Genomic DNA, 57,671 nt, shown 5'->3' with positions numbered 1-57,671 from the left:
GCAGCCACGATGGGGCTTTGCTGCGTCTGAATGGTTTGGACTGTAGCACTGTAGCCAATTTTATTATATGAATTAATGGCATAGCTGCGCACATAATACCGTGTATTAGGCTGCAGATTTGTTAATGAAATGGGTATTGAAATGTTTGTTCCAACATCGCCTGTTCTTTCCTCTTTAGGGTCTGAATCGACATCAGGTAATTGTTTGGAAGTTGAATAACACATTCCGTATTTAATGATCGGTGCGTTACCATTCGAGGTTACAGTCATTCCGGTTAATGCGGTAGTGGTATAAATATTCGAAATAGCTTGTATCGTTACTACAGGCGGCACGGCATTATTTACAGAAATAGTACGTGTAAGTATTATCCTATTAGCACAGGTGTTTGTTAGCGTTGCATTTACTACATATGTGCCTGATTCGGGATAAGTATAAACCACCGTTGTGCCGGTCGTGATGGTAGTGCTGCCATTACCAAAATCCCAGATCACCTGGTCGATTGTACCTTTTTGAGCGCTTATTGAAAAATTAACTTTTCGATCTTGAGGTAACGCTTCCAAACTCCCACTGGGAGGTTCGCAATTCCGTTGCGACTTTTTGGTGGGTAAATCCCAACTGTTACAACTTAAAATCAGTACTCCGCTACTACAAGCTAAAAGAAAGCAAAGTATATAAGTATATGAGCGATTCATTATCAAAAGAAGTATTTTGTGGTATGAATAGGAAAGCTTAGAATGTGTAGCCAACTGCCAGGCCCCACGACTGGGATGAAGGTTTCCATTGAAGCGCGCTAGTGCGTTGCTTTGGCTTGTGTACTAGCAGATAGATTTCAGCTATCGTCGCCAAAGCAGCAACACCTATACAAGCCTTGAATAAGCCGTTTTTTTGCTGAGCGGCTTCGGCAGCTGTGTAAGCCTCATTATATTGCCGATATGTGTCTGGATTAGCGATTATACCACTTCCGGTAGGATCAGCGGTTTGGTTAATTTGCGTAAGTGTACTCAATTTTGATTGATAATCACTCCGTAAGAGTAATGCGTAGGCTCCGGTTCCTACAGCGATCACACCCGTCAAAGCTTTTAAACCAATACGTTTTGAAGGTTTGGGAAATAAGATGTCTTCTATAACCTGAAGTTGAATTAATAGCGATTCTTTTTTTGTTGAAGTGGCAAATTTCAGGGCCTCTTTATAGCCATTTTTAGCTTCAACATACCGCTTTTGGTTAAAAAGCTGGTTGCCCTGACGTTCATAATATTCTCCCAACTGCGCTTTTGTGATAGCATCATCAGGATTAAGATTTAGCAGTTGACCAAAGAGTTTGATTGCTTCTGGTCCTTTGTTTTGCCGCATAGCATCATCGGCTTGCTGCCGAAGCATTAAGCCGGTCGTGCACTCTGCGATTTGTTCTTTAGCGTAGCGGTCGTTCTCAAAACCAGGTACTTCAAGACAGTTTTGATATTGCCGCCGTGCTTCGACATATCGACCTTCTTTAAAAAAATCATCCCCTCTTTTTTTGTACCGATCATATTCATCGTCAATGATAACGACGCCCCCCGATGGGCGGCACACCGCTCGGATAGAGGGCTGTAAAACAAGTGTCAGGAAAAGGACAAGGATAAACGGGTGTAGTAGTTTATGCATAAAATTGAGTTACTGATCTGTACATTGTTTAAGTTTTCGTTTGACGTCTTCGGTATCTTTTAAGGCTTGGGCTACCTGGTACCAACCTTTAGCACCATCAAATTCATCTCTGTCAAAATAACTTTTGCCTTTGCTCATGGTGTATGTATATGCCGCATCGGCTTTGGCAGTGCCTAAGTCATTTTCTTTTGCAAATGCCTGCGCTTTGGTGAAGGTCACAATAGCTTTTGCCTTGTTATTGCCACTAATGGCTTTCATACCTTCCTCAATTAACTGATCGTATTTCTCCTGAGCTTCCTTTTTTAAATTTTCCGGCGCAGCTGGCTCCGTTGTTTTGGGCTTATCGGGTTCTGGTTCTGGCGTTGTATTTTTAGGTGGTTCTACCGGAAGCACGGGTGCCACCTTTGCCTCTTCCTGGGCTTTCTTCCGGCTTTCCTTGATAGCTTCATCGCGTAGTGTGATCACATCCCGGCGAGTAGGGTCTAAATTCAACGCACTACTAGCCATGTCAATCGTGTACGCAAAGTCTTTCATACCAAAAGCCTGTTGAGCTTTCTTGAGAGCAATATCTATCCGTCTATTAAGCGCTTCTCTCGATTCGCCAGGAACGGAATTAATTTCACTTGGGCCAGAAATCTTTCCGATGCTATCGGTAGCACTTCCTATAGAGGGTACTACGCTAGTTGTTATTGTACTGTCTTGTCTTTTTGTTACTCCTTCCTCTTTTGGCTGGTTAAAATAAAAGACCAGGACACCTACAACCAGCGATACAGGAGCCATTACTTTCCAGGGAAACGTTCGGTAAGATGTGTTCGTGACAATTGGTTGAATAACAGGGGAGAGGGGCGCTACATCTCCATGCTTTTCAGGGTTGGCAACCTTGATTGCTTTTGCCGGCTCTGCTACAGTTGGCGTAACGATTGGTGCTCCAGGTGGTTCGTAAATATCTGTATGTTCGTCCTGTTCCTGATAGATATCCGTTCGTTCTGGCTCAGTAACCAGCGGTTTAGGCCGGAGTTTGTCAATGCAAAAAGCCAGGCCCCGAATGGCCATATCGTGGGATGCGTTACGTTGCAACACCTGCTCATAGCAGTCTTTAGCCTGATCAAAGCGTTGCTGTTGGATAAACACGTTGGCTTCGTTCAGCAGATTTACTATAAGCTGCTGCTGAATAGCTAGCGTACACTGTTCTACTCCTTTTTGTGCTTCGCCATGGTGTTCTCGCTTAGCGAGTACCTGCTCAAACAAGCTAAGAGCTGATTGATATTCCTGATGATAAAGCTGTTTTTGCGCTTCACCCAACAGATGAGGAATCAAATCCAACAGATCTAATAGTTCCTCCTCTTTTCGGGCGCGTTCGTGAATATCGCGTACTAGACACCTCCGTATTATGGCCCTATAGGGCTCGGCAATTTGACTCAGGCGAGACGGCAACTCAACGGTTATGATTTTCTTTTCGATCTCTCGCCGAACGGATTGTTCACTACTGTTGCGGGCATCGGACCGAAAAGGCTTTTCGCCTGTCATTATTTCGTACAGGATAACACCAAATGCCCATAAGTCGAGATTAAAACTAACCCGGCTACCTTCTATCTGCTCGGGTGCTTTGTAGGATGGTGTACCGCGCCCATCGCTCAGATCGAAATCAGAACTATCGAGTTCGTCATCACTGACTAGTTTACTGAGTCCAAAGTCGGCAATTTTAGGAATGAATCGACCGGCATTATCGCGAGATATAAGAATGTTGGCAGGCTTAAAATCGCGGTGAACAATGCGATTCTTGTGCAGATGTTGAAGTCCCAGTAGAATCCCTTGCGTTATATCATAAATTTGGCCAGGGGCTAACACAACGTTTCGGAGCAGATCGGCCAGATTACCGTCAGGGTAATACTTCATAATCGCGAAATCACTAATGCTTGTATCCGTTTCAAGCCGATGGCAGGTGTCGTATCGAGCTATGTTAGCTTGCCGGGGCACTCGCTTTGCCAGTTCTACTTCAGCCTTTAGTGACTTTGTATCATTTCCCTTAAATTCACTTATTTTAATGGCAACCCATTCGGTTTCCAACTGATCCTCAACTTTTATAACCCGCCCATATGAACCACTACCCAACAAAGACCCTTCATCATTCGGGCGGATTGGATAACGTTGCTTGAATTCCTTAAAAGAAGTAAATGTTTGACTCATATGGTCATATTGATCTACATAGAAGGGTTAGTTCAAAGATACGATAAAGGTAATGTATCTGGGAAACGCCCGTAAAAAATTGGTGTTTGATGTCCTTTGGTTCGTTTCTTAACTTGGGGAGTTACGTACTTATGCAATTCTTTTATGGTTACAATGCCATTACTATCAAGGTCTCCTTGTCCTCTCAAGCCCCTTAGTAAAAAGTAAGTGAAAGCACCACCAGCTAATCTGCCGTCCTCAACTGCGCTTTGAGTGGATCGACTGGCAAGCATCATGGCTACATGGCTACCGTCATGCACATTGGTGGCCAGCGTTGGTCGGGTCGTCTTTTGTTGAGTTATTCCCCCCGAGAGGCATGCATCTGCAATACACAATTTCGTTTTTGCTTTTGATTCACGGAAAGCCGTTTTGATAGCCTTATACGTTAATAGCCTACGCTGGTCGCCCGGTTGTGCATCATAAGGAACAAAACTGTCGGGTAAACCGTGTCCTGAAAAATAAAGGATAACACGGTCATCAGTACCAGCTTGCTGGAAAAGTTCCAACGCTTCTCGAATAGCGTTCTGCGTGGCTTGCCGATTGGTCAGGAGACGTAAGTGAGCGCGCGAGATGCTGCCTCCTGCTTTACTTTGCAAAAAAGTGGCCATCTGATGCGCATCCCGATCTGCAAATCGCAGATCACCCGTTGTATATGTAAGTGCCTGATAGTCAGAGATTCCGATAACGACAGCATACGTTTTTCCGGGTATAGAAGCTCGCTGATAACCAAAAAGCAAACTTAAACTAAGGAGAACACTAATGAGCATAGGTTTCAAAAGTACTATTTACATGAACGGATTCGGTTTGTTTTACGCAATGGATGCCGATCAAATAACCCGAATAATTATCCCTGGTCTGCCCATCGCATAGTGTCTGTAAGGATTGGATTTTGGCCTGATCAGGTATATCACCTGCCAATGTGGCTTCCAGGGCGTAGTCATCTACTTGCTCCAGAAGACCATCTGTACACATAAAAAAGTAATCACCTGCCCGAATATCAGTCAGGGTAATTAGGTCTGGAACCGCACGGATTAAGTTATTTCGTTTATCTGTTGAGCTGGCAACGATAGCCTTACTAAGTCGATTGCGCCAAGGATGAGTGAGTGCCTGTGTCGCAGTAATAATGCCCGACTCCACCATGTCGTTTACCTGTCGGTGGTCTTTAGTCTGAAAGATAATTTTACCTGCTCTCAGTTGATACACCCGGCTATCGCCAATATGAGCAATTGTGAGGCCTTCCTGATGAATTTGCAGGAGCGCAAGTGTCGAACCCATTCGACTTACAAATGGATGTTGCTGAAAGTACATGTAGTAAGCCTCGTATGCTTGATCAAGAGCTGTTTGTAAATGAACCAGGTCAAAAACTGGTGAGTCCATCGCAGTGCTATATTCCTGTATAGCATTGCAAACCAACTGACTAGCAATTTCGCCTTTGTCAGCCCCGCCCATGCCGTCACAAATAACAAAAAGTTGTGTATGTTCAGTGGCCATGCCAACAGCTGGATACAGGGTATCCTGATTGATAGTTCGTTGGCCAATGTGCGAAAAGCCAAAGGGATATGTTGGATGAATCTGCATAAGCTATTCCGTACGATCTGGGTTATAATCCAACTCAATTTTATAGGTTTCGAGCGTAACAGACGGGATTGAATAATGCGTCAGACGAAAGCGGTCAAGCCCGCCCAAGGTGATTATCTCTTGGTCTGCGACATCAACAATTTCTGTTTTTAGCAAAAGAGTTTTAGCTAACTGAGTGCCGTTTAAACTGTATTTGATCGTCTTGGAGTCAACTTCGGCAGCTCCATCATGAAGTTGATATCGCAATTGCCCTGTCCACTTATCGAACGTAATGGTTAGGGTGCAATGCTTACGGCTGATAAAACACCGACCATTATGCATAAACCGGGGCACCTGAACTGTGCAGGTGTCAGCAGTTCCAATGATATTATGACCTAACTGAAGCGGATAAGTGGTTTCTGGTTCATTGATATGGGTGAGTTGCCCGAAGGAAGGTAGTCCCTGGACGATATGCTCATCATAGTGAAATGGTTTCCGTAATGTATTTATGACCCTACAGCCGGTATGAGTACATTGGATAAATCCTCGTTCAGCATCGGCGGCACGAACCATTATTTTACGGCCACAGTGCTGGCAGACAATCAGCGTCGTTTTGAATTCTCCCATGTCTACTGGTCGTCCATGTCATGCACATCACCATTATTTATATAGGTATCATCATCGGGCTCATGCGAATCGGCAAGGTATTGTTCTTCTTCCAATGCTGGCTCATCGTCACCACTTTCATTCGACATTTCGGGGGTGGCTGGTGCCGTTATCTCTGGTTCAAGAATTGAATCCACCACTTCTTTCGACATACTGGCTTCCAGCCCATGGCTAAATTGATCGTTGCTTAAAATGAAGGACTCGTCGAGCTTTTCATAGGCTATTAATTCACCCGTGAAGGAATCATAACGTAAAAGTGTATCCATTCCATTGTCGCCATGGGCATCGACTATCTTATACGTACTACCATTTGATCCTTCCATTATCAGGGTATCAATAATACCATCCCGATCAAAATCAAGACCCATCACGCGCTGTCCATTGATATGGCCCTCAATAATAGTAGGTTCAGGAGTTGATGCCATATGTGTTTCCGGTGCGTGAGTATGGGGAACTCCATATGGTTTCACGGGCAGATGCTCCTGAGTAATCATTTCTGTAAACTCCTGCCGTTGTTCCAATGATAAGCTACTCCATTCTTCTTTTTCGAATGTGTTATACCAGTGACCATGCCAGCCAAATATTCCTCCTATCCCAACTTCAGTACGAGCTGCTTCGAACGCCTGCTCAAAGGTCATGGTTTCGGTTACCTTCTGGGCAACATCTACATCTTCAGGAAGTTGCGTAGTCCCTGTCTTTGGTAAGCCGTTACTTGGAATAGTGGATCCAGGAGATGATTTGTCTTGCGTAATAGCCCAGGCGGCACCGCCTAATAATAAAGTAGCAGCTGAAATTCCGAGTATTTTCTTTTGCGTAGGATTAGGTCCTGTTTTGGGGGAAGATGCCATGGAATAAGTATCTGTTTGGACGTCAGTCTGTTCGGAAAGTTGTGACATAAAGTTTATCGTATGATAAATTGTGAAAGATACCAGTTAATAGGATGTACGTTAAAAAGGTAAGTGGCCATAGACCAGATTTTTTACTTCGTCCACACAGCTTGACAACGTCGACAGGTTTTTTGTTGAGCAAGTAGCTCCCATTCACGATTCCCAAATGGGTCACGACAATCAGGATTAGGACAGCGATATTTTTCGCGGTATTCTTTATCAATAATCTCCAACTTTTCATCGGTAGACAATAAAGTGGAACATAGTGTTGGTACTAGTACGCTCAAGCCGGCTCCAGACATAATATGAATAAATGGCAAGGCCCCACCTCCTGTTGATAAAACAGCACTTACGCCAACAACAGATGAAAGAATAACACTTCCTGTCCGAATCATTTTTTCGCGATTACGACAATCCCGACGAAGTTTCGGATATTGTTCATAGACCTGCCGTAAATCGGAAAAAGAGGTACAAAAATCTAGTGGAGATACAGCCTGTTTATTATTGGATTGGGTTTCAAATGGCGCGGGTTGGGCTATATTTGTGGACTTAATCGGTCTATCTTTTAGCAAAGATAGAAGTGTATCTGTCGTGAACTCTGTATCTGCGAGTTGAATCAGATCGTTATTGTCAACTACTTTACGTGTAATACGGTTGCCATTGACGTACGATCCGTTTTTACTAGCCAAATCTTCAAGGACAAAACGGATAGGGGTACACTGAATAAGGCGGGCATGATACCCGCTGACTTTGTTGTTTAAAACAACAATTTCATTATCTACACTTCGGCCAATAGTATAGGTGAGCAATTGACTCAGATCCATAATCAACTGTTCAAATTTACTTTCATCTTGTGGAGCGGAAGACATAAATATATTTGTCGTATGCTTGGTATTAATTTATCCAAGCAAAGGTAAAAATATGTCTAATTAATGTATTTTTAGACTAGACTTATGGAAAAAATATATATTATTTACTATGTTTATTTTTTCATTTATTCTTTGCTGTAAAAGGAAATATAAAGTTATAATACATCGTATTTAGTTAATTTCAACATTTGTCAGTTCAAGATTGAGTCAGAAAATTTATATTTGTTTATCTATTGATATACATGTGTTTTTTTGTAGAAACCGGTTCTGATCTTGATCAGATTCAAGGCAAATGAAGGAGAAGCAAAAAGATTAATGGTTCCAACCGTCTTGCTGCATAACCCTTTTTTAACTTATGGAGTAAAGGGATACCATACTGTGTAATCGCTCTGATTCGCCGTTTAATAAGCAAACGTTGGGGATTCTCCCGAAGAAGCGTTCCGCTTAAGGATTGAGGATCGGACGTTCATTAGTTTGTATTACATTCCCCTTCCAACCTCTTTCGAGGTTAATCTTCCCAGCGAACTGTGAGGTCGGGAATTATTGTATTCTTGCCGCCAGTATTCAATTTTTTGGCGTGTATCTGCCAATAATAAGAACCAGAGCGTACTTAAACAGTCGTCTCAGAAATTGACATCGAAAGATTCAACAGAAAGGTCATCAATGGGCTTATCAAGTCTCGAGAAATCTAATGTTACCCCATTGTCATACGCCCGAACGGGCGGCCCCGCATAAATCGAGCACTTTTGAAATAAACTCACTACCATTGTCGGTTTGAATCTGTTCGGATATTACCAATTGTATAACTTTTGTCTAATTCATCACTGCCACTGTATCGTCTCCTTTCAATAACTGGCCATCATGAATTGCCAAGTACTACCAACTATAATTATCCACTACAGTCAACACCAGGTTTTTCACCCATCAAATAACTGATCAGCGACAAAATCCATGCCGCTACAGAGGGCGGTTCCAGCATTTGTGAATACTATAGAATTGTGCTCGTTCAAACCGGTGGGCAGCCGCTCGATTACGACGAAGACACTTGCTGCTGAGATGCAAACCTTTTTCACAGTATATTCTATACACTCTTTTATGGTTGTCTCGCCAGCCTTCTGTGCGCTGCAACACATAAATCTGCTGATAACCGCACCGAACCCATACTTGGGCAATTTCTTTGATTCGTTTCCATAGAGTCATCTCAAAGGCGAGACTTAAATTGCAAGGAGTATCGACGAGATTTAACAACAGAATATGCACCACGAGCCGAAACCCAATGGCTTTCCATTAAACTTGAGGCCAGTTTTACTTGCTGAACTGGCCTCAAAGCATTTTTGAGCACACCCTGAAGCATTTGTTTGTCTGGGCTTAAATCGATTACTAGCTGTTTTAACTGACGGTTTTCTTTTTCTAACTGATGCAATTGTCGGAGTTCGGCAACCTCCAATCCGCTGAACCTTTTTCCGTTTGTAATAAGTGGCCTCGCTAATGCCCATTTCGCGACATGATTTGGCCAAGGCCATTACGAACAATTGTCTAGCTGTTTAAGATAATACAATCGTACGATTTTCTCCACTTTATACTGGCGCACTTTTGTGGGTTCAGGACAGTTCATCGCCCACTCAACGATGGATGAGAACGTGCACGTTCGGAACACATTTCAGCTAATGAACGCCCTCGAAGATGCGGGTAAAGATGCTGACTTACGGATATACCCGCCGGGTGCCCACGGGGTTGCTTACAGCGCCGGTACTCAGCTGCTGTTGTATCAGCAGTACACTAATTATCTGGAGATGAATCTGAAAAACAGCCCGATTAACTAAAGACAAAAAAGTTAACCTTTTAAAAAATATTTTCAACTTTTTGATTTACAGACTTAAGTTGTTAGTATCTATTTATCAGTAGGTTACATAATTTAGGTATTTTCTATAGGTATTATAGGATAAATACTTATCTATCTAAATGATGAACATATTTGTTTGGCGCTAGTTCGATACTATTGAAATGATTTTCGTTTCATGTTTTTACTACACAAACAGTCAATCGTTATGAAAAAATTAATCATCGCTGCTTCGGCCGTTGCATTGTTGGCGGTTGTTCAGCCAAGTGTTGCCCAAGCTGTTCAGGAAGGAAAAGCTGCCAAGAAAGAAATGAAGGCGGAGAAAAAAGTGGCTAAAGCACAGGAGTACAAAATGGAAGCCAGAACCCATAAAGGTTTGGAAATTAAGGGCGTATCGGACCCTAAAACCAGAATGGCCAAAGCCGACAGAAAGATGGAAAAGGCGGAGAAGAAAGTAATGAAAGGAGAAGCCAAAGAATTGAAAGCCGTTGCTAAAGAAAAGCAAAAGCAGGCGGCTGGCGTAAACTAAATGAAGGCGCTCGTATAAGAAACATTCAACCATTCACTTACATACTGAAAGCGGAAGATGGCCCGGTGCCGTCTTTCGCTTTTTTTACGTAGTTGGTTTTGCAGACGGAAACGACGACATCACGCTGCTTTTCTGGAAACCGGGGATAAATCGAAAACGATTTATAAAGATTACGCCAGCAGTTAATGTTGGGGCCTTCGAATCTGTTGGAAGGCATCCGAACAAATCGAATACTGGAGGGCGGTGGTTATTTTTGAGGGGCAAACACGGCTATGCTTCCGCTTTGTGGGACTACCCTTCTGAAAATTTTATCCTGGTAGTGAAGTGTATCGCTTAGTGTTTTGGTCGAAATGATGTAATCGGCAGGCGGGTGTGTATCGAGTAATCGGCTTGCGGTCTGCACACGGATATGGTAGAGTAAAATGGGCCCTTTCAATTTTTGATACCACATATAATCAAAGCTATTTTCGATCAGAAATAAGCCCACTCGTGTAGTGTCCCTGTCAGATCGCTTCTGATTTAACAGTGAGGCAATCTGGTTAAATGTAGCATAGTTTTGAGGTTCATTAACAAAGTATTTTTGTTCCCGGCTGTCTAAAAAGGATATCCGTTGGGTGAGTGGCGGGAGGGTTATCAGCGGTCTAAAAGGATTAGTCAGTGCAAAGACACTTGCCGACAGAATGAACAACCAATACGGCCATTGTATTTTCTTATCGAGTGCTGATACTAAGCAAACAGCGCCTATGGGTGAGCTTAGTAGGAACAATGTCGTATGCAAACGGCTGTGCCAGGGTTGCCACCTCAGATAAAAGCAAAACAGAATAAATGCCGTGATAATTGTTGCTGTCAGTACAAAGTAGGAGACACGATTTGGAAGCTTATTTTGACGAATGAGCCATATAATACTTGCTGTCAGCCATAAGATATGTAAAAAGGAAGACGCATTATCTTCATTGTTGCTCAGCCTTGGTAAAGTAAAATGACTGCCCGAGTACGTAGTGTTAACATCATTGATGTCGGCGTTCATTAGCGAGTGTAGTTCGTCAACGCCATGCTGAACCACCCAATGTACACCGGGAAAACCAAAATGAAGCGCCAGATTACGGCTCACGTTCGAGATTAACATTTTCCCGGAGTGGTATGCATTGGTATACTCACTGCCAAGTTTAGGGTCTGTTAAGGGATGTCCAAAGACAAGGATGTTACGGGAGTAATGGCCCACATTCAGGCCCAGACTTATCGTTAACATCAACATGAGAGGTAAGGCCAGCTTATACAGAGCACGCAGGCCACCCCGGCCTAAGCCCGAAACACGGACCAGCCGCCTAAGCTCCAGGACACCCCATGTCAATAGTATCGGAGCACTTAATAAATAGGCCGTCCCTTTCGTGAGAAAGGCAAATCCCAGGGCAAGACTAGCCCAGCCGATAGACATTAAATGCCTGTTTTGATAGTAACGTACCAGATAAATGACTGTTAAAATCAAATAGAAGGATACGACCAGATCGTTCTGGGTAGATGATAATTGCAGTATAACCATTGGTATGGTTACTGCCATGAACATAGTTGCCATCTGTACCGTTCGGGAGCCACCTAGTTGTTTGCTGAGTATAGATAGGCTTATGAGGCAACCAACTCCAGACAGCCACTGGACCGAGTTTGCCCACAAGTCGGACTGGCTTAACAGCATTGTGTGTAGAATGAGCCATTCTGCCAGTGGTGGTTGGTAAAGCTCCCGTTCGATATGCGTAGCAAAAGGCTCAATACTTTGCTGTTGTATCCAATGTCCGACCCTCCCCATATGATAGACCAGAGAGTCGAAGTTATTGGGTGGATACAGAAAAGCTGTGAGCAGCGTTAAGCTCAAAATGACCGTTGTAAAGGCCAGCATTTTACGCTCGAAGCTGCTCAACAGAGACCACCGTAAACGTATCAGCGGGACACCTTTATTATACTGGAAAATAGACCAACTCGTAGAAAGAACAGCTACGGCGATCCAGGATACTTTCAGGTTTACCTCATTTAATCGGGAAAAATAACTTAACGTTTCGGTTATGATAAAAACGGCGGATGTAATTAATAATAAGGAATCCGTTAGGCCAAATCGAATTGGTGCAGGGTTTTTGTTATGAGTTCGTAATACTGACTGACCATACCAAAGGTTAATTAGTACCCACGTTAGTATTAGTACGTTCATGAATTGGGGTTACTGCTGAATTAATCATTACCGTGCTTACCTCTGGAAAAATATTGTACCGTATAATGCAGAAAATGGCTCTGAAGCCATCTCGCCAGCCAATTTTCTTCCCTTCTGCGTATGTTCTACCATTATAGGATATGCCTACTTCATAAATTCGTATACCCGGTATCCGGGATACTTTTGCTACAATTTCAGGCTCGAAACCGAATCGTTTTTCCTGTAAATTGATCTGCTTAAGAATAGGAAGCCGAAACATTTTATAGCATGTTTCCATATCTGTAAGATTCAGATCCGTAAACATATTCGATAGTAAGGTGAGAAACTTGTTGCCGATTGAATGCCAGAAGTATAGCACCCGGTGCGGATGGCCACTCAGGAATCGCGAGCCAAAGACAACATCGGCTTTCTGATCAAGTAAAGGCTGAAGTAATACCTGATATTCATCGGGGTTATACTCCAGATCGGCGTCCTGAATAACCAGAAAATCGCCACTTGCCGCTTGTATACCCGTTAACAGAGCCGCGCCCTTTCCCTTGTTGACGTCATGGCGGATATACCTGAGGTTGACGTTATCATATTGGCTCATGAAGTTTTGAACACATTCCTGAGTCATATCCTGTGAGCAATCATCAACAAGAATTATCTCTCGCTTAATATCTCTCGGAAGATGGGCCGTGGTAACCTGTTCGAGCAGGAAATGAATTGTTCGTTCTTCATTAAAGGCAGGAATTAAGATGGATAGTTTCATTTATTCAGGAAGGTGTATGATGGCAACAGGGTTTTACTATCCGGGTCAAGATAGGTGGCTTCTTGTCAGGGCGAAGACATGAAAAAGCCTAAGATGACCAGTTTAGTGAAATGTCAACTTGTCTGTATTATACAGACGGGTACTGGGCTATATCCGTTTATGACTAATACATATGCGGAAAAGTGTAGCCTCGTAATCGCTTAAATGTAGCTGAGTATGAACGATAGAAAGTCAGTTGATGAGCAACCCATTGAAATGAGACTTTCTACTATTGTTGTGCACTATTAGGTAAAACGGTCCTCAATAGTGTACCAAGTCCCTAAAGTACTAATTAATCTCATATTAGGGTGTCATGCGGCTATTTAAGTTATATTAAGTTGTTATATATGCTCGAAATGAGTATTTGTAAAAAAAATAATCACCCATGAGTAGCTCATAAAGTTACTTATGGGTGATGGGTAGAGACAGAATATGTTATATGGAAACCTTTTGTTTGAGGTCTTTACCTTCCACTTTTAGGCACTTGGGTAGATAGCAGAATGGTCAACCAAACGCTTGGTTAACGTTTAATTGACCATTCGTTTGTCGTTACTGCCGTAAAGCCCGTCGAATAACATCTTCAACGCTTAAGGATGGGTCCGCTTTTAACGCATCATCCACACTTTTTTCGGCGGTTGCTTTGGGGAAGCCGAGAGCGACCAGCGCAGCCAGAGACTCCTCCCGCACAGGGTTGGCGGCTGCCTGCTGGCGGTAGGTGGGACCGTCGGGTACCACGCCCGATTTTTTCATCTTGTCCCGTAGTTCAAGAATGATGCGCTGGGCAGTTTTGGCACCAATGCCTTTGATGGCTTGCACAGCCCGAACATTCTCTCCCAGAATAGCCAGCCGTAAGTCGCCCGGCTGCATAGCCGAGAGCATGCCCAAAGCGGTGTTCGGGCCCACACCTGATACACCGATCAGATCTAGAAACAAGCTTTTCTCATCGGCATTGGCAAAGCCATAAAGTGCCTGCGAGTCTTCTCGAAAGAGATGATGGATGAACAGTTTAAGGCGATCGCCACCACCGGGCAGAACCGCGTATGTCTGGAGAGATATATGTACTGAGTAGCCGACTCCATGTACATCAATGATGACATGGGTAGCTTCTTTATAGGACAGAGTTCCGTCTAAATAAGCAATCATTCGTTAGCTGGAAAAGCTTGTTTTTAAGCTAGTTATGTTAGAGTAAAGATACGAAAAACCCACGACGTTTTGGGTAAAACGTCGTGGGTTCGTGAGGGTAGTGTATTGGTTTTATCCAACAATAAGTTTTTGTCCGGGCCGCAGAGAATTACTGTGGATGTGGTTCATTTTCTTGAGCTGGTCGATGGTCAGATCGTACCGCTGAACAATGTTCCAGAGCGTATCACCACTCTGTACTTTATGATAGCGAGGCTTATAATGCTTCGATTTAGCCAATACTTCCGCTTTTTTGCGGCTTTTAGCAGTGCCCTGATCGGCCAGGCGCTCGGCACGGGTTTCGGCTACTTCTTTCAGAATAACCAGCTTTTGACCTCGTTGAATAGTGGTAGAACGGAGGTGATTCCACCGCTTTATATCATACAGCTCTACGTTATAGCGATCGGCGATCTGAAGCAGGTTGTCCCCTTTTTTGACAACATACGTCTGCTTGCGGGGTTTGCGCAGGACTACCGTTTCAATATCCTCCTCGGGCTCATCGGCCGATTCGGCCAGGGCAAGTTGGGCGGCTAGTTTTGATTTGGTTCCCGGTTTACTCTGCTCAGCCACCATCTCTTCGGTAGGTGTTTCGTCGAGCGTTATCCCTGCCAGCGGGTTACGATTCAATTGACGCCATATGCCCATCGAATCGTTGCCATAGCGCACGTCTTCGGCACTGGCCAGCAGCGTGTGCTCCATAACGCCGGGGCGCTGACGGGCAGAGTCCAGTATAGCCTGCCGACGACTGGCGAAATAACCGTATTGCTGACGGGGAACACGGAGTGGATACCGGTTTGTGTAATTGGGTAAAATGGTCGTTGTGATGGCCGGATTCATCTTTTGCAGATCGGCCAGCGTCATGGTGCTGTGTTTGGCAAACGTTTCGAGGTTGAAGTAGCCGCTCACGTGTATCGTATCGTGCGGAATGGGGTACTCATAGTTCTCGGCAACAATACCATGGTCATTGGCATAATTCATCAGGTAGGTAAAGGCCACAAACTGGGGTACGTAGCCACGGGTTTCTTTCGGTAAGGCGTCGTAGATGGTGTAGAAGGAATCTCCCCCCGACCGACGCATGGCGCGTTTAACTGCATTGGGCCCACAGTTGTAGGCCGCCATCGCCAGTTCCCAGTCGCCGAAGATGTTGTATAGATCACGCAGGTATTTACAGGCCGCTTCGGTGGATTTAACGGGGTCCATTCGTTCATCGACGTAGTCATCCTGATACAGTCGTAAGTCACGCCCTGTACCGGGCATAATCTGCCAGAGTCCGCCGGCACCGGCGCGGGAAATCGCCCGTGGGTTCAACGCCGACTCAACAATAGACAGGTATTTGAATTCGTCGGGAAGGCCATATTGGGCCAGCACACGTTCATAAAGCGGAAAAAAAAGCGGCATCCGCTCCAGCATTGTTTTGGTTGTGCTGGCTTTTCGAAAGGTAAAGTAATCGACGTAGGCCTGAACAGCCTTATGGTAATTGAGGGGAATACTTTTCTGCAGCTTGGCCAGTCGTTCCCGTAGCAAACTGTCGGGTACGGTTGGCACAGCGGCAATAGTGTCTTTCTTTACGATCGTACTGTCCTGGTGAGGCACGACTGGATTGGCGAGCGTTACTGTCGTCAGGCCAACCACTACCGTACTCAACAGCCCTAGTTTTTGAAGGCTACGGTTCAGATAGTTCATATAGGTATCGTTCAGTTACGTTTTTATACAAAATGTATGTATGCTTTGACACTACTAATGCGTCATGCATCGTACATCTTTTTTGCCAGAGCTACCAAAGCTCCCTCTGCAAACGGGGGAGCCATGAGTTGAACACCAATGGGTAGCCCGCTGGCATCTGTACCGGCTGGAATCGAAATGGCCGGATAACCGATTACGTTGGCCTGTACCGTAAATATATCGGCGAGGTACATCTGTAATGGGTCGTCGTTGGCACTTCCGCCGGTCTTCTCGCCCAGTTTGAAGGCTGGTGTGGGTGTGGTAGGCGACAATAAAAAGTCGTATGTATTAAAGAGTTGTTCTGCTTCCTGACGAATTAACCGGCGAACTTGCTGGGCTTTTGTATAATAAGCGTCATAATAGCTGGCACTCAAGGCAAAAGTTCCCAAAAGAATGCGTTTACGTACTTCAGCACCAAACCCCTCTGTCCGGCTTTTTTTGTACAACGACAAAAGATCCAACGCTGGTGTGTCGCTGGATAAACTTCGGTAACCATATCGTACGCCGTCGAAGCGCGATAAGTTTGACGAAGCTTCGGCCGTGGTCAGAATATAATAAGTTGGCAGCAAATACTTTAGAAGAGAGATGTCAATGGGTTCTACCGTATGGCCCGCGGCCCGAAGAGCGTCAATCTTATTCTGGGTAGCCTCCCGGATGGATTGATCGACGCCCATGCTTTCGACACCATCCCGCAGATAAGCGATCCGAAGTGGCCGATCGGGTAAGGTAGTCTGGGTATAAACCGTGACGGGCTGGCTCGAAACCGTACTGTCGTAGGCGTCGGCTCCGGCCATTATTTCGAGCAAAAGGGCCGCATCGTCGACCGTGTTGGCAATGGGACCAATGCAATCGAAGGATGATGCATAGGCAATGAGGCCCCAGCGGCTGATGCGTCCGTAAGTTGGTTTGAGACCCACTACGCCACAAAAAGCGGCTGGCTGACGAACAGATCCCCCCGTGTCGGAGCCGATGCTGGCCAGACACAGTCCGGCCTGAACGGCTACGGCCGAGCCACCACTCGATCCGCCCGGTACGCGGCTGGTATCGGCGGCATTGAGGACAGGACCGAAACTGGAGTTTTCATTTGAAGAGCCCATCGCGAACTCATCGCAGTTTTGCCGTCCAATGATAATCACATCTTCATCGAGCAGGCGTTGTATGGCTGTGGCCGTAAATTGGGCGGTAAAATCAGCAAGGATCTTACTGCCCGCCCGAACGCTGTGACCGGTATAACTCAAAACATCCTTGATGCCAATGACCATACCCGCCAGCCGGCCCGCTGTGCCCGTGGCTATCTTTTGGTCGACTGTGTCGGCCTGTTGCCGGGCTTCATCGGCATAAACTTCAGTAAACGCGTTGAGGTGGCGGAGTTCGTCAATGCGAACGAGGTATTGCTCTACCAATTGGCGGCAGGTGAGCGAGCCGTTATTAAGATCGGCCTGAACGGCGGAAAAGCTACGGTATAGTGTCAAAACGAAAGACGTAACATGGAAACCCTATAAAGCAGAAACAGACAATTAAGCGGCTCCGGTTTGGGGCTGCTTAATTGTCTGTCTATAAATGAAGCGGATTATTTCTCCGACTCTTTCAGACCTTCTTCGATATTTTCACGAACGTCTTTGGTAGCGTCTTTGAATTCTTTGATGCCTTTACCAAGTCCCCGTGCGAGTTCGGGAATCTTTTTAGCGCCAAACAACAGGAGCAATGCCAGGAAGATAAAAATCATTTCCTGACCGCCCAAACCCATAAATGCCAAAATGTTTGCCGAAATCATGTTTCCTGGGATTTGAATGTATGCAAAATTAACAAAACTCTCTCGTACAATCTATTAAAACTCGGTGAAACTTACGCAGCAATCGTCTGTTTGGTTTCGTGACCGCTGTTTAAAATTGCTTCCGGTTACCGAATGGGTTCGTGATTGATGTTCCCATTCGTCAGCCAGCACAGCGCTGGTGTAAATCATAAACGGAGGATTCCCCCCTTTTTACTCACCCAATCTTAATAGTTTTAGCCGGCTGGGTCGTCATCTCACCCGTAGCGGCCGTCGTTTGTTCCCACTGCCGGAACTTCTCAATATCGTCTTTTATGCCGCTGAAGAGCCAGAACATCAACGCAATATCATCCGTTAAGCCCACAATGGGCAGAAAGTCAGGCAGGATGTCGATCGGCGACACAAAATAAATAAGTACGGCGATTACCCGAATCAGTGTTTTCCAGGGCAGCTGTCGGTAATCACCAGCCGCATAAGCTTTTAACAGCCGTGTAACAACGCCGAGCTGCTCCCGAAAAGCGGCTATGTTGTTGCCTGATAAACCACCGCTTTTCTCCAGCGCATCCCGAATCAACTGGTAGAGACTCCGGGAGTTACGAGCATATCGAACAGCACCCACGTTGGCCCGCTTGAAGAAAATAGATGTTAATATTCGTGATATAAGACTCTTATTTGCCATTGTTATTTCTGTCATTCCGGCCTGAAGCCTACTGGTAAAGTAACGTATAGTGAATGTCACGCAAAAATAATTCACCGAATAAATTATAAACGTTGGAACTGACTATAAGTTTTAATCAGAACACTTTGGTTTGTCTTGAGCGGGAGACGTACTTTTGCGATCGTTTGTTAACCCTTTAATTCCGAATACTGTATGAAAGTTACCGTAGTAGGTGCCGGGGCCGTTGGAGCCACCTGCGCTGATAACATTGCTCGCCGGGAACTCGCCCATGAAGTCGTTTTATTAGATATAAAAGAAGGCATCAGCGAAGGCAAATCGCTCGATATGCTTCAGGCATCAACCCTGCTTGACTGCGATATAAAGCTGACGGGCTCTACCAATGATTATGAGAAAACGGCCGGTTCCGATGTTGTTGTGATTACCTCGGGTTTGCCCCGTAAACCGGGTATGACGCGCGAAGATCTAATCGGTATCAATGCGGGTATTGTGAAAGGTGTAACAGAAAATATTCTGAAATACTCACCCGACGCGATTTTCATTATTATCTCTAATCCAATGGACACGATGACTTACCTGGCGCTCAAATCGTCGGGTTTGCCAAAGAACCGGGTCATTGGTTTGGGTGGAGCGCTTGATTCTGCCCGTTTCAAAACATACCTGTCGCTGGCACTGGAGTGCTCGCCCAACGATCTGCAGGCGTCGGTTATCGGTGGTCACGGCGATACGACCATGATTCCGCTGACACGCCTGGCTACGAAAGCCGGTGTACCGGTAAGCCAATTCCTGAATGAAGATACGCTGAAGAAAGTAGCCGCCGACACAATGGTAGGTGGTGCTACCCTGACCGGCCTGATCGGTACATCGGCCTGGTATGCACCGGGTGCGGCTGGTGCCTATATGGTAGAAGCCATCGTACGTGACCAGAAGCGGATCATTCCATCCTGCGTGTTGCTGGAAGGCGAATATGGCCAGTCCGACATCTGCCTGGGTGTTCCGGTCGTATTGGGACGCAATGGATGGGAAGAGATCATTGATTACAAACTGACCGACGAAGAGCAGGCAGCCTTCAACAAATCGGCCGATGCCGTTCGGAACATGAATGGTGTACTGAGCACACTGAATATTGGTGTTTAGGTGCAGATCGATACGTGTACTAAAAAGAGGCTCCCTAACCGGAGCCTCTTTTCGTTTTAACGGGATGGATGTGGTGATTTGATTTATTATAATTACATATAAATTAAATTACATATTTAATGGTAATCTTTTATGAAAACATCCCTGCTTTTTGTTCTCTTCGGTATGGGTTTCGCCAGCACTGCTTTTCGCAGCGACGGTAGTTCACTCGCCGTTCGTCCGCATGACGATTTCGCTTCGATATACATTTACCGGGGCCGTCAATATTTTGGTTCTGCGTTGAATTATGCGTTGTTCGCTAACGGCGAAAAAATCTGTAAGCTTAGTAATAACCGGTTCATAGAATACAAAACGAAGCCTGGAAAGCTATCCCTAACGGCGCACACGGGTGGCGTGGGACTAATAAAGAAAGAAACCGGACTGGACCTGACAGTGGAGGCTGGTAAAAAGTACTATGTGAAAGGCGACCAGAAAACGAGCCTTATCCGCACCCGTCTGGAGTTATTAGAAGTGAGCGAGAACACGGCCAAACGTGAAATGATAGACATGGCAGTAGATGCTTGTCAGGAATAATAGTCGTAGAAAAACAAAAAATCCTCGCCAGATTCTTGGCGGGGATTTCTGATTTGTGCCTTGTCGGTTTTAAACCGTCAGGCGGGTCCAACTTGCAAAATCTTAAATAAATACCTGGTATTGCAGCGTTAACTGGCCGCGTCGGCCGCCTGCCGAAAGTTGCGAGGTGCCGGACGATGGGGAGTAGTAGGGGCGATTCTGATAGTCGAGGGTTAGCTTTCCATTGTGGCCTTTAATGAGGTAGTTAACGCCTATGTTATACACGCCAAGCGTAGCAGCAACCCGCTGGTAGCTGGCCATCTGCGCCTGTACATAAGGCATTAATGTACCGTTGCCAGCCCCAAACAGATCACGTTTCATCAGGTAACCAAACTGCCCATATACAACACTGCCCGTGCCAAACATGGGATATGAGTTACCTTGTGTACCACCCAATGCTCCGGGGCGCTGCGTAGCGGCAATATCACTGCCGGGGTTCAATGCTCCGTTAAAACGAAGGTAATTGTTGCCGTAATCGGTGTGAAAATAGCCCAGGTAGGCATTGACGGCCGTTCCTTTCGCTTTGTTCAGCGGCATATCCAGGAAAGATGCTACCGACCACATCGTCATGTTTTCGTACACCGTATCGCCGGGAGCGGCCAGATGTACCATCGCGTTCTTCTGGGTAATAAAACCAGCTTCCAGATTGAAAATCTTCTTGGCTCCCAGATAAGTACCTGTGTTATACCCCGGTGTTTGATTGGCCTCTTTGTCGAAGAACTGCCACATGAACAAGCCTTGAAACTGCTTATTGTGACCTTTCAGCGCAAAAATTGAGTTTGGGCCATAAACTGGCAGCGCGGCACCATTGGTTTGAATGGGGAAGGGGTCGCTCAGAGCTACGCGATAGTCCAGATGACCAACCTGACCACGGGCATACAGACTTAATTTGCGGGAAAACTCATCGGTTTGGTCAACGGTTGCCTGAGCAAAAATTGGCACATCCAGCGACATAATGCTGCTGACACTGGGGGAAGAAAAACGCGATAGTCCGTTTACAACCGTTAAACCTCCGCCAATTTTCAGGTAATCTTTGTTTTTCCACACCAGGTATTCGCCGACGGCATCGTGAAAGAAAGCCTGTATTTTCCGGTTCGAGGAGGCTGTCTGGTTAAACCCACCATTCAGGTAATTGAAGTTGTTCATCCCGAACTGGAAATATAAAAAAACGTGATCATTGAGCTGACCAAACAACTGTATCCGGGTTCGGCGTAGCCCGATCGAGAAGGTGTTGTCTTTGGGAACACCAACAACGGTTGTGCCGGGGTTACTCTGATTAAACTGTAGCCAGGCCTGGTTTAGAAACGTCGCTTTGAAGAAATGGGAGCCTGATTCGTTGAGGTTGTATTTTAATTCGTTCTTCTCGGTTGCCTGTTTGGGAGCGGGTGTTTGATTGACCGTTTCAGAAAGCATAACCCGTTTCGTGGCGTTAGTTGTATCGCTGGGGGGCTGGGTCGGTTGTTGTGCCAATGTAAGTTGACAGGTCATCAATAAAATAATTACCCAGCTAGTATGTACAGAAGTAGTCATGAAACGGTGGTTTGGTATCCGGACAAAGCTATGACCCTAACTCAAGATAGGAGGTTGGGGAGTAGTTAAATTGTAATTAAACTTAAATCGATAACTTGGGAAATTACAGTCATTCGAGTTGGCTAAAATGAAAAAGCCGCCTGTCAAGTAAACAGGCGGCTTTCGTATTATTTCCAGTCGCAGTCGGGCGAGAGCCATTCCTGACCGGGGTCGATGGGAGCCCCGTCGGGTGGGGTCTGTGTATTGGTTGGTCGTATATCAGCAATGTTGCCGGCTGCCCGCCGGATCTGGTCCGCGCCAAACAAATGATGAGCCGCTATTTTTGGGTTAGCTTTAGAGACGCTTAGTTTACTAGTCAATTGACTCAATTTCAGGAGCGCCACAGCTCGCGCCTGAGAAGCAACCTCCTGATTATTGGCCAGATCGATCAGCTTCTGTAGAAACAGTTTATCGGTCATGCGCTTCACTTCGGCCTGATAGCCATCGGCCGGATCTGCTTTGTACCAGGTGGCACTCAGTAGCTGATCCAGCATAGATTCGAGGCTCAACTGCGCGGCATCGAGCGATGACTGCGTCACCAGACGGCTAACGCGCTCCGGGTTTAGCAGCATTTGAAGGGTCATGCCCGCAGCCGCTTCGGCCGGTCCCATCGGGTCGAATGTGATACCCGTCCGGCGTTTGAAGACTTCCCGCTGATTGGGATCGTACCGGAATGGGCGGGGGGGGATCAGGGTCAGCACGGATTTAGGTAAGGCCAGGAAGGTGGGGTCCAGCGTGGTTAGCAACGCATCCAAAGCTCGTTTCTGCTCCGATGCCGGAACCGTCGACATGACCGCCTGACCATCGCCCCGGAGCGCATTGGTATAGGTTTGACCCCCTACAACTTTTGCGGCTGCTTCAACTTGATACCGGTGGAACATATACATTGGCACCAGCACTTCTTCGAGCGTTGCCATGGGCATACCCGCCGGTATTTTGGCCGCAGTAAAATTCGATAAAGCAAGGCGCCGAACGTCGGTTACCCGCTTGAGCTCGTCAATGGCGTTGGACCCATTGTCCCATAAGTGAGTGCTGGGGTGTGCCGACCCTTCCGGACGGGCATCCTGATCGGTCAGGAACGTCAGGCCCGACTTATGCATGTCGGTAACAATTTTGTTGAGGGCTTGCTTTTCATTTGTTCCGGCCGGGAACTGCTCATAGCCGTAGCGAATGCTCCACTTATCATAGGCTCCAATGCCTTTGGCATACGCATCCGACAAGTCGATGCTGGCTCCTTTTATCTTGGCCACCATTGTTGGGTAATCCATTACAGAGGCACGCCCAAATCGCTCCGGCGCACCGGCACTACCACCTTCTGTGCTGGCAATGTAATTGTGTGGCAGGCCAAGTGTGTGCCCAACTTCGTGCGCGGCTAGTTGACGCAGCCGCTCGATGGACATGGTCATCATTGGGTCGGCCTGCGAGGAATCCTGTCCGGTTGCGCTGAAATTACCAACCAGTCCCTGCGCAATCAGGTAATCCTGTCGGACGCGCAACGAGCCCAGTGTCACTTTCCCTTTGATGATCTCACCCGTGCGTGGATCGCTGATACTGCCCCCATACGACCAGCCCCGGGTGGAGCGGTGGACCCACTGAACAAGGTTGTAGCGAATATCCATCGGATCGGCATCGGCCGGGAGTAGTTTCACCTGAAACGCATTTTTATAGCCTGCGGCTTCAAAAGCCTGATTCCACCAGGCAGTCCCTTCCATCAGCGCTGACCGAATAGGTTCGGGCGTGCCGGGGTCGATGTAATAAACGATTGGTTTCACCGCTTCACTGACGGCCGCTGATGGATCTTTTTTCTCGAGCCGATGCCGCGAGATATACCGCTTCATGATGGGCTGACTCACCGGCGTAGCGTAGTCGAAATACTCGATACCTCCGTAGCCAATACGCGGATCAAATACACGGGGTTTGTAATTGGCATCGGGCAACTGCACAAAGGAGTGGTGCTGATGCATGGTTATGGCCGTAGGTGTAGGCACTACTTCGCGCAGGTAAGGCCCTGGATTATCGCCCGTGAGTGTAATGATCGTCTCGAACTCCGTGTTTTGCGGGAATGCTTTTGATCGGGGCAGATACATCGAACTGCGGGCAGGATCGAATCGAAATGTGCCCTGCCGGGTTCGGGCAATGGCCTGCACAGCACCCACAGCGTCCTGTAGTAGAAATGGTGTCAGGTCGACCAGTACTTTACCATTTTCTTCGGCGACAACATCAAATCCGGCATGAACCGATTTGGCAAATGACTCCTCTACGGCCTGCCGTTCGAGCGGGTCGTTGCTGATGGCGCGATAGCTGTAGTTGGGCTCAATGAGCAGGACTTTAGGGCCTGTGCGCTCGAATTTTACGACATGTTCCTGGCCCAAGCGGCCCCGGTCAAGGCCGATGTCGTTTGACCCGACGCCCTGTGCTAATGTCGGATAATACAGAAATTCAGTATTGAAGGAGGCTATTTCGAGCCAAATTTTACCCTTTTTGGCATCCCAATAGTAGGTCATGAAGCCGGGATTGCGCTCCATACCTGTTGTAAAGGTGGTAATGCCCGGGGCTGTGCCAGTGCTGCTGGAAGGCTGGGCAGCTAGTAAGTACGGAACGGTCAGTAGGAGATGAAGAAACAGGAGTACCTTTTTTTGCATTTCGAGTTGGGGTTGTAATTCCCGCTCAAGATACGGCAAAAGCACTTATGGGCATGTATAAAGCGCTACAAAAGGAAAGGTCGGCCATACTATCTATTGTATGGTCGACCTTTCATGTGTTTTTGGGTTACATGTGTTCCTACCGCAAGCGGTCCGATCCTCGCACCAGTTTTTCATCCCGGCGAATGAATCGATTAGCCAGCGCGTTGCATACTAAAGCGGCAATAATGGCATAAAAGCCCAGTTGGAAATTACCCTGGTCGGCCGGGTTCCCGAATTCTTTGCCCATGTAAAGTGTCCGGTAAAGAATAATACCCATAATGGCCGTCAGCATCAACGCATTCACCGCGCATAAAGCGGTTTGTGTCAGCCGATTTTTATACTGGAAGAGGGCATACAGCGACGATAGTCCAACCAGGCCAATCAATAGGGCCAGATACCAGACGGATACTTCGAAAGTAACGGGTGTAACTTGCACAGGTAAGCCCGGCTGCTGAAGAGGGGTTTGCTGCTGGCTGTATACCAGGGCGGTCAGGTGAGCACTGGTTGGCGGCTGCAGATTCGTTTTCTCCCAAAGAGGATTGGTTAGGGCAATGCCCATGGCAACGGTAATGAGAAACAAAAATATCGTTTGAATGCGTTGAATCATTGGAGTAATAATGGATGAATAATAATTGGTCTAAAAGAACGTCGTCAGGTATACACTGAAATGACTGGCAAAAATAGACCAAAAAGCATAGATAATGAAAGCAGACATTCGCCTGATGCTAACGGCAGATGGTACGCATACCGCCGTTAACAAGGCTCTCGACAAACCCTACCATTCGATTCATGGTGCCTATCAGGAATCGCAGCGGGTCTATATTGACGTAGGACTGCGTTCGGCATTCGATAAATTTCCTGAAACCGATCTGCATGTTTTTGAAATGGGGTTTGGCACAGGTTTGAACGCTTTATTGACAGCTCAGGAAGCGCAGTTGAATCGGCGAAAGGTGTTCTATACAACTATCGACGCGTATCCGTTGGCTGTTGAGGATGCTCGGCAGCTCAATTACGACGATTTTTTTCATACAGACCTGTTGCCGAAACTGCATGCGTCTCTCTGGCATGAACCAGTGAATATCAATTCCTATTTTACCCTTACTAAGTTCGAAAACACCATTCAGGAGTTCCAGACTGCCTATCAATTTCACCTGATCTATTTCGACGCTTTTGCGCCTACGGCCCAACCCGAACTCTGGGAGCCGGAAATCTTCGAGAAAATGGCTCATTTGTTGCTGCCGGGTGGTATGCTGACGACCTATTGTTCGAGGAGTTATGTGCAGCGAAATATGAGAGCCGCCGGATTAGTGGTTGAAAAACATTCGGGGCCGCTGCACAAACGTGATATACTGAGAGCCGTCAAGCCAGTGGAATGATTAACATTTTTCTGTGAAGAGCGAGCCATTTTGCTAATTTTATTAACTAACGAGCGTTAGTACATATAAACAAACGACCTGATATGAACCGTCTGCTTTTATTCTTTGCGGCTTTCGTTTTGCTCACCATTTGTGCCTTTCGAACGACTCTGCCCATTAACCCACCCATACATAAAGTTAGTGGGGAGACGAAACACATTAAATGGCTAACCATTCAGGAAGCGTATGTGCTGACGCAAAAAAAGCCAAAGAAATTTGTTGTAGACGTCTATACCGACTGGTGCGGATGGTGTAAAGTCATGGATCGCGAAACGTTCTCGAAACCGGCCATTGTCGATTATGTAAACGAAAATTTTTATCCGGTTCGGTTCAATGCCGAGCAAACGGGCGATGTAACGCTGGGGCAGCAAACCTTTAAATACATCAGTGGAGGCAGTCGGGGTGTTCATGAGCTGGCCGCAGCCTTGCTCAAGAACCAGATGAGCTATCCGACTACTGTTTTTCTAGATGAAAAATTTAATTTGATCCAGCCTATTCCTGGCTACCTCGAACCACGGACATTCCATCAGATCATTACGTATTTTGGAAAAAACTACCACCAGAAAGAGCCATTCGACCAGTTTAAATTAGGTACTTATAAAGAATTTCAGTCGGCCTTGACAGCAGGTAAATAAGTATATATTCAACAGGAACGCGGATCGAACGGATTTGACGAATCAGAACGGATTTATCTGTTTTTATCCGCCAAATCCGTTCGACCCGCGTTTCTATTTTTGCTTAAATTTGTAGCCTTTCATCAACCCAACTTGTCAACATGACTAAGCGCGTCGCTTTTTTTATACCTGTAGCCCTCGCCATAGGTTTCATAGCCGCAGTGCCCCAGAAGTTCATCGACCCCCAAAATATGGATATGTCGGTGAAACCGGGCGATAATTTCTACCAGTATGCCAATGGTAACTGGTTAAAACAGAATGCAATTCCAGCTTCTAAAACGTCGTGGGGCAGCTTCAATGAGTTGCGGGAAAAAAGTCTCGATGCCATGAAAACGCTGCTCGAAGATGCGTCGAAAACATCAACTAAAGGACGTTTGTATCAAATGGTGGGCGATTATTACATGAGTGGTATGGATAGCCTGACCATTGAAAAGCGCGGCTTCGACCCCATCAAGCCCGATCTGGCTCGCGTTGACAAAGTCAATAACAAGGCGGCTTTCCTGGACGAACTGGCGTACCAGCGGACGCAAAGCAATGGCATGCTGTTTGGCTTTTTCGTTTCCCAAGACCGTAAAAACGTTAGCAAATACCTGCCCCAGTTCAGTCAGGGTGGTACGACGCTTCCCGACCGGGATTACTATCTGAAAAACGATGCCCGCAGTCAGAAAATCCGTGAGGCTTACATCGACAATCTAACAAAAATGTTTGCCCTCATTGGCGAAGAGCCGACCCAGGCGTCGCAGGATGCAGATGTGGTTATGCGTGTTGAGACGGCATTGGCGAAAGCGCAAATGCCGCGCGTGGAAATGCGCGATCCGTACAAAACGTATAACAAATTGACGGTGAGCGATTTTTCAAAAATGACGCCTGGCATCAACTGGACCGACCAAATGGCGAAATACGGCGCTAAAGGACAGGACACCGTACTGGTACAAAGTCCGGCCTTCTTCCGGTCGCTGGATAGCCTGGTTGCTGCCACACCTATTGAGGATTTACGTACCTACATGCGCTGGAACATCCTCAAAGGGGCGGCTCCTTATTTGAGCGATGCCTTTGTGAAGCAGAATTTTGCCTTCTCGCGGGTATTAACCGGCCAGAAAGAGCAAACACCCCGCTGGCAGCGCATCAGTGGATTGATTGACAACTCCCTTGGCGATTTGCTTGGGCAGCTATACGTGCAGAAGTACTTCAAGCCCGAAGCTAAACAGCGTATGATGACCCTAGTTGATAACCTTGAGGCCTCCTACAAAGAGCATATCAAAAACCTCGACTGGATGAGCGAGGATACCAAGAAGAAGGCGCTGACAAAGCTTATATCGTTTAAACGGAAGATCGGTTATCCAGACAAATGGAAGAACTACGACGGTGTGGTCATAAACCGGAATGACTACTACGGAAACGTAAAATCGGCCAGCAAGTGGTCGTACAACTACATGCTTAATCGTTTGGGCAAGCCTGTCGATAAGACCGAATGGGGGATGACACCGCCAACCGTAAATGCCTATTACAACCCCGTAAATAACGAAATCGCTTTCCCGGCGGCTATCCTGCAATTCCCATTCTTCGATTTCAATGCCGATGATGCCGTGAATTACGGAGGCATTGGGGCTGTAATCGGTCACGAGATGACACATGGTTTCGACGATTCAGGCCGACAGTATGACGCTGACGGAACCCTGCGCGACTGGTGGACTAAAACGGATGCCGATAATTTTAAGAAACGGGCTGATCAGGTAAAAGAGCAGTTTTTTGGTTTCAAAGTCCTCGATTCTATTAAAGTGAATGGACAGCTTACACTTGGTGAAAACCTGGCTGACCTGGGTGGACTGGCTATTGCTTATGATGCCTTTAAAAAAACGGCGCAGGGCAAATCGAGTGGTAAGAAAAGCCTGATTGATGGCTTTACCCCTGATCAGCGGTTCTTCCTGTCGTGGGCACAGGTTTGGCGTATCAACGTCCTTCCCGAAACGCAGGCGCAGTTGATCATGACCGATCCTCATGCGCCGGGTGTGTATCGCTGCAACGGGCCTCTATCGAACATCAATGCCTGGTATCAGGCGTTTAATGTTCAGGCTGGTGATAAGATGTACAAAAAGCCGGAAGACCGTATTAAGGTCTGGTAAATTAAACAGGCTCAGACTTTATAATCAGGTTCGGACAGCTCTGGCTGTCCGAACCTTTTCTAAACCCCTACACCATGAAAACACTCGTACTAGGAACCGCACTCTTAATCGCCAGTATATCCTGCCAAACAAAACCGAAACAGGAAACACAAACGACCACGGCCACGGCAATAGAGGACAGTGCCACGGCATTAACAAAACGGCCAACAGATAACACCCCGAGGTCAGCAGCTGATCGGTTGGTAAGGGCGCTCTATTTTGAACACAACAAGGTAGAAAATCCCATGCGGGAAGGAAAAGGCCGCGCGCTTATCGATCAGTTTTTTGCTAAGTCGACGGCTGATATTATCTGGAACGATGGACAAAAAACATCGGGTAAGATAAACCGGGCAAAAATAAATTTGCTGTACAATGCACCGGATGCGGATATAAAAAAGACCTGGGTATTGCCTGCGGTTGTGGGCGGTACGAAGGCTATTGTGTACGTTACATTTGAGAATAAAGCTAAGCCAGAAGAAGTTAGAGTCGATATGAAGCAAGTGAACGGACGGTGGCGTATCACCGAAATGCAGTATCCGGATGGCAAACTGCTGACCCGGATGTTACAGGAATAGACAGGTTTGTTAAATTATTTTTGGAGCATCTGTTGACAACACCGTAAAAACGTGTAATTTTGCAACTCCAAACCGGAAACGGGGCGGAAAATGTTCTTTAATAGTGATTTTTTGGGGAGTTTCCAGAGTGGCCAAATGGATCAGACTGTAAATCTGCTGGCGTACGCCTTCGGAGGTTCGAATCCTCCACTCCCCACCATTTAGTGAATCGCTAACTAGTAATTCATCGTACCCGCTACGACTTTGCTAGTAGCCAGCCACTAAGTAAGCGGAAGTAGCTCAATTGGTAGAGCGATAGCCTTCCAAGCTATAGGTTGCGGGTTCGAGACCCGTCTTCCGCTCAATTAATAGAGAAGTAGCCGAAAGGTTACAAACAATCGGAGTCAACGAAAAATTGGCCCGTTTTTCGCTTTATTAATTATACGATTACATGTAAGCCGTTATAGCTCAGCGGTAGAGCACTTCCTTGGTAAGGAAGAGGTCCGGGGTTCAAGTCCCCGTAACGGCTCAAGGCTCCGCAAGGAGCCTTATTAACGGGGCCGCCCGTGCGGTATTAAGCCCAAACGGCATCAGCTCTCAAACGAGGATGATTTCGCTGGGTTTAATTTATTTTCAGCGAGTTCATCCAATAAAAAAAACAGTTCACAATAGCGTTTTAAAAACATGGCAAAAGAGAATTTTGACCGCTCGAAACCGCACGTAAACATCGGTACGATTGGTCACGTTGACCACGGTAAAACGACGCTGACGGCTGCCATTACGAAAGTGCTGGCCGGAAAGGGTCTGGCCGCAATTCGGGACTTCTCCTCGATTGACAACGCTCCGGAAGAAAAAGAGCGCGGTATCACCATCAATACATCGCACGTTGAATATTCAACGGCAAATCGTCACTATGCTCACGTCGATTGCCCAGGCCACGCTGACTATGTAAAAAACATGGTTACGGGTGCTGCGCAAATGGACGGTGCTATCCTTGTGGTAGCAGCAACAGACGGACCAATGCCCCAAACGCGTGAGCACATCCTGCTCGCTCGTCAGGTAGGTGTTCCTCAGCTTGTTGTGTTCATGAACAAAGTGGACATGGTTGACGATCCAGAACTTCTTGAACTCGTTGAAATGGAAATTCGCGAGTTGTTGAGCTTCTATAACTTCGACGGTGACAACATCCCAGTTATTCAAGGTTCGGCTCTTGGTGGCCTGAACGGCGATGCCAAATGGGTTGCTACCATCGAAGAGTTAATGGACAGTGTTGATAGCTTTATCCCACTGCCTCCACGTATGACGGATCTTCCGTTCCTGATGCCCGTAGAGGACGTATTCTCGATCACAGGTCGTGGTACAGTTGCTACCGGTCGTATCGAGCGGGGTATCATCAACTCAGGTGAGCAAGTTGAAATCCTGGGTATGGGTGCTGAAAACCTGAAGTCTGTTGTAACAGGTGTTGAAATGTTCCGGAAAATTCTGGACCGTGGTGAAGCCGGTGACAACGTAGGTCTTCTGCTCCGTGGTATTGAAAAAACCGATATCCGTCGTGGTATGGTTATTTGTAAGCCAGGTTCAGTAACTCCTCACCTGAAATTTAAGGCTGAGGTTTACGTTCTGTCGAAAGAAGAAGGTGGTCGTCACACACCATTCTTTAACAAATACCGTCCACAGTTTTACTTCCGTACCACAGACGTAACGGGTGAGATCAGTCTTCCTGCCAACGTTGAAATGGTTATGCCTGGTGATAACATCACCATCGAAGTAAACCTGATCAACAAGATCGCTATGGAAAAAGGACTTCGTTTCGCTATCCGCGAAGGTGGCCGTACCGTAGGTGCCGGTCAGGTAACGGAAATCCTCGACTAAGGTAAATATCTCAAAACAAGTGCATTTCTTCCCAGAGATGCACTTGTTTTTTTGATAATAGTTCGTACTTTTGCAGTCCGTTTCAGGGCACGCTGATTCGGGTCGTCGTACAAATTTTTATACGGGTGTAGTTCAAGGGTAGAATAGCGGTCTCCAAAACCGTTGATGGGAGTTCGAATCTCTCCACCCGTGCCAATCCCTTACTTTAACATGGACAAGTTTATCTCGTTTCTGAAAGCCTCCTGGGAGGAAGTTCAGCACAACGTGACTTGGCCCAAATTCAGCGATCTGCAATCCAGTTCAACGCTGGTACTGGTAGCATCGCTGATTTTTGCGCTGTTAGTCGGTCTAATAGACTTAGTATTTGAGAATGGACTGAACGCGTTTTATCAGTCATTCTAAACCGGTTTTCGATTTATGGTTTTGATGCACGGTTATACCTGTATCAGTTGTAATCGTAGATCGTAAATCATAATCCGTAAACATCCTATGAACGGCATACAGTGGTACGTCATACGGGCGGTATCAGGACAGGAGAAGAAAATCAAATCCTACCTTGATAACGAAATCATCCGGCAAAAGTTGGACGAAGTTATTCCGCAGGTGCTTATTCCTGCTGAAAAAGTGTACGAAATGCGCAACGGTAAGAAGCGTGTACGGGAAAAATCATTTTTTCCGGGCTACATTTTGATTTCGGCCGATTTGGGTAATAACCGGGCACTCGATATGATTCTGAATATGCCGGGTGTATTGGGTTTCTTAGGCAACTCGCAGGCAGGAACGACGTCAAAAGTACCCGTTCCCCTCCGCCAGGCTGAAGTAAACCGTATTTTGGGTAAGGTTGACGAAGAAGCGCAGGAAGTGGCTACGCCAACCGTTGCTTACATAAAAGGCGAATCAGTAAAAGTAGTCGATGGTCCATTTGGTGGATTCATTGGCACCGTAGAAGAAGTATTCGACGACCGGAAGAAAGTGAACGTTGTCGTGAAAATATTTGGCCGGAATACTCCGGTAGAACTCAGTTACGCGCAAGTAGAAAAGGAAATCTGATTGTCAGCAGTCAGATTCCGTGATCGGACGTCCTATGCTTCCCTCAGAGGATAAACGATCAAAACAAGTTGGTTTAGGATGAACGTGGACCGGTTATGTGACTAACCACCCGACATCGTGAATCGTAACGGGGCCGCCCACGCGGTCGTAACTTAATTACCACAATGGCAAAAGAAGTAGGTGGCTACGTAAAGCTGCAAGTAAAAGGCGGGCAAGCCAACCCATCACCTCCGATCGGTCCAGCTTTGGGTTCCAAGGGTTTAAATATCATGGAATTCTGCAAGCAGTTCAACGGCCGTACGCAGGATAAAATGGGTACGGTGCTGCCAGTTTTGATTACGTATTATAAGGATAAATCCTTTGATTTCGTCATCAAGACCCCGCCTGCACCGATTCTGCTGTTAGAAGCAGCTAAGCTGAAAGGCGGCTCTGCTCAACCAAACCGCAACAAAGTAGGCTCTGTAAGCTGGGATCAAATTCGGACAATCGCGGAAACGAAGATGCCCGATCTGAATGCCTTTACAGTAGAGTCTGCAATGAAGCAGGTGGCCGGTACGGCCCGCAGCATGGGAATCACGGTGACGGGCACAGCGCCCTTCGAGAACTAATAGACTTGCCGAAGCAAAAAAAGACATGGCTAAGTTAACGAAAAAACAAAAGGAAGCTCAATCGAAGTACGATGCCGCTAAAGAATACTCGCTCCACCAGGCAGCCGAGATTCTGAAAGAGATTTCGTTCACGAAATTCGATGCTTCCGTGGATATTGACGTTCGGTTGGGCGTTGACCCGCGTAAGGCCGACCAAATGGTTCGTGGCGTTGCCACACTGCCACATGGTACGGGCAAAACGGTTCGCGTTCTGGTGCTTTGCACCCCGGACAAGGAGAACGAAGCGAAAGAGGCAGGTGCTGATTTCGTGGGCCTGGATGACTACATTCAGAAGATCGAACAAGGCTGGACGGACATCGACGTGATTATCACGATGCCGAACGTTATGGCTAAAGTGGGTCGTCTGGGTAAAGTACTTGGTCCGCGCGGTCTGATGCCAAACCCGAAATCGGGTACGGTAACGCCTGACGTAGCGAAAGCTGTTCGCGAGGTGAAAGCTGGTAAAATCGACTTTAAAGTTGATAAGACCGGTATCATCCATACCAGTATTGGTAAAGTATCGTTTACGCCAGAAAAACTGGCTGAAAACGCGCAGGAAATTATTGCGACACTGATGCGCCTGAAGCCTTCATCGGCCAAAGGAACGTACGTGAAAACAATTAACCTGTCGAGCACAATGAGTCCGGGAGTAACGATTGATAAAGGCACAGTAGCCGGAATTTAAGCCATGAAGCGCGAGGACAAAGGAGCAATTATTGAGGAATTAACTGGAAAGTTCCAGTCTATTCCCTTCTTCTACATCACGGAAGCCAATGGCATGACGGTTGCTGAAACAAACAACCTCCGTCGGATGTGTTTTGAGCGGGGCATCGAGTACAAAGTGGTGAAAAATACATTCATCAAAAAAGCACTCGAAACCCTCGATACGGATTATACGCCGTTCAACGATACGGTTTTGCATGGTCAGTCAGCGGTGATGTTTCACCCTGAAAATGGCAAAGCACCGGCTAAGCTTATCAAGGAGTTCCGTAAAACGAACGACAAGCTGCAACTGAAAGCTGCGTCTATCGACTATAGCTTATTCATTGGTGCTGATCAACTCGACACGCTCATCGCACTGAAGAGCAAAGAAGAGCTTATCGGCGAAATCATCGGCCTGCTGCAATCACCTGCCAAAAACGTCGTTTCGGCGTTGCAAAGCGGTGGCAACAAATTGGCCGGTATCCTCAAAACGCTGTCGGAGCGCGAGGAAGCAGCCTAGCTGTAAGGTGGGCGAAAGCTCGCCAATTCGACAATCAATCGGGATAATCCCGAATCTCAAACAATTGTATCACAACCAAATTAATAAAATACTACAATGGCAGATTTGAAAGCGTTCGCGGAGCAGCTTGTAAGCCTGACAGTTAAAGAAGTTAACGAGTTAGCTACTATCCTGAAGGATGAGTATGGTATCGAACCGGCTGCTGCCGCTCCAGTAATGGTAGCTGGTGGTGGTGCAGGTGCAGGCGATGCCGCTCCAGCTGCTGCTGAGAAAACGTCGTTCGACGTTGTTCTTAAGTCGGCTGGTGCTGCTAAACTAGCTGTCGTGAAACTGGTTAAAGACCTGACCGGTCTGGGCCTGAAAGAAGCCAAGGAACTGGTTGACACCGCTCCTAAGCCAGTTAAAGAAGGCGTAAGCAAAGACGAAGCTGACGCACTGCGTAAGCAACTCGAAGAAGCTGGTGCTGAAGTAGAAGTTAAGTAAGCAGATAGCTCTTTCGCATATCGCTCCAGGCAGGGGAGGCCAGACCAACGTCTGGTCTTTTCCTGTTTGGAGACTTTTTGTCTAAGCTATTGCAAAAGACAAACTAATTTATATTGCCTTATGTTGTCTATTTACGCCCCTTAGGTCGGGTGACACCCGGGGCCTGAATAGCCGCTTAGTTCGAGTGCCGTGGCAAATCTTCGCAACGCACTCATTGAGAATCGGTTACGCAACTAAACGAAGCACAATCTTGGCGACAAACGCGAAAATCAGTACGCGCAAAAATTTTGCGACGATTCAGCCAGTGATTGGGTATCCGGACTTCCTGGATATTCAAGTAAAATCCTTCAAAGATTTTTTCCAGCTTGATACGCCCTCCAACCAACGGTCGGAAGAAGGGTTGTTCAAAGTTTTTCAGGAAAATTTCCCCATTTCAGACTCCCGTGAGAATTTCAAGCTGGAGTTCATCGACTACTTAGTCGACCCGCCAAAGTACTCGGTTGACGAGTCCATTGACCGGGGTTTGACGTATTCGGTGCCTTTGAAAGCCAAACTGCGCTTAACGAACAATGACCCCGACAACGAGGACTTTGAAACGATAGAACAGGAAGTTTTCTTAGGAAACATTCCGTACATGACCGAGAAAGGCTCGTTTGTCATTAACGGAGCCGAACGTGTGATTGTTTCTCAGTTACACCGTTCGCCGGGTGTGTTCTTCTCCATGAGCAAGCACACAAACGGTACCAAACTCTATTCGGCTCGGATTATCCCGTTCAAAGGTTCCTGGATCGAGTTCTCGACCGACGTTAACAATGTCATGTATGCGTACATCGACCGGAAGAAGAAATTCCCGGTTACGACGCTGTTACGGGCAATTGGTTTCGGTTCGGACAAAGACATTCTGGACCTGTTCGGTTTGTCGGAAGAAGTACCGGCAACCCCAGCCAACCTGAAAAAGGCTATTGGCCGTCGGTTAGCGGCTCGGGTACTGCGCACGTGGACGGAAGATTTCGTGGATGAGGATACGGGCGAAGTGGTGTCGATCAGTCGGAACGAGGTGCTCCTGGAGCGCGACTCGGCTATTTCGGCAGACGATATCGATGTAATCACGGAATCAGGTCAGAAGTCGGTCATCCTGCATAAGGAAGACATGAACATGGCCGATTACAACATTATTTACAACACGCTGCAAAAAGATAGCTCGAACTCGGAAAAAGAGGCCGTCGAGCAAATCTACCGGCAGCTCCGGAACGCGGATGCACCTGACGAGCAAACCGCTCGCGAGATCATTCAGAGCCTGTTCTTCTCGGACAAGCGCTATGACCTCGGTGATGTAGGCCGTTACCGGATCAATAAAAAGCTTGGTCTTGACATTTCGTCGGACATGAAAGTACTAACCACAGAAGACATCGTGTCGATTGTGAAGTACCTGATTGGTCTGATTAACTCGAAAGCCGTTGTCGATGACATTGACCACCTGAGCAACCGACGCGTTCGGACAGTAGGTGAGCAGTTATATGCACAGTTTGGCGTTGGTCTGGCGCGTATGGCGCGGACGATTAAAGAACGGATGAACGTGCGGGATAATGAGGACTTCAAACCTGTTGACCTTATTAATGCCCGGACGCTGTCGTCGGTTATTAACTCGTTCTTTGGAACCAACCAGCTGTCGCAGTTTATGGACCAAACCAACCCACTGGCCGAGGTGACGCACAAGCGTCGTATGTCGGCACTGGGACCGGGCGGTCTGTCTCGTGAACGGGCCGGTTTTGAGGTTCGTGACGTACACTATACGCACTACGGTCGTCTGTGTACCATCGAAACCCCTGAAGGTCCAAACATCGGTCTGATTTCCTCATTGTGTGTCTATGCTAAAATCAACAGCATGGGCTTCATCGAAACGCCTTACCGGATCATTGAAAACGGTAAAGTATCGATGGAAAAGCCAGTGATGTATCTGACGGCCGAAGAAGAAGATACGCACTATATCGCCCAGGCTAATGCGGGTATCGACAAAAAAGGAAACTTCATGGTAGATCGCCTGAAGGCCCGTTTTGAAGGTGACTTCCCCATTGCCGAGCCGCAGAACGTAACCTTCATGGACATTGCTCCGAACCAAATTGTATCGGTGGCTGCGTCTATGATTCCGTTCCTCGAACACGATGATGCTAACCGTGCCCTGATGGGTTCGAACATGCAGCGTCAGGCTGTTCCACTGCTCCGTCCCGAAGCACCTATCGTAGGTACGGGTCTGGAAGGTCGTGTAGCGGTCGATTCGCGGACATTGGTTATTGCCGAAGCTGATGGTGTGATTGAATTCGTTGACGCATCTAAAATCGTTGTTCGCTATAGCCTTGATGAAGATCAGCTGGCGGTTACCTTCGATGAAGACCGGAAGACGTACAACCTCATTAAGTTCCGTCGTACCAACCAGGACACATGCATCAACATTCGGCCAATTGTTCTTAAAGGACAAAAGGTAAAGAAAGGCGATGTTCTGTGCGAAGGCTATGCCACACAGGCAGGTGAACTGGCACTGGGCCGGAACATGAAAGTAGCGTTCATGCCCTGGCAGGGATATAACTTCGAGGATGCTATCGTGATCTCGGAGCGTGTTGTTCGCGAAGATATCTTTACCTCGATTCACATCGAAGAGTTTGAACTGGAAGTTCGTGACACCAAGCGGGGCGAAGAGGAATTGACCTCCGAAATTCCGAACGTTAGCGAAGAAACCGTTCGTAACCTTGATGAAAACGGTATCGTACGAGTTGGTACAGAAGTGAAGGAAGGCGATATCCTGATCGGTAAGATTACACCGAAAGGCGAAAGCGATCCAACACCGGAGGAAAAACTGCTCCGTGCCATCTTCGGCGACAAAGCCGGTGACGTGAAAGATGCTTCTAAAAAAGCACCACCGTCCCTCAAAGGCGTTGTTATCGATACCAAGTTGTTTGCCCGTCCGGCCAAAGAAGACCGGGGTAAGCACAAAGAAGAGGTTAAAGCGCTGATGAAGAAATACGGCCGTGAGTTGAATGACTTCCGCGCTCGTATGATCGAGAAATTAGTATTGCTGCTGGATGGTAAAACCAGCGCGGGTGCTAAACACAAGTTTGGCGACGAGATTATCAGTAAGGGTGTGAAGTTCAACCGGAAAAATATTACGGAGAACCTCTTCCCTGATCGTAATGCGTACCGCGATGAAAGCAGCTATGCCGTTCCTGAAGAAGCGAACCTGCTGGCCGATATGAACCTTGATGGCTGGACAGACGATGACAAACTGAACCAGATGCTTGTTACGCTCATCAAGAGCTACAACAATCGTCGCAGTGAAATCACCGGTCGGTTCAAGCGTGAGCGGTTCACCCTCGAAGTGGGTGATGAATTACCTGCTGGTATTGTGAAGTTAGCCAAAGTCTATATCGCCAAGAAGCGTAAGCTGAAAGTAGGGGATAAGATGGCTGGTCGTCACGGTAACAAAGGGGTAGTTGCCCGGATCGTGCGCGATGAAGACATGCCGTTCCTGGAAGATGGAACCAAGGTCGATATCGTTCTGAACCCGCTTGGCGTACCTTCTCGTATGAACATCGGTCAGATCTATGAAACTGTATTGGCCTGGGCCGGTCAGAAACTGGATCGTAAATATGCTACACCGATTTTCGATGGAGCGACGGAGCAGCAGGTAGCTGACGAGTTGAATGAGGCAGGTTTGCCATCGTTCGGCCGGACGTATCTCTACAACGGTTTGACGGGTGAGCGTTTCGATCAGCCGGTAACGGTTGGCATCATCTACATGCTCAAACTCGGTCACTTAGTAGACGATAAGATGCACGCCCGCTCGATCGGACCCTACTCGCTCATTACGCAGCAGCCGCTGGGTGGTAAGGCGCAGTTTGGTGGTCAGCGTTTCGGTGAGATGGAAGTGTGGGCATTGGAAGCCTTCGGTGCTTCGCACATCCTGCAGGAAATCCTGACTGTTAAATCTGATGACGTTGTTGGCCGTGCGAAGGCATATGAAGCAATCGTGAAAGGTGAAAACCTGCCGAAGCCGAACATCCCTGAGTCGTTCAACGTACTCGTCCACGAATTGCGTGGTCTGGCACTCGAAATTACATTAGAGTAAGGAGAATGGAGGAAAGGAAGAAAGGAGAAGAGGACGTTATCGCCTTGCTCCTTTCCCCCTTTCCTCCGTCCTCCCTTTATTCCTTTTAACTTATAATCTCCAACCAATGTCGTTCAAAAAGAACAAAAAGCTCAACAGCGACTTTGCCAGCGTGACGATCAGTCTGGCATCGCCGGAGTCTATTTTGGAGAGTTCCTACGGCGAGGTAACACAGCCGGAGACGATCAACTACCGGACCTACAAACCCGAAATGGGTGGCTTGTTCTGCGAGCGCATCTTCGGGCCTGTGAAGGACTGGGAATGTCACTGCGGTAAATACAAGCGGATTCGCTATAAAGGCATTATCTGCGATCGTTGTGGTGTTGAAGTAACCGAGAAAAAGGTACGCCGGGAGCGTATGGGTCACATCGAACTGGTGGTGCCCGTTGCGCATATCTGGTATTTCCGCAGTCTGCCAAATAAAATTGGTTATCTGCTGGGCCTTTCGACCAAGAAACTTGATCAGGTCATCTACTACGAACGCTATGTTGTTGTACAGCCCGGCGTGAAGGCAGAAGATGGTATTAACCAACTCGACTTCCTGACCGAAGACGAGTATCTGGATATTATTGACAAACTGCCTGGCAGCAACCAGCATCTTGACGACAAAGACCCAAACAAATTCATCGCTAAGATGGGGGCTGAAGCGCTGGAGATGTTGCTGTCGCGGGTTGAGTTAGACGAATTGTCGTACTCGCTCCGTCACGCGGCTGCTACCGATACGTCGCAGCAACGGAAAGCAGAAGCGCTGAAACGGCTTAAAGTCGTAGAAGCATTCCGGGAAGCCAACGGCCGTATTGAAAACCGTCCCGAGTGGATGGTGATCAAAATGGTACCGGTTATCCCACCCGAACTGCGTCCGCTCGTCCCCTTGGATGGTGGTCGTTTTGCTACGTCCGATTTGAATGACCTGTATCGTCGGGTTATCATTCGGAACAACCGTTTGAAGCGTCTGATCGAAATCAAGGCTCCCGAAGTAATTCTCCGTAACGAAAAGCGGATGTTGCAGGAAGCGGTCGATTCGCTGTTCGACAACTCGCGGAAAGTAAACGCCGTTCGTTCGGAAGGTAACCGTGCGCTCAAGTCGCTGTCCGATATGCTGAAAGGTAAGCAAGGCCGTTTCCGGCAGAACTTACTTGGTAAGCGTGTGGATTACTCGGGTCGTTCGGTTATTGTGGTTGGTCCTGAATTGAAGCTCCATGAATGTGGTCTGCCGAAAGACATGGCTGCTGAATTGTTCAAGCCGTTTGTTATCCGCAAACTGATTGAGCGGGGCATCGTGAAGACTGTGAAGTCGGCCAAGAAAATCGTTGACCGGAAAGACCCTGTTATCTGGGACATTCTGGAAAACGTACTGAAAGGTCACCCTGTTCTGCTGAACCGGGCTCCAACGCTTCACCGGTTAGGTATTCAGGCATTCCAGCCAAAACTGATCGAGGGTAAAGCTATTCAGTTGCACCCACTCGTTTGTACCGCCTTCAACGCTGACTTTGACGGTGACCAGATGGCCGTTCACGTGCCGCTGGGCCAGGAAGCTGTTCTGGAAGCGTCGCTGCTGATGCTGGCATCGCACAACATCCTAAACCCTGCCAACGGTGCGCCAATTACGGTACCATCGCAGGACATGGTGTTGGGTCTGTACTATGTAACCAAAGGTCGGAAGAGCATTCCTGAGTATCCCATTGCGGGTGAGGGCATGACCTTCTATGGTACGGAAGAAGTTATTATCGCGATCAACGAAGGTAAAGTGTCTAAGCACGCCAACATTAAGTGCCGGGTGAAAGTCCGGGATGAGAATGGCGATCTGGTTTGGAAAGTCATTGACACCGTAGCAGGCCGGTTGTTGTTCAACCAGGCTGTTCCGGAAGAAGTGGGTTATATCAATGAGCTGTTGACGAAGAAAAAGCTTCAGCAGATCATTGCCCTTATCTTCAAGATTTCGGGTGGTGCCCGTACGGCTCAGTTCCTTGACGAAATCAAAGAACTTGGGTTCCAGATGGCGTTTAAAGGTGGTCTATCCATCGGTTTGAGCGATATCATGATTCCTGAAGCAAAACAGGGACTTGTTGAAGAAGCCAAAGCCGAAGTGCAGTCTGTCTGGGATAACTACCTGATGGGTCTGATCACGGAGAACGAACGTTATAACCAGGTTATCGATATCTGGACGCGTGTGAACTCCCGCTTGACCGAGACGCTGATGAAGCAGCTTGAAGCAGATCAGGGCGGATTCAACTCAATTTACATGATGATGCACTCGGGAGCCCGTGGTTCGCGTGAGCAGATTCGTCAGTTGGGTGGTATGCGTGGTCTGATGGCCAAGCCTCAGAAAAACCTGCAGGGTTCGGTTGGTGAGATCATTGAAAACCCGATTCTGTCGAACTTCAAAGAAGGTCTCGACGTGTTGGAGTACTTTATCTCGACCCACGGTGCGCGGAAAGGTCTGGCCGATACGGCTTTGAAAACGGCCGATGCCGGTTACCTGACCCGCCGTCTGCACGACGTAGCCCAGGATGTTATTATCAGTGAAGATGACTGTGGTACGCTGCGCGGCCTGCAGGTGTCGGCTCTGAAAGATAACGAAGATATTGTTGAGCCACTGTCAGAGCGTATTCTGGGCCGTACTACGGTTCATGATATTTATGACCCGCTCACGAAAGAGTTAATCGTAGCATCGGGTGAGCTAGTGACCGAAGAGGTGGCTGCCCACATTGATGAAACGAGCATCGAAACCGTTGAGATTCGTTCGGTGTTGACTTGCGAATCGCGTCAGGGTGTTTGCGCCAAGTGTTATGGCCGCAACCTGGCATCGGGCCGCATGGTTGATATCGGTGAAGCTGTAGGTGTTATTGCCTCGCAGTCGATTGGTGAGCCGGGTACGCAGTTAACGCTTCGTACGTTCCACGTAGGTGGTACAGCGTCGAACATCGCCGTTGATGCTTCGATCAAAGCCAAGTTCGACGGTCTGATCGAGTTCGAGGAAATGCGGACGGTTCAGTCGGAAGACAACGAAGGCAATCCACAGACGATCGTAATGGGCCGTTCGGGTGAAGTCCGGATTGTGAATCCAAGTGACCGGAGCGTTGTGCTGATCAGCAACAACGTACCTTATGGTGCATTCCTGCGGGTTAAAGATGGCGATATGGTGAAAAAGGGCGACGATATTTGCGCCTGGGATCCTTACAACGCCGTTATCCTGTCTGAATTGACCGGTACACTGACGTTCGATGCGATTGAAGATGGTATTACATACCGCGAAGAATTCGATGAACAGACTGGCTTCCAGGAGAAAGTAATCATCGAAAGCCGCGATAAAGCGAAGAACCCGGCAATCGTCGTTCAGGGAACAACCACCTTGTCGTTGCACCTGCCCGATAATGACGGTGGTCCATTGCAGAAGAGCTATAACTTACCGGTTGGCTCACGTCTGGTGGTGAAGGAAGGTCAGAAAATTAAAGCTGGTCAACCCCTGGCGAAAATTCCGCGTAACGTGGGTAAAACGCGTGACATCACGGGTGGTCTGCCACGGGTAACGGAATTGTTCGAAGCCCGTAACCCGTCGAACCCGGCTGTTGTGAGTGAGATCGATGGTGTGGTAACCTACGGTGCCATTAAGCGTGGTAACCGCGAAATCTTCATCGAGTCGAGAGACGGAACGAAGAAGAAGTACCTCGTCCCTCTGTCGAAGTTCATCCTGGTACAGGATAATGACTTCGTACGGGCTGGTGCTCCACTTTCCGACGGTGCCATTACACCAAGCGACATTCTGGCGATCAAAGGCCCAACGGCTGTTCAGGAGTATCTGGTAAATGAAATTCAGGAAGTATACCGCCTGCAAGGGGTGAAAATCAACGATAAGCACATCGAAGCCATTGTTCGGCAGATGATGCAGAAAGTTGAGATCATTGACTCGGGTGACACTAACTTCCTCGAAGGTCAGGTAGTGGATAAGTGGGCGTTCCGTGAGGAAAACGACAAAGTTCTTGACGCTAAAGTGGTTATGGACGCCGGTGATTCGCCGAACGTTAAACCAGGGCAGATTGTAACGAGCCGTCAGTTACGTGACGAAAACTCTGGTCTGAAACGTCGTGATATGGCCCTTGTGACCGTTCGCGATGCCATGGCCGCCGTTTCGCAGCCAACGCTGATGGGTATTACACAGTCGTCTTTGGGTACCGACAGCTTCATCTCGGCCGCTTCCTTCCAGGAAACGACGAAAGTGCTGAGCGAAGCATCGATTCGTGGCAAACGCGACGTACTCGATGGCTTAAAAGAGAACGTAATTGTAGGTCACCTGATTCCTGCCGGTACAGGCCTTCGTCGCTACCAAAGCGCGATTGTCGGATCGAAAGAGGAACTGGAAACAATTACCGAATCGCGCGAACAGTACGCCCGCAGTAAAAAGAAAGCTACGGTCTAACCGTCAGAAAATAGTTAATAAAACAAAAACGCCCCGTCCAGAAATGAACGGGGCGTTTTTGTTTTATTAGTCGTTAGGCTTAACTTTCAGCATTGTGATTCATCCAATTTTAGAGCCATACAACGGAAAAATAAACGAGCTCTGTCGTCATTACAGCGTTTCGAAATTGTATGTATTTGGTTCTGTAACATCAGATGAATTTGATGAGGTCAGAAGTGATGTCGATTTTCTGGTCGAATTGCCCGACGAACTAGCCCCGGAAATGAAGGGAGATACTTACTTTCAACTTCTCTCAGAACTAGAAACGCTTTTAAATCGTCGGATCGATTTAGTATTAGGTCAATCATTCCGGAATCCGTATTTTGCTCGTGCTGTAGAAAAATCCAAAAAATTAATATATGCAGCGTGATATTCGAAAGTACCTAGCAGATATTGAGATTCATATTAACTACAGAGATGGCTTCCTGAAAGGGAAGCGAGATTTTACGATCTATACCAATGATCTTACTGTACAATATGCTGTTGAACGAGCACTCGGTATAATTGGCGAAGCAGCTAATCAAGTGCGAAAAATGCACCCTGATATTTCCATCAGTAGCCTAAATGAAATCATTAGTCTAAGACATATACTCATTCATGCTTACGACGGTGTGAACAATGCAATCATCTGGAGTATACTTGTTAACCATTTACCAACGCTGAAAAAGGAGGTCGATGCGTTGCTGATTGAGTTAGGAACAGAATAGATAGTTCAGCGAACAGTACGCCCGCAGCAAAAAGAAAGCTACGGTTTGACCGTCAGAAAATAGTTACTATGAAAAAGCCCCGTCCAGAAATGAACGGGGCTTTATTGTTGGAAAGACTTATTAATACGTGAACAAGGCGATCAAAGTAGCACAAATTTGCTGACAAGTCCCATCGTCTAATTGACCAATTTTTTTCAACAAGCGAGATCTGTCAACCGTTCTGACTTGGTCTAAAGTTACCTGACCATCTCGTCCGTCGAATTGACAATTAACTCGAGTAGGATAAGGTTTTTGGGCGCTGGTTAAGGGAGCAATGAGGACTGTGTTCAAGTATTTATTAACCGAATCGGGCGATATAACAATGCAAGGATGTGTTTTAGCAATTTCGCTTCTTTTCGTTGGATCTAGAGAAATCAACCATACTTCAAAACGACCTATTACCATTGCCATTCGTTTTGGTCAAAATCATTCGACATATTCTCAAACAAATCGTTCTCAGGCATATGACCAGCCTCTATTGCCAGCTGAAATAAACTATCCCAACCGGCACGTGGATTCGGTTTGGCTGGACGAAGAACGATAGCTCCATCTATGACCTGTAGATCAGCCTCATTTTCGATGCCTGTCTGTTGAAGCAAAGTGCGCGGAAGAATGATACCCTATGAATTGCCAATACGACGAATTTGTATGTGCATGATTTTTCCTGATGTTAGAAAAAAGGTATAACAAAAGGGAACAGAATAAAATTGCGTGTTTCACTACTAAGGATGCGTTTGCTCTGAAGTATGTAATCAATCACCGCATCAACTCATCAAACGTGATACTCAAGTAATACAACCCGCCAATACGAGCCAGCCCGTATCCCTGCGCATAATACTGGTTGAGTAGATTCGTACCACCCAGCTTTACGATAGACTTATAAGCAGGTACTTTATACGATACCTGTGCATCCAGACTTGTCCAGGAGGGCAACCAGACGTCGCCCGCGGTTGTGCCCTGCTCCACCCACATTTTATCCGTCCAGCGATAGGTTATTGTAGCACCCAGCCGGTCGGTAAGGCGTGGATTGCTTAGGGTAATATTGTACCGGTTTTCGGGAGAAATAAAGAAGTTGCGCCCTTTCTGGGTCACTTCAGGATTGCTCATTTTACGCTTAACGATCGGAGAACCGGCATTGTCATTGATAGTATTTCCCTGCGCATCCCTGAGTGTTACGGTACCCACCTGATGGGCAAAGTTTCCACTGATGGTAAAGCCCCGACCTAAGCCATATTCCGAGCCAACTCCCCAACCATCGACAAAAATCTCGTTGAAGTTGTTGAAGTTGATTTGTAGCGTCCGATAGGCGTTTGTTGAGAAGTCTGTAACCTGACCGCTATTGGGCTGATAGAAACTTTGTGCTGCAATAAAGTCAGTGTATTTGCTGTGGAAGTAAAAAGCATCTACGTAAAATCTATTTTGTATCAACGTCTTGTAGCCAACCTCCCAGGTTTTTATTTTTTCTGTCGTAAAATTGGCGGGGTTATAGGCCCGGGTACGCAGTTGTACTTCTGTGATACGCCCGGCAGTGAAATCTTTCACATCGCTGTCCAGATAAGCTGGATTCGTAAATAAACCTGCCGATTCGGCTGCGAGCTGCGAGCCACCCACATCGCCCCCTTTACCAGCCGCCGGAACCGCAAACAACTGCCCCGGCGAAGGATTTCGAAATGCCGACTGCCAGGATCCCCGGAAATTGTGCGGTCCGACACTCACTACTGCCGAAGCACGAGGTGTAAAACCCCCTTTAAAATACTGGTTCTTGTCGTAGCGAATAGCAACCGTTGGTTTCAGGGTGACCAGCGAGGTTAGTTTCCATTCCTTAGCAGCTTGAACATAGGCTCCGTATTCGTTGATCGTGTATTCGGAGTCATCAGCTTTCAGTGTAACAGCCGTGCCTCCTGTATTGAGCGCATAATGGCGCAGGCTTCCGCCCGCAATCACTTCAGCTACATTATCGAGGGCCTTTGTGAGGTTATACATGCCTTCATAATGCCAGAGGGCTGAGTTGTCCCGGAAACGCGTTCCTTTTGCGGTAGTTGAGCCGGGTATGAGATCGGTATTATAAGTGTTTGCATACGCATCCCGCACCGCGTTAAAGCGCTCAGATCCGGGTTCGTAGCGGCCCCGGTCGGCGGTGGCACGGGCATCACCGATGCTGAATTTATTTTCTATGTATACCTGTCCAAATTCTGCCGCCCACTGGTTCAGCGATTTCCAGCTATTGTTAATAGCGGTAGCCGTTTGGCCAATGTTCCAGTCTTCGGCCTGCTGCTGGGTAGTGTAAGCGCGCAGAAAGAAGTTATCTCCCCGTAGTTCAGCTTTGATCTGGTGGCGTTGGTAATTAGGGAAATACTCGCGGAAACCGGCTGTACGGATAAAGTTGCCATTGCCATAATACCAGCCCAGTGAAGCTTCTAGGTTTCCCGGTAGTTTGTAATGCAGCGACACATTGGCACGGTTATTAAAGACTTTACCGTTGTTTCCCAGTACATCCAGTTCGGTGTAGCCGGTACGCGTCACCAGCTTGTTCTGCAGCAATACATTGGCATAGTTTGCCGGAAACGTATACCCACCACCAGCATTAATATCATCGCCATAGATGTTAACACCGTCGTACTGAAAATTGGTGTTGGGGTCATTATTCGGTACATATCCAATGCCGGTGGCAATGCCTCCCCGACCAGGGTCAGTAGCAAAGAAATTAGCGCGGGCGCGGGTAGAGCGATCGCTGTAATCATCGGCGATAAAATCTGTGCCGCTCAGTCGTTGGAAATTCACTTTGATGGCAAAGCGTTCGCCGAGTTGCCGGGCATAGCGAATGGCTACATCACCATACCCTTTGGGTCCAAAATCGGCCTTACCGAAGTTATTGGCGCCAACCTTTATCTGCGCACTTAATCCCTGATACGTGAATGGGTTCTTGCTGGACGTGAGCATTAGCCCCTGCAAGGCATCGGGGCCATACAGCGCCGACGATGCTCCCGGAATCAGTTCAATACTCTCGACATCCAGATCTGAGATACCCGCCACATTGCCAAACCCGAAACCCAGCCCCGGCGAGCGATTGTCCATCCCATCTGTCAGTTGCAAAAAACGATTGTTGTTGTTGGCACCAAAGCCCCGCAGGTTAACCGATTTAAAGGTGAGACTTTGCGTGAGCAGATCAACACCTTTCACATTCTGAAGGGCATCGAACGGGCTGGTGGCTGGCGATTGCTGAAATTGACGGGCTCCCAGTTTCTCGACTGTTACGGCCGCTTTCTGAATATCTTCCGGTACCCGACTCGCCGATACAACCACTTCATTGGCCTGAATCGCTTCTTCGCTCAGCGTAATGACCAGGCTGCGGAAGTTATTTCCCCGAACCGACACATCCTGTCGTTTGTATCCGATGAAGGATACCGTAAGGGTTAGTGGTAATGATTCATTGGTAGGAAGTAAAAATCGCCCGTCAGCCTGCGTAATCGTCCCCGTATTCGTGCCCCGGATAATGATTGTTACGCCTGCCAGGGGCTGTTTTTGCTCGTCGGTAACAATGCCCGCAATATTCATCTGAGCCCGGACCGTTAGTACCCCTGATAATGATAGTAACAAGAGAAGAAAGACGTGTTTCATTAGTGATCGAGTAGTGGTAATTGAAAACAAATGGGGCAAATTAGAAAAAAGCGGTTTACGTTAAATAAAATTAACGTAAACCGCTTTTACAATTTGAATAACTTATAATCTGGTACCGTTGTCAGACAATTGGCCTAATCCGAATGGTTTTATTCTTCGGGAAGCCTTACATTTAGTTAGAACGTATACCGTAAGGTTGTACCGTACGTTCGGGGATCACCCAGAACGGCCGCATACTGGCCGGCATTGCCAGCCGCTGGCAAGAGTTGCTCGAAGTAGTTTGTGTTCGTCAGATTGCGGGACCACAGCAAGATCGACACGCCATTGGAAGCACGGAAGCCAACGCGTGCATTCATCAAAGCATACCCGTCGATGTTCAGATAAGCCGAGGGTGATGCGCTCGATGAGAACGAAGAACGGTAATAACCATCGACCGCCAGAAAGAACCGACCATCCTGATTCAATAACTTTCCATTACCCGAAACCTCGCCACCCAGCGAGCCCGACCACTTGGAAATGCCGGGAAGAACACCACCAGAAATGTCTTTGAATGCTGACTCTCCACCGGTCTCCTCCAGCGGAACGGGAGCGTTTTTGAACGACACATATTTGCCATCAGTATAAGAAACGGCTCCATTAATGGAGAAACGGTTGTTGACCCGGAGGTTCCCGTCAACTTCAACGCCTTGTACCCGCACTTTCTCCGCATTGGCCAGGTACCCTCGGTTTACACCCACCTCCGCGGTTTGCACCTGTGTCTGGTAATCTCTGATATCTGTGTTATAAACAGTGACGTTAAAGGTTGAACTTGGCGTCGGTTTGGTTTTTACACCCAATTCGTAATGAGTCACATACTCCGGCTTTACTCTAGCCAAATCAATCAAAACGGCACCATTGGCGGTTGGTAGTCCGCCGAGGTTTACCCCAACCGGCTTATAGCTATTAGCATAAGTGGCATATGCATTAAACCGTTTACTTGCCCGGTAGGCAAGCGTTACCTGCCCCGAGAAATTATTGTCCTCTACGCCAAATGCGAATGCCTGATTCGTATAAACAGCGTTTTTTAGAGCAAGCAGGGCAGGGTCGGTCGTTTGCAGGCCGCCATAGGTTTCCCGTTTATAGTCAACGTCTTTCTTGTCGTAATTGAATCGCAAGCCCGGCAGTAAGTGCCATTTGTCGGTAATCGCCCAGTCGATCTGACCAAATACGGCCGCGCCGATGGTCTTGAGCCGCGAGGTTGTTTTGGTGCCGAAACCATCAAATAGACCGGGTGTTTTCCACAAAGCACTGGTCGAGCTTTGCGAAAATCGCCACTGTGCCGAGCCTGACTCTTCTGTTTGGACAGGGTCTGATTTCAAATCCTGATCGATGAAGAAAACGCCCAAAACACCGCTGAGTTTTGATGAAAACTGACCCGCGTATCGAATTTCCTGCGTCCATTGGGCATGCCGGGAATTACCCTGTGATTTGGTCAGGACCGGAAGTCCGGTAAAGTCCCGATCGTTCGAGGGGTCCCATATCCAGTAACGCCATGCCGTTGTTGAGGTCAGCGTACCGCTACCAATTTTCGCATCGACGTTAACGGAAAGACCGCCGAAGTCGTTGTTGGACCGCCAGGGCGTGTCGGTATCGGTAACCCGATCGAATGGGTTGGTGCTGGGCAATTTATAGCCCAGGTCGGCAATAATGTTATTGAACTGGCGGTAAGCTGCCCGTTTTGTCGGAACAACGCCAGCAACTACTGTAGCGTAGCCATCAGGGCGCTGACGAGAGTTGTCGCCTGCGAAGGTAATCTTAACCTTGTCAGATGGCGTGTACAGCAACTGAGCTCTATAACCCAGGTTATTCAGTGTGTTGGTGGGCTTCAGCGTTGTCAGGTTGTAGATGGTTCCATCGCGTTGAGTACCAGAAAAGGAGGCTCTGACGGCCAGTTTTTTGCTGATGGGTCCAGTCAGAGATGCTTTCGCCTGTATGTAGTTCAGGTTACCGTAGCTCACTTCAAAGCTGGCACCGGGCTGAAAGCTAGGAGCACGGGTCGTGATGTTAAAGGCACCAGCAGTAGTGTTCTTACCAAAGAGCGTACCCTGTGGGCCACGAAGCACTTCAACCTGTTCGATGTCGATAAAATCGAGCGAGGTCGCGGCCGGTCGGGCATAATATACCCCATCTACATAGAAGCCAACGCCGGGGTCGATACCATCGTTGGTAAGCCCGAAGCTCGATCCCAACCCACGAATATTAAGGGTCGTATTACGGGCGTTGGATGAATAGAGCTGTACGCTCGGAACCAGTTCTTTTAACCGGTTCACATTGAATGCACCGGCATCTTCGGCTCGAACGCCACTGACAACCGAAATCGGAATGGGGACATCCTGGGCTGACTCCTGCCGACGCCGGGAGCTGATAACGACATCTGCTAGCTGATTCGTCCCTTCTTCGAGTTTAATTTCTACGTTATCGCTGCTCAGGACAACATCCTGAGTTTGATACCCTAAATAAGATACCGTTACGACAAAAGGGAGCTTCTGGCCGGTGAGCAGGGTAAATTGGCCATTTTGATTCGTGGCTCCTCCGTTTGTTGTTCCTTTTATAACAACAGTTGCGCCGATCAGGCTTTTTTCGGTGCGAGCGTCAATGACTTTGCCCGTTACCGTTGCATTGATGACAGGGGCATTTTGAGCAAATAGAAGGAGAGGCCCTAAAATGGCACTGATCAGAAAAGTGGATGTTAAAATTCGTTTCATTCTTACTTCTGATGGCTACTAATTTTGGTTGAGTTGATCTCAAATACACGCTGGTCTGCTTGGCACTGAAGCGTATAGTCTGATAATTCGTGAACTGCTACTAACTTTTTTTAAGGTGAAAAACAGACTATTCTGGCATAGTCCCTATTCTCCCGGTTGTAGATAGACTATTAGTACTTATAGTCTATTGATATTATAGATTATGCAAAACAGCAAGTAGTTTATCTTACTTCCAAATGGGCTGGCAGAAATTCTCAGGATTCCTGTAATTATCTTGAGGGGAGACTATTCAATCTTGAAAACAGTCAATAAGTAGGAGCGGACAAATAACTTAAAAGGATGTCTTTATTTGATTAGTACAAGTCTATAGAGAATAGGAGTAATAGTAATTCATTGATGAGCAAGGCTATTATTACTTTCACAAGTCCATGAATAGCCTAATAGTTATACCGGAAATATTAGTATAATAAAAAAGTCGGCTCGATATCTAGCGTATCAAACCGACTAAAAAAATTAGATGAATGGCTGTTCTAAGCTGCACGGCTGCTCTGCGGACGGCGTAAGACCGTGGAACGCAGTGGTTGTGTAGCGGCACGAGCCTCTTCAATCACCTGCTCCGATACCATACCCAGATGATTCGCCCGTTTGAGCACATAATCGAAGGGCAGGTTAAAATAGTTGGATACTTCGCTCCGGAAGCTGTCGGGGAAACGGGATAACCGCAGACCAAAAAACTTACGCACTTCACTTTCGGGCAGCATAGCCGCCAAAGCCACACGTTCTGCTTCAACCAACAAATCCTTACGAACCGGATAAAGGTGTTCGAGCCCAATGGAAGCGGCCAGGATATTCAGAAACAGATTTTTGTACATAGCCGACAGTTCTGCCGGTAAAATAATCCAGCCCTGCTCCCGAAACTTGGCCGAGAAACCGGTCAGCCCTTTCTCCCCGCGAATCTCCCCGGCGATCAGCTCGTTCGGGAAACGCAGTTGGTTGGCTTCGGTATCGGCATCTATCTTCTGAAGCCGGAAAACGATGGCTTCAATGGGGCTTTTTGTAAAAAGTAAATCACCGGGCATGGCGCGCGTATTCTCCCACTGGTCTGTCATCCGCATGAACAGACTTTCGTTGACGGGAAGGTTTTCGGCGTTGCCAAGACTGATGAGCATTTGGCGAAAAGCCGCCAGAAAATCAATCTGGAGCTGATTCGGATTTGAGCGTCCTTTCTTCATTCGGATTGAGTTGCCAGATGTTGGTTTTTACACCAAAATCCGGCTCATTAGTATGGTTGTTTATAAAAAATCGGGGAGGTAAATATACACAATAAACCGCTGATTAAAAAGGAGTAACATAAACATAATTCAGATCGGTTTTCGTGTCTGCCAGCCTGTAGCCTGTAGTGGTACTCCAGACAGCCGAAGGCTATTTTTTGACGAACCTTCGTATCCTTCGGTTGCCCGGAGTACCACTCCAGCCTACAGGCCGAGCTACTAAATGCAATCATCCATTAAATTCTGTATCTGCGTGGCCACACAAAACAAAAACAGATCAAATATTCCTTTATAGGCTTAATACCCGTGAGAAAGTTTATTTTTACCCTACGATTACACCCGTCAACAACCTGTATGCAACAACCTATCCGGCTGATTCAGTTTTTAAAAATCTGCTCCTATCTCATTCTGCTTATTCCAGCCCTGTTTTCATCCGCTCAGGCCCAGCAAAAATCAATCAAATCCTTCGACTTGCTCGAAACGACTATCAGCGATATTCACCGGGCTTACCGGGCCGGTTCGCTGACGAGTGAGCAATTGGTCAATGCCTATCTGGAGCGCATCAAAACGTATGACAAGCCCACCAAACTGAATGCCATTGTTATGATTAACCCGGAAGCCATAGCCACGGCGCGTGCTCTGGATGCTGAGTTCAAGAAGACCGGCAAGATGCGGCCCCTGCACGGTATTCCGGTTATTGTTAAAGACAACTATAATACGAAAGGGCTGCAAACAACGGGCGGCTCCATTGCCCTGAAAGGCTTTGCACCTGCCGAAGATTCGTATCAGGTAAAAAAACTTCGTGAAGCGGGTGCCATCGTGCTGGCCAAATCAAATATGGCCGAGTGGGCCTTTACGCCCATGCATTCACAGAGTTCTATTTTGGGCGAAACGCTGAATCCGTATAATCTGGCTTATGTGCCTGCCGGATCGAGTGGGGGAACGGCGGCAGCCGTGGCCGCTAACCTCGGCGCGGTTGGGCTGGGTTCCGATACGGGTAATTCCATTCGCGGGCCATCGTCGCACAATGCGCTGGTGGGGTTGCGGACGTCGCTGGGGCTGGTGAGCCGGTATGGTATAATTCCGCTCTACAGTCGCAATGATGTCGGCGGGCCTATGTGCCGGACGGTGGAGGATGCGGTCCGGCTGCTGGACGCTACGGCCGGGTACGACCCCAACGATCCAATCACGAAAAACAGTCGGGGAAAGGTGCCGAAGAGCTACGCCCAGTTTTTGCGAAAAGATGGCCTGAAGGGAGCCCGGATCGGCGTCATGCGTCAGTTGAGCGACAAGAACGTTCACCCGGAAATCAAACAACTCTTTGACAAAGCGTTGGCCGACATGGCTCGGGCGGGTGCGGAAATCATCGACGTGACGATTCCGGAGTTCGATTCGCTGCGGGCGAACCAATCGTGTGCCGAGTTCAGAACCGACATCGAACATTATCTGCAAACCTTCGTGAAACGCGATACCCTGAAAACGCTGGAAGATATTATCCGTATAGGCGGCTATTCGGACCTCGTGCGCGACCGACTGACCTATCAGCAAACCCATTCGGGTCGGGCGCGTCATCCCGAAATTCCTTGTGGCGACCCGTTTACCGATCCCTTACGCATTGCCTATCGGAATGGTGTTGAAGCTGAAATGAACCGCCTGAAGGTCGATGCGCTGGTGTATCCAACCTGGAATTATCCACCCGCTCTGGTTGGTGATGCGAAAGGCTATAAAGGCGACAACAGCCAGGTGGTAGCCCCGGCGACCGGTCAGCCTGCGTTTACAATTCCCATGGGCTACACCACCGGTGATTTACCGGCTGGTGTCCAGTTCCTGGGTCGTATCTTCGACGAACCAACCCTGATCCGGCTCGCCTACGCCTACGAACAGGCAACCCACCACCGCATGCCACCCAAACGGTTTGGGGCCATCGGGCAGTAATGTCTGGGCCAAGCTCAAGCCTGGCCTGTGCAGCTACTATTCTAATGGCTAAGCCAGAGCTTGGCCCAGACGAAACAACTATTCAACTTAATCATTCATGAATCGACCACCGTTATTGTCCATTAGCTTCCTGGCTAGTCTGTTTATCTGCCTGAGTGGATATTCCTTACAGGCGCAATCCTTCACCAAAGCCGACATTGCCCGCTGGCAGCAGAAGGCCAAACAGGTGACCATCACCCGCGATACCTGGGGCGTGCCGCACATCTACGGGAAGACCGATGCCGATGTGGTGTTCGGTCTATTGTTTACCCAATGCGAAGATGACTTCGGACGGGTGGAGGAAAACTACATCACCTCCACCGGCCGACTGGCCGAAGTAGAAGGCGAGTCCGCAATCTACCACGACCTACGGGCGCGTCTGTTTCTGGATACGACGCAGGCCATCGCCATTTATAAGAAGAGCCCACTTTGGATGAAAAGTCTGCTGGACGCTTTTGCCGATGGCACCAACTACTACCTCTATACACACCCGGAAGTAAAACCCCGGCTCCTGACCCGTTTCCAGCCCTGGATGCCGCTCATGTTCAGCGAAGGCAGCATTGGCGGGAATATCAGCGTGGTATCGACCGAACGGTTGAAAGCGTTCTACGAGCAGCGTAAGTCAACGTCATACAATGATTATTCCGATCACTACGAACGCGAATCCATTGGCTCGAACGGCTTTGCCATTGCACCCGCTAAAAGTGCCACTAAAAACGCTCTGTTGCTAATCAATCCGCATACGTCTTTCTACTTCCGCTCGGAGGTACACATGGTTAGCCAGGAAAAACTGAACGCCTATGGAGCCGTGACCTGGGGGCAGTTCTTCATCTATCAGGGGTTCAACGAAAACTGCGGCTGGATGCACACGACCAGCTATGCCGACTCTATGGATGAGTATCTGGAAACCATTCAGAAGAAAGGCAACACCTTATATTACAAGCATGGTAAGGACTTAAAGCCAGTTCGCACCCAAAACGTGCGGATTCCTTACAAAACGGCCAGTGGGATGCAGTATAAAGACTTTACCATGTATTTTACTCAGCATGGGCCCATTGCAGGGGAGCAAGACGGCAAATGGATCGCTATCGATATGATGAACACGCCCCTCAATGCGCTGTCGCAGTCGTATTTGCGGACGAAGGCGACTGGTTATGACAGTTTCAAAGAGGTGATGAAGCTTAATGGTAATGCCTCCAATAACACCATCTTCGCTGATAAAAATGGGACGATCGCTTACTGGCACGGTAACTTCATGCCCAAACGTGACCCCAAGTTCGATTGGGAGGAGCCCGTTGATGGCAGTAACCCCGAAACCGATTGGAAGGGCTTACATGCGGTCGATGAAATCGTGCAGGTCCGAAACCCGGCCAGCGGCTGGATTCAGAATTGCAACGCTACGCCCTTTACGGTTTCGGGTAGCAGCAGCCCTGACAAGAGCAAATATCCCACCTACATGGCGCCCGATGCCCAGAACTACCGGGGCATCAATGCTGCCCGTGTCCTGAGTCAGAAAAAACTGTTCACCCTCGACACCCTTATTGCGGCTGCCAACGACCCGCACCTGGCGGCCTTCGACGAACTGCTACCTCCCTTGCTGGCCGCTTACCAAACTGTTTCGGGCGATGCTGCGAACCAGTCGAAAGACTTGGCCGAAGCCATTGGGGTGTTAAAAGCCTGGGATAAGTCGTATGGCAAAGCGTCGGTTGGGCAGACGCTGGCTATTTTCTGGGGGGAGAAAATCCAACGGCTGGCCCGGAGTCGTGCGGCTGGCGATCAGCGGTTCGATAACCTGACGCTCACGGCCTACACCATCAGCAGCACCTCACCACAGGAGAAAGTAAAAGCCTTGGCCGATGTTCTGGCCGACCTCACCCGCGACTTTGGTACCTGGAAAACACCCTGGGGCGACATCAATCGGTATCAGCGACTCACCGGCAAGGTTCAGGAAACGTATGACGATTTGAAGCCCAGCATTCCCGTTGGCTTTACGTCTTCGGCCTGGGGATCGCTGGCGGCTTTTGCGGCCAAGACCTACCCCGGCACCAAAAAGCGTTACGGTAGTGTGGGCAACAGCTTCGTTGCTGTGGTGGAATTTGGTGAAAAAGTAAAAGCCCGTTCTGTCGTAACGGGTGGCCAAAGCAGCCAGCCCGGCACCAAGCACTTCACCGATCAGGCTCCGCTTTACTGCGAGGGCCAGTTTAAAGACGTATTGTTCTATCCCGAAGACATCCAGAAGCACGTTGAGAAGACGTACCGCCCGGGGGAGAAGTAGCGTGATCAAACCAGGAAGGTCTGCGTGATCTTCCTGGTTTACTACGCAAAGCGGAGAAAGCGTTGGGTAACTGGTTCGACGTTCGTGCTTTCCATGATCAGGTGCGGAAAGTCGCTGTCACGGTATGGCCTATAGAAAACACCCCATCCATTTTTACCAAACTACATGAACTACAAGACCCTCCTTCTCTTACTACCATTCAGTTCAGCTCTCTTCAGCTGTAATCAAAAAACCACCGAGTCACCCCTTGTAGGCACCTGGGAATTGGTATCAGCGACGAGTACGGAAAAAGATTCGACGGTCTCCACCTTCGACCCGACGCATAAGATGATCAAGATCATCAACGCCACACACTTCGCTTTCCTGAACCATGCAGTCTCGAAAGACGACTCATCGGCAACGCGATTCAGTGGGGGTGGTGGAAAATATACGCTGGCTGATAGTGTATATACTGAGAACCTGGAGTACTTCACCGACAAGGCGTGGGAGAATAATAAATTTCAGTTCGTGGTGAAATTTGTTGGTGACACGCTGGTGCAGAAAGGCGTCGAAAAAGTAGAAAAGCTGGGTATCGACCACATCATCATCGAGAAGTACAAACGCGTAAACGACTAGTCGTTTGTATGCCGACCGAGATGATCGGAGGTTTATGGTGTAAAATGAACATGAAGCAAGAAGTAAAGCTGCATATCCGCTTAGAGAGCCCACCGCCGGGTGTTGATTTTAGCATTCAAAGCGGAAGTGGACATCAGTACAATACCCTGCAAAAACAACGCTCTACCCTTCAGGATTTATCATTCGAGTGTACCGTTACCGCAAAAACTGGTGCCGATAATCAGCCTGATTTTGCCGGGGCTGTCGTTCAGGGGCCACCGGCTAATCGGTTTATTTATATTAACATCGGGAAGAGCGCCAGGCAGTTCGACTCTGTCTGGAGCCGACGGTTAAAGGTTCCGCTGAAAGGAATTACGGCCGAAATGGTTGACCAGACTACGGGCGATTCGGCGATGGTTCTGGAAACGAAGGTTCCGGGAACAGGCAAGGATGGAGGGCCAACGTGTGGGACGGTGAAGCCGTTTATGGGTTGGTATGTCGCGAAGAAAGGGTAACACAATCAGAACATACCAGGTAAGACCACCAGCTGGTCGTTGACAGATACGTAGCCGAAAAAGCAGTAAAACGAATGCAAAAAGAAATTTTCCTCGATATGATAGCCCAAAACCAGATGACAGTTTGGGCTGTGTTTGATAAGGTTACACCCGAAAATGCCGGTTTACGGCTGAATGAGCAAACCGCTTCGGCGGGGTTCATCTATCGTCATGTTGGCGAAACTATCAATCTGTTCGGCTACTTTTTTGGCTTGCCCATGACGGTGCAAAATACGACCATGGGTCAACTCGATCAGGGACAAGGACAGGATACTGAAGCAAGCCGCCAGTTGCTCGAACAAGGCTATGCGCGCTTCAAAAAGTATGTTGAAGAAACCCCTGATGCGGCCTGGTCTGAGTTGATTGATACGCCATTCTTTGGTCCCGTATCCCGCGTGCGGCTTTTCTCCCACGTGCTCTTTCATACATCGTACCATGCCGGGCAAGTCGCGCTAACGCTGGCGAGAGGAGGGGCGTGACGAAATAACGTCGAAGCAGGTGTTTGAGCTACTGGACCGCTAATCTTTACATTAACGCAAATAATGGGTCAGCTCGATCCAAATTTAGTTTATACGTATTGCTAGCAGATCATTTTTTTAACCACAGAGACGGTCCGCCGTTGCGGCACAAAGCGCACAGAGGTTGATGA

46 protein-coding genes, 4 tRNA genes and 2 pseudogenes (1 of these 52 running past the window's edge) are annotated in these 57,671 nt (G+C 47.9%); 28 read left to right on the top strand and 24 right to left on the bottom strand.

Annotated elements, in window-relative coordinates:
* From ACYVK4_RS02185 to ACYVK4_RS02145, 9 genes and pseudogenes are all read right to left on the bottom strand, one after another.
* Positions 1–560 carry the 5' end (the start) of a LamG domain-containing protein gene (locus tag ACYVK4_RS02185; protein ID WP_461125847.1) on the bottom strand. Its footprint begins 964 nt before the window's first position, so the window shows 560 of its 1,524 coding nt (coding positions 1–560); its start codon is at positions 558–560; the stop codon falls past the left edge of the window.
* Between the two features lie 169 nt (positions 561–729).
* On the bottom strand, positions 730–1,641 hold the full coding sequence (locus tag ACYVK4_RS02180; protein WP_461125846.1) for a tetratricopeptide repeat protein: 912 nt from the start codon (positions 1,639–1,641) through the stop codon (positions 730–732).
* 9 nt (positions 1,642–1,650) lie between these two features.
* Complete coding sequence (locus tag ACYVK4_RS02175) at positions 1,651–3,828, bottom strand: serine/threonine-protein kinase (protein ID WP_461125845.1); 2,178 nt, start codon at positions 3,826–3,828, stop codon at positions 1,651–1,653.
* A gap of 32 nt (positions 3,829–3,860) precedes the next feature.
* Positions 3,861–4,634: a caspase family protein gene (locus ACYVK4_RS02170; protein WP_461125844.1), complete on the bottom strand. Its 774-nt coding sequence runs from the start codon at positions 4,632–4,634 to the stop codon at positions 3,861–3,863.
* The gene (locus ACYVK4_RS02165; protein ID WP_461125843.1) at positions 4,624–5,445 is read right to left on the bottom strand and encodes a PP2C family protein-serine/threonine phosphatase; all 822 of its coding nucleotides are present in this window, start codon (positions 5,443–5,445) and stop codon (positions 4,624–4,626) included. The genes ACYVK4_RS02170 and ACYVK4_RS02165 overlap by 11 nt, the downstream gene beginning before the upstream one ends.
* 3 nt (positions 5,446–5,448) lie before the next feature.
* Positions 5,449–6,051, bottom strand: coding sequence for an FHA domain-containing protein (locus ACYVK4_RS02160; RefSeq protein WP_461125842.1), 603 nt, complete (start codon positions 6,049–6,051; stop codon positions 5,449–5,451).
* Between the two features lie 2 nt (positions 6,052–6,053).
* Positions 6,054–6,986, bottom strand: a complete 933-nt coding sequence (locus ACYVK4_RS02155; protein WP_461125841.1) for a hypothetical protein — start codon at positions 6,984–6,986, stop codon at positions 6,054–6,056.
* An 83-nt stretch (positions 6,987–7,069) separates the two neighbouring features.
* Positions 7,070–7,846, bottom strand: a complete 777-nt coding sequence (locus tag ACYVK4_RS02150) for an FHA domain-containing protein (protein WP_461125840.1) — start codon at positions 7,844–7,846, stop codon at positions 7,070–7,072.
* A 479-nt stretch (positions 7,847–8,325) separates the two neighbouring features.
* A pseudogene (locus tag ACYVK4_RS02145) lies at positions 8,326–8,457 on the bottom strand (integrase core domain-containing protein); the annotation flags it as partial.
* A 996-nt stretch (positions 8,458–9,453) separates the two neighbouring features.
* On the opposite strand from ACYVK4_RS02145, the pseudogene ACYVK4_RS02140 reads away from it, so the two are divergent.
* Together ACYVK4_RS02140 and ACYVK4_RS02135 are read left to right on the top strand one after the other, a co-directional pair.
* Positions 9,454–9,669 (top strand): annotated as a pseudogene (locus tag ACYVK4_RS02140) (prolyl oligopeptidase family serine peptidase); the annotation flags it as partial.
* A gap of 225 nt (positions 9,670–9,894) precedes the next feature.
* On the top strand, positions 9,895–10,215 hold the full coding sequence (locus ACYVK4_RS02135) for a hypothetical protein (RefSeq protein WP_461125839.1): 321 nt from the start codon (positions 9,895–9,897) through the stop codon (positions 10,213–10,215).
* A gap of 247 nt (positions 10,216–10,462) precedes the next feature.
* On the opposite strand, the gene ACYVK4_RS02130 is transcribed toward ACYVK4_RS02135, so the two are convergent.
* The 7 genes from ACYVK4_RS02130 to ACYVK4_RS02100 all read right to left on the bottom strand — a co-directional run bounded on the left by ACYVK4_RS02130 (position 10,463) and on the right by ACYVK4_RS02100 (position 18,553).
* Positions 10,463–12,082 (bottom strand): ArnT family glycosyltransferase, encoded by a 1,620-nt coding sequence (locus ACYVK4_RS02130; RefSeq protein WP_461125838.1) that lies wholly within the window; start codon positions 12,080–12,082, stop codon positions 10,463–10,465.
* Positions 12,083–12,377: 295 nt separating this feature from the next.
* Positions 12,378–13,163, bottom strand: coding sequence for a glycosyltransferase family 2 protein (locus ACYVK4_RS02125; RefSeq protein ID WP_461125837.1), 786 nt, complete (start codon positions 13,161–13,163; stop codon positions 12,378–12,380).
* A 588-nt stretch (positions 13,164–13,751) separates the two neighbouring features.
* Positions 13,752–14,345, bottom strand: coding sequence for a Holliday junction branch migration protein RuvA (gene ruvA, locus ACYVK4_RS02120; RefSeq protein WP_461125836.1), 594 nt, complete (start codon positions 14,343–14,345; stop codon positions 13,752–13,754).
* A 111-nt stretch (positions 14,346–14,456) separates the two neighbouring features.
* The gene (locus ACYVK4_RS02115; RefSeq protein WP_461125835.1) at positions 14,457–16,064 is read right to left on the bottom strand and encodes a lytic transglycosylase domain-containing protein; all 1,608 of its coding nucleotides are present in this window, start codon (positions 16,062–16,064) and stop codon (positions 14,457–14,459) included.
* A 62-nt stretch (positions 16,065–16,126) separates the two neighbouring features.
* Positions 16,127–17,575, bottom strand: a complete 1,449-nt coding sequence (gene gatA / locus ACYVK4_RS02110) for an Asp-tRNA(Asn)/Glu-tRNA(Gln) amidotransferase subunit GatA (protein ID WP_461125834.1) — start codon at positions 17,573–17,575, stop codon at positions 16,127–16,129.
* 98 nt (positions 17,576–17,673) lie between these two features.
* Positions 17,674–17,877: a Sec-independent protein translocase subunit TatA/TatB gene (locus tag ACYVK4_RS02105; protein WP_012928982.1), complete on the bottom strand. Its 204-nt coding sequence runs from the start codon at positions 17,875–17,877 to the stop codon at positions 17,674–17,676.
* A 214-nt stretch (positions 17,878–18,091) separates the two neighbouring features.
* A complete protein-coding gene (locus tag ACYVK4_RS02100) occupies positions 18,092–18,553 on the bottom strand; it encodes a YkvA family protein (protein ID WP_461125833.1) in 462 nt (153 codons plus the stop codon).
* 192 nt (positions 18,554–18,745) lie between these two features.
* On the opposite strand from ACYVK4_RS02100, the gene mdh reads away from it, so the two are divergent.
* A complete protein-coding gene (gene mdh, locus ACYVK4_RS02095) occupies positions 18,746–19,687 on the top strand; it encodes a malate dehydrogenase (RefSeq protein ID WP_461125832.1) in 942 nt (313 codons plus the stop codon).
* A 132-nt stretch (positions 19,688–19,819) separates the two neighbouring features.
* The gene (locus ACYVK4_RS02090) at positions 19,820–20,260 is read left to right on the top strand and encodes a DUF2846 domain-containing protein (protein WP_461125831.1); all 441 of its coding nucleotides are present in this window, start codon (positions 19,820–19,822) and stop codon (positions 20,258–20,260) included.
* A 102-nt stretch (positions 20,261–20,362) separates the two neighbouring features.
* Here ACYVK4_RS02090 and ACYVK4_RS02085 read toward each other — a convergent pair whose 3' ends face one another.
* The 3 genes from ACYVK4_RS02085 to ACYVK4_RS02075 form a co-directional block, all read right to left on the bottom strand.
* Entirely contained in the window at positions 20,363–21,829 is a 1,467-nt protein-coding gene (locus tag ACYVK4_RS02085) for a hypothetical protein (RefSeq protein WP_461125830.1), read from the bottom strand.
* 167 nt (positions 21,830–21,996) lie between these two features.
* Complete coding sequence (locus ACYVK4_RS02080; protein WP_461125829.1) at positions 21,997–24,510, bottom strand: zinc-dependent metalloprotease; 2,514 nt, start codon at positions 24,508–24,510, stop codon at positions 21,997–21,999.
* Between the two features lie 139 nt (positions 24,511–24,649).
* Complete coding sequence (locus ACYVK4_RS02075) at positions 24,650–25,159, bottom strand: DUF4293 domain-containing protein (RefSeq protein WP_461125828.1); 510 nt, start codon at positions 25,157–25,159, stop codon at positions 24,650–24,652.
* A gap of 94 nt (positions 25,160–25,253) precedes the next feature.
* Between ACYVK4_RS02075 and mnmC2 the strand changes: the two genes are divergently transcribed.
* The 19 genes from mnmC2 (at position 25,254) to ACYVK4_RS01980 (ending at position 43,953) form a co-directional block, all read left to right on the top strand.
* Entirely contained in the window at positions 25,254–25,928 is a 675-nt protein-coding gene (gene mnmC2, locus ACYVK4_RS02070; protein WP_461125827.1) for a tRNA (5-methylaminomethyl-2-thiouridine)(34)-methyltransferase MnmC2, read from the top strand.
* 83 nt (positions 25,929–26,011) lie between these two features.
* Positions 26,012–26,602: a thioredoxin family protein gene (locus ACYVK4_RS02065; protein WP_461125826.1), complete on the top strand. Its 591-nt coding sequence runs from the start codon at positions 26,012–26,014 to the stop codon at positions 26,600–26,602.
* Positions 26,603–26,742: 140 nt separating this feature from the next.
* A complete protein-coding gene (locus ACYVK4_RS02060) occupies positions 26,743–28,764 on the top strand; it encodes a M13 family metallopeptidase (protein WP_461125825.1) in 2,022 nt (673 codons plus the stop codon).
* Between the two features lie 74 nt (positions 28,765–28,838).
* The gene (locus tag ACYVK4_RS02055) at positions 28,839–29,378 is read left to right on the top strand and encodes a hypothetical protein (RefSeq protein WP_461125824.1); all 540 of its coding nucleotides are present in this window, start codon (positions 28,839–28,841) and stop codon (positions 29,376–29,378) included.
* A gap of 113 nt (positions 29,379–29,491) precedes the next feature.
* Positions 29,492–29,577: transfer RNA gene (locus tag ACYVK4_RS02050), tRNA-Tyr, on the top strand.
* Positions 29,578–29,646: 69 nt separating this feature from the next.
* Positions 29,647–29,719: transfer RNA gene (locus ACYVK4_RS02045), tRNA-Gly, on the top strand.
* Positions 29,720–29,814: 95 nt separating this feature from the next.
* Positions 29,815–29,886: transfer RNA gene (locus tag ACYVK4_RS02040), tRNA-Thr, on the top strand.
* 155 nt (positions 29,887–30,041) lie between these two features.
* Positions 30,042–31,229, top strand: a complete 1,188-nt coding sequence (tuf, locus tag ACYVK4_RS02035; protein ID WP_461125823.1) for an elongation factor Tu — start codon at positions 30,042–30,044, stop codon at positions 31,227–31,229.
* Positions 31,230–31,350: 121 nt separating this feature from the next.
* Positions 31,351–31,424 (top strand) — tRNA-Trp (locus ACYVK4_RS02030).
* 15 nt (positions 31,425–31,439) lie between these two features.
* Positions 31,440–31,631 (top strand): preprotein translocase subunit SecE, encoded by a 192-nt coding sequence (gene secE, locus ACYVK4_RS02025; protein ID WP_012928967.1) that lies wholly within the window; start codon positions 31,440–31,442, stop codon positions 31,629–31,631.
* Between the two features lie 87 nt (positions 31,632–31,718).
* Entirely contained in the window at positions 31,719–32,279 is a 561-nt protein-coding gene (gene nusG, locus ACYVK4_RS02020) for a transcription termination/antitermination protein NusG (protein ID WP_461125822.1), read from the top strand.
* 164 nt (positions 32,280–32,443) lie between these two features.
* On the top strand, positions 32,444–32,887 hold the full coding sequence (gene rplK / locus ACYVK4_RS02015) for a 50S ribosomal protein L11 (RefSeq protein WP_461125821.1): 444 nt from the start codon (positions 32,444–32,446) through the stop codon (positions 32,885–32,887).
* Between the two features lie 25 nt (positions 32,888–32,912).
* On the top strand, positions 32,913–33,611 hold the full coding sequence (rplA, locus tag ACYVK4_RS02010) for a 50S ribosomal protein L1 (protein ID WP_461125820.1): 699 nt from the start codon (positions 32,913–32,915) through the stop codon (positions 33,609–33,611).
* A 3-nt stretch (positions 33,612–33,614) separates the two neighbouring features.
* Entirely contained in the window at positions 33,615–34,148 is a 534-nt protein-coding gene (rplJ, locus tag ACYVK4_RS02005) for a 50S ribosomal protein L10 (RefSeq protein ID WP_461125819.1), read from the top strand.
* 96 nt (positions 34,149–34,244) lie between these two features.
* Positions 34,245–34,631 (top strand): 50S ribosomal protein L7/L12, encoded by a 387-nt coding sequence (rplL, locus tag ACYVK4_RS02000; RefSeq protein WP_297371594.1) that lies wholly within the window; start codon positions 34,245–34,247, stop codon positions 34,629–34,631.
* 250 nt (positions 34,632–34,881) lie between these two features.
* On the top strand, positions 34,882–38,751 hold the full coding sequence (rpoB, locus tag ACYVK4_RS01995) for a DNA-directed RNA polymerase subunit beta (protein WP_461125818.1): 3,870 nt from the start codon (positions 34,882–34,884) through the stop codon (positions 38,749–38,751).
* Positions 38,752–38,857: 106 nt separating this feature from the next.
* Complete coding sequence (gene rpoC, locus ACYVK4_RS01990; RefSeq protein ID WP_461125817.1) at positions 38,858–43,207, top strand: DNA-directed RNA polymerase subunit beta'; 4,350 nt, start codon at positions 38,858–38,860, stop codon at positions 43,205–43,207.
* Positions 43,208–43,301: 94 nt separating this feature from the next.
* Positions 43,302–43,616, top strand: a complete 315-nt coding sequence (locus ACYVK4_RS01985; RefSeq protein ID WP_461125816.1) for a nucleotidyltransferase family protein — start codon at positions 43,302–43,304, stop codon at positions 43,614–43,616.
* Positions 43,606–43,953 (top strand): HepT-like ribonuclease domain-containing protein, encoded by a 348-nt coding sequence (locus ACYVK4_RS01980; RefSeq protein WP_461125815.1) that lies wholly within the window; start codon positions 43,606–43,608, stop codon positions 43,951–43,953. The genes ACYVK4_RS01985 and ACYVK4_RS01980 overlap by 11 nt, the downstream gene beginning before the upstream one ends.
* A 120-nt stretch (positions 43,954–44,073) precedes the next feature.
* Here ACYVK4_RS01980 and ACYVK4_RS01975 read toward each other — a convergent pair whose 3' ends face one another.
* The 5 genes from ACYVK4_RS01975 to ACYVK4_RS01955 all read right to left on the bottom strand — a co-directional run bounded on the left by ACYVK4_RS01975 (position 44,074) and on the right by ACYVK4_RS01955 (position 51,586).
* The gene (locus ACYVK4_RS01975) at positions 44,074–44,397 is read right to left on the bottom strand and encodes a type II toxin-antitoxin system PemK/MazF family toxin (RefSeq protein WP_461126649.1); all 324 of its coding nucleotides are present in this window, start codon (positions 44,395–44,397) and stop codon (positions 44,074–44,076) included.
* Entirely contained in the window at positions 44,391–44,591 is a 201-nt protein-coding gene (locus ACYVK4_RS01970) for a hypothetical protein (protein ID WP_461125814.1), read from the bottom strand. Before ACYVK4_RS01970 ends, ACYVK4_RS01975 begins: the two co-directional genes overlap by 7 nt.
* Positions 44,592–44,748: 157 nt before the next feature.
* A complete protein-coding gene (locus tag ACYVK4_RS01965) occupies positions 44,749–47,610 on the bottom strand; it encodes a TonB-dependent receptor (protein ID WP_461125813.1) in 2,862 nt (953 codons plus the stop codon).
* 176 nt (positions 47,611–47,786) lie between these two features.
* On the bottom strand, positions 47,787–50,354 hold the full coding sequence (locus tag ACYVK4_RS01960) for a TonB-dependent receptor (protein WP_461125812.1): 2,568 nt from the start codon (positions 50,352–50,354) through the stop codon (positions 47,787–47,789).
* Positions 50,355–50,884: 530 nt separating this feature from the next.
* A complete protein-coding gene (locus ACYVK4_RS01955; RefSeq protein WP_461125811.1) occupies positions 50,885–51,586 on the bottom strand; it encodes a hypothetical protein in 702 nt (233 codons plus the stop codon).
* 393 nt (positions 51,587–51,979) lie between these two features.
* On the opposite strand from ACYVK4_RS01955, the gene ACYVK4_RS01950 reads away from it, so the two are divergent.
* From ACYVK4_RS01950 to ACYVK4_RS01930, 5 genes are all read left to right on the top strand, one after another.
* Positions 51,980–53,560: an amidase gene (locus ACYVK4_RS01950; RefSeq protein ID WP_461125810.1), complete on the top strand. Its 1,581-nt coding sequence runs from the start codon at positions 51,980–51,982 to the stop codon at positions 53,558–53,560.
* Positions 53,561–53,657: 97 nt separating this feature from the next.
* On the top strand, positions 53,658–55,874 hold the full coding sequence (locus tag ACYVK4_RS01945) for a penicillin acylase family protein (protein ID WP_461125809.1): 2,217 nt from the start codon (positions 53,658–53,660) through the stop codon (positions 55,872–55,874).
* A 165-nt stretch (positions 55,875–56,039) separates the two neighbouring features.
* On the top strand, positions 56,040–56,489 hold the full coding sequence (locus ACYVK4_RS01940; protein ID WP_461125808.1) for a hypothetical protein: 450 nt from the start codon (positions 56,040–56,042) through the stop codon (positions 56,487–56,489).
* Positions 56,490–56,539: 50 nt separating this feature from the next.
* Complete coding sequence (locus ACYVK4_RS01935; protein WP_461125807.1) at positions 56,540–56,983, top strand: DUF5990 family protein; 444 nt, start codon at positions 56,540–56,542, stop codon at positions 56,981–56,983.
* Positions 56,984–57,057: 74 nt separating this feature from the next.
* Positions 57,058–57,501 carry a DinB family protein gene (locus tag ACYVK4_RS01930; protein ID WP_461125806.1) on the top strand — a complete coding sequence of 148 codons (444 nt, stop codon included), beginning with the start codon at positions 57,058–57,060 and terminating at the stop codon, positions 57,499–57,501.
* The last annotated feature ends 170 nt before the right edge of the window (positions 57,502–57,671 follow it).

The sequence above is a fragment of the Spirosoma aerophilum genome, from assembly GCF_054782495.1.
The sequence above is the reverse complement of the archived record's forward strand: the minus strand, read 5'-3'. Positions and strand labels throughout refer to the sequence as shown.

What these genes read in the sequence shown, in the direction of transcription:
- rpoC (WP_461125817.1), top strand. Translation starts at nt 38,858, where the DNA reads ATGTCGTTCAAAAAGAACAAAAAGCTCAACAGCGACTTTGCCAGCGTG.
- ruvA (WP_461125836.1), bottom strand. Translation starts at nt 14,345, where the DNA reads ATGATTGCTTATTTAGACGGAACTCTGTCCTATAAAGAAGCTACCCAT.
- ACYVK4_RS01975 (WP_461126649.1), bottom strand. Translation starts at nt 44,397, where the DNA reads ATGGTAATAGGTCGTTTTGAAGTATGGTTGATTTCTCTAGATCCAACG.
- ACYVK4_RS02060 (WP_461125825.1), top strand. Translation starts at nt 26,743, where the DNA reads ATGACTAAGCGCGTCGCTTTTTTTATACCTGTAGCCCTCGCCATAGGT.
- nusG (WP_461125822.1), top strand. Translation starts at nt 31,719, where the DNA reads ATGAACGGCATACAGTGGTACGTCATACGGGCGGTATCAGGACAGGAG.
- ACYVK4_RS02165 (WP_461125843.1), bottom strand. Translation starts at nt 5,445, where the DNA reads ATGCAGATTCATCCAACATATCCCTTTGGCTTTTCGCACATTGGCCAA.
- ACYVK4_RS02170 (WP_461125844.1), bottom strand. Translation starts at nt 4,634, where the DNA reads ATGCTCATTAGTGTTCTCCTTAGTTTAAGTTTGCTTTTTGGTTATCAG.
- ACYVK4_RS02115 (WP_461125835.1), bottom strand. Translation starts at nt 16,064, where the DNA reads ATGAACTATCTGAACCGTAGCCTTCAAAAACTAGGGCTGTTGAGTACG.
- ACYVK4_RS02090 (WP_461125831.1), top strand. Translation starts at nt 19,820, where the DNA reads ATGAAAACATCCCTGCTTTTTGTTCTCTTCGGTATGGGTTTCGCCAGC.
- ACYVK4_RS01960 (WP_461125812.1), bottom strand. Translation starts at nt 50,354, where the DNA reads ATGAAACGAATTTTAACATCCACTTTTCTGATCAGTGCCATTTTAGGG.
- ACYVK4_RS02105 (WP_012928982.1), bottom strand. Translation starts at nt 17,877, where the DNA reads ATGATTTCGGCAAACATTTTGGCATTTATGGGTTTGGGCGGTCAGGAA.
- ACYVK4_RS02150 (WP_461125840.1), bottom strand. Translation starts at nt 7,846, where the DNA reads ATGTCTTCCGCTCCACAAGATGAAAGTAAATTTGAACAGTTGATTATG.
- rplL (WP_297371594.1), top strand. Translation starts at nt 34,245, where the DNA reads ATGGCAGATTTGAAAGCGTTCGCGGAGCAGCTTGTAAGCCTGACAGTT.
- mdh (WP_461125832.1), top strand. Translation starts at nt 18,746, where the DNA reads ATGAAAGTTACCGTAGTAGGTGCCGGGGCCGTTGGAGCCACCTGCGCT.
- ACYVK4_RS02055 (WP_461125824.1), top strand. Translation starts at nt 28,839, where the DNA reads ATGAAAACACTCGTACTAGGAACCGCACTCTTAATCGCCAGTATATCC.
- ACYVK4_RS02080 (WP_461125829.1), bottom strand. Translation starts at nt 24,510, where the DNA reads ATGCAAAAAAAGGTACTCCTGTTTCTTCATCTCCTACTGACCGTTCCG.
- ACYVK4_RS01940 (WP_461125808.1), top strand. Translation starts at nt 56,040, where the DNA reads ATGAACTACAAGACCCTCCTTCTCTTACTACCATTCAGTTCAGCTCTC.
- ACYVK4_RS02180 (WP_461125846.1), bottom strand. Translation starts at nt 1,641, where the DNA reads ATGCATAAACTACTACACCCGTTTATCCTTGTCCTTTTCCTGACACTT.
- ACYVK4_RS01950 (WP_461125810.1), top strand. Translation starts at nt 51,980, where the DNA reads ATGCAACAACCTATCCGGCTGATTCAGTTTTTAAAAATCTGCTCCTAT.
- secE (WP_012928967.1), top strand. Translation starts at nt 31,440, where the DNA reads ATGGACAAGTTTATCTCGTTTCTGAAAGCCTCCTGGGAGGAAGTTCAG.
- ACYVK4_RS02175 (WP_461125845.1), bottom strand. Translation starts at nt 3,828, where the DNA reads ATGAGTCAAACATTTACTTCTTTTAAGGAATTCAAGCAACGTTATCCA.
- ACYVK4_RS01980 (WP_461125815.1), top strand. Translation starts at nt 43,606, where the DNA reads ATGCAGCGTGATATTCGAAAGTACCTAGCAGATATTGAGATTCATATT.
- rplJ (WP_461125819.1), top strand. Translation starts at nt 33,615, where the DNA reads ATGAAGCGCGAGGACAAAGGAGCAATTATTGAGGAATTAACTGGAAAG.
- rplK (WP_461125821.1), top strand. Translation starts at nt 32,444, where the DNA reads ATGGCAAAAGAAGTAGGTGGCTACGTAAAGCTGCAAGTAAAAGGCGGG.
- mnmC2 (WP_461125827.1), top strand. Translation starts at nt 25,254, where the DNA reads ATGAAAGCAGACATTCGCCTGATGCTAACGGCAGATGGTACGCATACC.
- ACYVK4_RS01965 (WP_461125813.1), bottom strand. Translation starts at nt 47,610, where the DNA reads ATGAAACACGTCTTTCTTCTCTTGTTACTATCATTATCAGGGGTACTA.
- ACYVK4_RS02100 (WP_461125833.1), bottom strand. Translation starts at nt 18,553, where the DNA reads ATGGCAAATAAGAGTCTTATATCACGAATATTAACATCTATTTTCTTC.
- ACYVK4_RS02160 (WP_461125842.1), bottom strand. Translation starts at nt 6,051, where the DNA reads ATGGGAGAATTCAAAACGACGCTGATTGTCTGCCAGCACTGTGGCCGT.
- ACYVK4_RS01955 (WP_461125811.1), bottom strand. Translation starts at nt 51,586, where the DNA reads ATGAAGAAAGGACGCTCAAATCCGAATCAGCTCCAGATTGATTTTCTG.
- ACYVK4_RS01930 (WP_461125806.1), top strand. Translation starts at nt 57,058, where the DNA reads ATGCAAAAAGAAATTTTCCTCGATATGATAGCCCAAAACCAGATGACA.
- ACYVK4_RS01945 (WP_461125809.1), top strand. Translation starts at nt 53,658, where the DNA reads ATGAATCGACCACCGTTATTGTCCATTAGCTTCCTGGCTAGTCTGTTT.
- ACYVK4_RS02065 (WP_461125826.1), top strand. Translation starts at nt 26,012, where the DNA reads ATGAACCGTCTGCTTTTATTCTTTGCGGCTTTCGTTTTGCTCACCATT.
- ACYVK4_RS02075 (WP_461125828.1), bottom strand. Translation starts at nt 25,159, where the DNA reads ATGATTCAACGCATTCAAACGATATTTTTGTTTCTCATTACCGTTGCC.
- tuf (WP_461125823.1), top strand. Translation starts at nt 30,042, where the DNA reads ATGGCAAAAGAGAATTTTGACCGCTCGAAACCGCACGTAAACATCGGT.
- rplA (WP_461125820.1), top strand. Translation starts at nt 32,913, where the DNA reads ATGGCTAAGTTAACGAAAAAACAAAAGGAAGCTCAATCGAAGTACGAT.
- ACYVK4_RS01935 (WP_461125807.1), top strand. Translation starts at nt 56,540, where the DNA reads ATGAAGCAAGAAGTAAAGCTGCATATCCGCTTAGAGAGCCCACCGCCG.
- ACYVK4_RS02125 (WP_461125837.1), bottom strand. Translation starts at nt 13,163, where the DNA reads ATGAAACTATCCATCTTAATTCCTGCCTTTAATGAAGAACGAACAATT.
- ACYVK4_RS02155 (WP_461125841.1), bottom strand. Translation starts at nt 6,986, where the DNA reads ATGTCACAACTTTCCGAACAGACTGACGTCCAAACAGATACTTATTCC.
- ACYVK4_RS02135 (WP_461125839.1), top strand. Translation starts at nt 9,895, where the DNA reads ATGAAAAAATTAATCATCGCTGCTTCGGCCGTTGCATTGTTGGCGGTT.
- ACYVK4_RS02085 (WP_461125830.1), bottom strand. Translation starts at nt 21,829, where the DNA reads ATGACTACTTCTGTACATACTAGCTGGGTAATTATTTTATTGATGACC.